The sequence below is a fragment of the Bacillus sp. RHFS10 genome (assembly GCF_016757475.1).
In the GTDB taxonomy this organism is placed as follows: Bacteria; Bacillota; Bacilli; order Bacillales; family Bacillaceae; genus Bacillus; species Bacillus subtilis_G.
Genome location: NZ_JAESPO010000007.1, coordinates 57,672 through 114,102, shown reverse-complemented (window position 1 = coordinate 114,102; position 56,431 = coordinate 57,672). Strand labels below are relative to the sequence as shown.

The 56,431-nt window shown below is 42.2% G+C and carries 64 protein-coding genes, 7 tRNA genes, 5 pseudogenes and 1 riboswitch (2 of these 77 only partly in view); of the genes and pseudogenes, 16 read left to right on the top strand and 60 right to left on the bottom strand.

The features are described from left to right. Positions 1–23 carry the beginning of a cold shock protein CspC gene (gene cspC / locus JMN17_RS19130; RefSeq protein WP_087993913.1) on the bottom strand. Its footprint begins 178 nt before the window's first position, so only the first 23 of its 201 coding nucleotides appear in the window; it begins with the start codon at positions 21–23; the stop codon falls past the left edge of the window. Positions 24–817: 794 nt separating this feature from the next. Between cspC and JMN17_RS19125 the strand changes: the two genes are divergently transcribed. Beyond that, positions 818–1,846 (top strand): fatty acid desaturase, encoded by a 1,029-nt coding sequence (locus JMN17_RS19125; RefSeq protein ID WP_087993912.1) that lies wholly within the window; start codon positions 818–820, stop codon positions 1,844–1,846. Between the two features lie 496 nt (positions 1,847–2,342). On the opposite strand, the gene JMN17_RS19120 is transcribed toward JMN17_RS19125, so the two are convergent. Genes JMN17_RS19120 through JMN17_RS19110 form a run of 3 tightly spaced genes read right to left on the bottom strand, consistent with a single transcriptional unit; the run spans position 2,343 to position 3,977 of the window. Further along, complete coding sequence (locus JMN17_RS19120; protein ID WP_087993911.1) at positions 2,343–2,960, bottom strand: FMN-binding negative transcriptional regulator; 618 nt, start codon at positions 2,958–2,960, stop codon at positions 2,343–2,345. Between the two features lie 20 nt (positions 2,961–2,980). Continuing rightward, positions 2,981–3,499, bottom strand: coding sequence for a GNAT family N-acetyltransferase (locus JMN17_RS19115; protein ID WP_087993910.1), 519 nt, complete (start codon positions 3,497–3,499; stop codon positions 2,981–2,983). 25 nt (positions 3,500–3,524) lie between these two features. Beyond that, positions 3,525–3,977 carry a MarR family winged helix-turn-helix transcriptional regulator gene (locus JMN17_RS19110; RefSeq protein WP_087993909.1) on the bottom strand — a complete coding sequence of 151 codons (453 nt, stop codon included), beginning with the start codon at positions 3,975–3,977 and terminating at the stop codon, positions 3,525–3,527. A gap of 118 nt (positions 3,978–4,095) precedes the next feature. Here JMN17_RS19110 and JMN17_RS19105 point away from each other — a divergent pair, with 118 nt between their 5' ends. Both JMN17_RS19105 and JMN17_RS19100 read left to right on the top strand, forming a co-directional pair. Further along, entirely contained in the window at positions 4,096–4,740 is a 645-nt protein-coding gene (locus tag JMN17_RS19105; protein ID WP_202328990.1) for a YczE/YyaS/YitT family protein, read from the top strand. 745 nt (positions 4,741–5,485) lie between these two features. Further along, complete coding sequence (locus JMN17_RS19100) at positions 5,486–5,935, top strand: hypothetical protein (RefSeq protein WP_087993907.1); 450 nt, start codon at positions 5,486–5,488, stop codon at positions 5,933–5,935. A 665-nt stretch (positions 5,936–6,600) separates the two neighbouring features. Here the strand turns inward: JMN17_RS19100 and JMN17_RS19095 are convergent. The 6 genes from JMN17_RS19095 to JMN17_RS19075 all read right to left on the bottom strand — a co-directional run bounded on the left by JMN17_RS19095 (position 6,601) and on the right by JMN17_RS19075 (position 11,426). Next, positions 6,601–7,281: an ABC transporter ATP-binding protein gene (locus JMN17_RS19095; RefSeq protein ID WP_087992943.1), complete on the bottom strand. Its 681-nt coding sequence runs from the start codon at positions 7,279–7,281 to the stop codon at positions 6,601–6,603. Then, on the bottom strand, positions 7,278–8,381 hold the full coding sequence (locus JMN17_RS19090; protein WP_087992944.1) for an ABC transporter permease: 1,104 nt from the start codon (positions 8,379–8,381) through the stop codon (positions 7,278–7,280). The genes JMN17_RS19095 and JMN17_RS19090 overlap by 4 nt, the downstream gene beginning before the upstream one ends. A 100-nt stretch (positions 8,382–8,481) precedes the next feature. Then, positions 8,482–9,861 (bottom strand): HAMP domain-containing sensor histidine kinase, encoded by a 1,380-nt coding sequence (locus JMN17_RS19085; protein WP_202328988.1) that lies wholly within the window; start codon positions 9,859–9,861, stop codon positions 8,482–8,484. Next, positions 9,858–10,532, bottom strand: coding sequence for a response regulator transcription factor (locus tag JMN17_RS19080; RefSeq protein WP_087992946.1), 675 nt, complete (start codon positions 10,530–10,532; stop codon positions 9,858–9,860). Before JMN17_RS19080 ends, JMN17_RS19085 begins: the two co-directional genes overlap by 4 nt. 305 nt (positions 10,533–10,837) lie before the next feature. Further along, positions 10,838–10,966, bottom strand: coding sequence for a hypothetical protein (locus JMN17_RS21965; RefSeq protein WP_277986995.1), 129 nt, complete (start codon positions 10,964–10,966; stop codon positions 10,838–10,840). Positions 10,967–11,144: 178 nt separating this feature from the next. After that, the gene (locus JMN17_RS19075; RefSeq protein ID WP_087992947.1) at positions 11,145–11,426 is read right to left on the bottom strand and encodes a hypothetical protein; all 282 of its coding nucleotides are present in this window, start codon (positions 11,424–11,426) and stop codon (positions 11,145–11,147) included. Between the two features lie 126 nt (positions 11,427–11,552). Between JMN17_RS19075 and JMN17_RS19070 the strand changes: the two genes are divergently transcribed. Then, complete coding sequence (locus tag JMN17_RS19070; protein WP_087992948.1) at positions 11,553–11,789, top strand: hypothetical protein; 237 nt, start codon at positions 11,553–11,555, stop codon at positions 11,787–11,789. A 100-nt stretch (positions 11,790–11,889) separates the two neighbouring features. Here JMN17_RS19070 and JMN17_RS19065 read toward each other — a convergent pair. After that, positions 11,890–12,154, bottom strand: a pseudogene (locus JMN17_RS19065) (hypothetical protein). 265 nt (positions 12,155–12,419) lie between these two features. Continuing rightward, positions 12,420–12,509, bottom strand: a pseudogene (locus JMN17_RS19060) (Replication initiation factor); the annotation flags it as partial. Between JMN17_RS19060 and JMN17_RS22190 the strand changes: the two are divergent. Next, a pseudogene (locus JMN17_RS22190) lies at positions 12,510–12,587 on the top strand (hypothetical protein); the annotation flags it as partial. 252 nt (positions 12,588–12,839) lie between these two features. On the opposite strand, the pseudogene JMN17_RS19055 reads toward JMN17_RS22190, so the two are convergent. The 11 genes and pseudogenes from JMN17_RS19055 to JMN17_RS19005 form a co-directional block, all read right to left on the bottom strand. Next, positions 12,840–13,247: pseudogene (locus JMN17_RS19055) on the bottom strand (response regulator aspartate phosphatase); the annotation flags it as partial. 232 nt (positions 13,248–13,479) lie between these two features. Continuing rightward, positions 13,480–14,517 (bottom strand): flavin-containing monooxygenase, encoded by a 1,038-nt coding sequence (locus tag JMN17_RS19050; protein WP_087992949.1) that lies wholly within the window; start codon positions 14,515–14,517, stop codon positions 13,480–13,482. Positions 14,518–14,647: 130 nt separating this feature from the next. Next, a complete protein-coding gene (gene czcD, locus JMN17_RS19045; protein WP_087992950.1) occupies positions 14,648–15,595 on the bottom strand; it encodes a CDF family zinc transporter CzcD in 948 nt (315 codons plus the stop codon). Positions 15,596–16,069: 474 nt separating this feature from the next. Then, positions 16,070–16,153: transfer RNA gene (locus JMN17_RS19040), tRNA-Leu, on the bottom strand. 80 nt (positions 16,154–16,233) lie between these two features. After that, positions 16,234–16,315, bottom strand: a tRNA-Leu gene (locus JMN17_RS19035). An 11-nt stretch (positions 16,316–16,326) separates the two neighbouring features. After that, positions 16,327–16,402, bottom strand: a tRNA-Lys gene (locus JMN17_RS19030). A 27-nt stretch (positions 16,403–16,429) separates the two neighbouring features. Then, a tRNA-Gln gene (locus JMN17_RS19025) sits at positions 16,430–16,504 on the bottom strand. 12 nt (positions 16,505–16,516) lie between these two features. After that, a tRNA-Glu gene (locus tag JMN17_RS19020) sits at positions 16,517–16,588 on the bottom strand. A 29-nt stretch (positions 16,589–16,617) separates the two neighbouring features. Then, positions 16,618–16,708, bottom strand: a tRNA-Ser gene (locus tag JMN17_RS19015). A 4-nt stretch (positions 16,709–16,712) separates the two neighbouring features. Beyond that, a tRNA-Asn gene (locus JMN17_RS19010) sits at positions 16,713–16,787 on the bottom strand. A gap of 123 nt (positions 16,788–16,910) precedes the next feature. Beyond that, entirely contained in the window at positions 16,911–17,363 is a 453-nt protein-coding gene (locus JMN17_RS19005; protein WP_087992951.1) for a SprT family protein, read from the bottom strand. A gap of 103 nt (positions 17,364–17,466) precedes the next feature. On the opposite strand from JMN17_RS19005, the gene cmpA reads away from it, so the two are divergent. Continuing rightward, complete coding sequence (cmpA, locus tag JMN17_RS19000) at positions 17,467–17,580, top strand: cortex morphogenetic protein CmpA (RefSeq protein ID WP_003225207.1); 114 nt, start codon at positions 17,467–17,469, stop codon at positions 17,578–17,580. A gap of 9 nt (positions 17,581–17,589) precedes the next feature. Here the strand turns inward: cmpA and JMN17_RS18995 are convergent, their stop codons facing one another. From JMN17_RS18995 to acpS, 17 genes and pseudogenes are all read right to left on the bottom strand, one after another. Then, positions 17,590–19,749: a Tex family protein gene (locus JMN17_RS18995; RefSeq protein WP_202328986.1), complete on the bottom strand. Its 2,160-nt coding sequence runs from the start codon at positions 19,747–19,749 to the stop codon at positions 17,590–17,592. Positions 19,750–19,842: 93 nt separating this feature from the next. Next, positions 19,843–20,286, bottom strand: a complete 444-nt coding sequence (locus JMN17_RS18990; protein ID WP_202328984.1) for a MarR family winged helix-turn-helix transcriptional regulator — start codon at positions 20,284–20,286, stop codon at positions 19,843–19,845. Further along, positions 20,270–20,709 (bottom strand): annotated as a pseudogene (locus tag JMN17_RS18985) (EVE domain-containing protein). Before JMN17_RS18985 ends, JMN17_RS18990 begins: the two are co-directional and overlap by 17 nt. Continuing rightward, positions 20,706–21,131, bottom strand: a complete 426-nt coding sequence (locus JMN17_RS18980) for a hypothetical protein (protein WP_038954149.1) — start codon at positions 21,129–21,131, stop codon at positions 20,706–20,708. Before JMN17_RS18980 ends, JMN17_RS18985 begins: the two are co-directional and overlap by 4 nt. A gap of 111 nt (positions 21,132–21,242) precedes the next feature. Next, entirely contained in the window at positions 21,243–21,842 is a 600-nt protein-coding gene (rsbX, locus tag JMN17_RS18975) for a phosphoserine phosphatase RsbX (RefSeq protein WP_202328982.1), read from the bottom strand. Then, on the bottom strand, positions 21,842–22,630 hold the full coding sequence (sigB, locus tag JMN17_RS18970; protein ID WP_202328973.1) for an RNA polymerase sigma factor SigB: 789 nt from the start codon (positions 22,628–22,630) through the stop codon (positions 21,842–21,844). The genes rsbX and sigB overlap by 1 nt, the downstream gene beginning before the upstream one ends. Then, a complete protein-coding gene (gene rsbW / locus JMN17_RS18965; protein ID WP_148963062.1) occupies positions 22,596–23,078 on the bottom strand; it encodes an anti-sigma B factor RsbW in 483 nt (160 codons plus the stop codon). The genes sigB and rsbW overlap by 35 nt, the downstream gene beginning before the upstream one ends. Next, positions 23,075–23,404 (bottom strand): anti-sigma factor antagonist RsbV, encoded by a 330-nt coding sequence (gene rsbV / locus JMN17_RS18960; protein ID WP_148963061.1) that lies wholly within the window; start codon positions 23,402–23,404, stop codon positions 23,075–23,077. Before rsbV ends, rsbW begins: the two co-directional genes overlap by 4 nt. 61 nt (positions 23,405–23,465) lie before the next feature. Beyond that, positions 23,466–24,473: a phosphoserine phosphatase RsbU gene (gene rsbU, locus JMN17_RS18955; protein WP_202328969.1), complete on the bottom strand. Its 1,008-nt coding sequence runs from the start codon at positions 24,471–24,473 to the stop codon at positions 23,466–23,468. Between the two features lie 11 nt (positions 24,474–24,484). After that, positions 24,485–24,886 carry a serine/threonine-protein kinase RsbT gene (rsbT, locus tag JMN17_RS18950; protein ID WP_003240352.1) on the bottom strand — a complete coding sequence of 134 codons (402 nt, stop codon included), beginning with the start codon at positions 24,884–24,886 and terminating at the stop codon, positions 24,485–24,487. 3 nt (positions 24,887–24,889) lie between these two features. Next, entirely contained in the window at positions 24,890–25,255 is a 366-nt protein-coding gene (gene rsbS, locus JMN17_RS18945) for an RsbT antagonist protein RsbS (protein WP_003225190.1), read from the bottom strand. 3 nt (positions 25,256–25,258) lie between these two features. Continuing rightward, positions 25,259–26,083: an RsbT co-antagonist protein RsbRA gene (gene rsbRA, locus JMN17_RS18940; RefSeq protein WP_202328962.1), complete on the bottom strand. Its 825-nt coding sequence runs from the start codon at positions 26,081–26,083 to the stop codon at positions 25,259–25,261. 113 nt (positions 26,084–26,196) lie between these two features. After that, positions 26,197–26,547 carry a type II toxin-antitoxin system endoribonuclease NdoA gene (ndoA, locus tag JMN17_RS18935; protein ID WP_003156187.1) on the bottom strand — a complete coding sequence of 117 codons (351 nt, stop codon included), beginning with the start codon at positions 26,545–26,547 and terminating at the stop codon, positions 26,197–26,199. Between the two features lie 4 nt (positions 26,548–26,551). Next, positions 26,552–26,833, bottom strand: a complete 282-nt coding sequence (gene endB / locus JMN17_RS18930) for a type II toxin-antitoxin system antitoxin EndoAI (RefSeq protein ID WP_003225183.1) — start codon at positions 26,831–26,833, stop codon at positions 26,552–26,554. Between the two features lie 117 nt (positions 26,834–26,950). Next, entirely contained in the window at positions 26,951–28,120 is a 1,170-nt protein-coding gene (gene alr, locus JMN17_RS18925) for an alanine racemase (RefSeq protein WP_202328954.1), read from the bottom strand. Between the two features lie 114 nt (positions 28,121–28,234). Continuing rightward, positions 28,235–29,251, bottom strand: a complete 1,017-nt coding sequence (locus JMN17_RS18920) for a LolA family protein (RefSeq protein WP_202328952.1) — start codon at positions 29,249–29,251, stop codon at positions 28,235–28,237. A gap of 164 nt (positions 29,252–29,415) precedes the next feature. Next, a complete protein-coding gene (gene acpS, locus JMN17_RS18915; protein WP_087992961.1) occupies positions 29,416–29,781 on the bottom strand; it encodes a holo-ACP synthase in 366 nt (121 codons plus the stop codon). 94 nt (positions 29,782–29,875) lie between these two features. On the opposite strand from acpS, the gene JMN17_RS18910 reads away from it, so the two are divergent. Then, positions 29,876–30,475: a rhomboid family intramembrane serine protease gene (locus JMN17_RS18910; protein WP_087992962.1), complete on the top strand. Its 600-nt coding sequence runs from the start codon at positions 29,876–29,878 to the stop codon at positions 30,473–30,475. Here the strand turns inward: JMN17_RS18910 and JMN17_RS18905 are convergent. From JMN17_RS18905 to JMN17_RS18885, 5 genes are all read right to left on the bottom strand, one after another. Further along, a complete protein-coding gene (locus tag JMN17_RS18905) occupies positions 30,472–31,953 on the bottom strand; it encodes a PH domain-containing protein (protein ID WP_087992963.1) in 1,482 nt (493 codons plus the stop codon). The two genes, JMN17_RS18910 and JMN17_RS18905, sit on opposite strands and share 4 nt — an antisense overlap. After that, positions 31,943–32,422, bottom strand: coding sequence for a PH domain-containing protein (locus JMN17_RS18900; RefSeq protein ID WP_087992964.1), 480 nt, complete (start codon positions 32,420–32,422; stop codon positions 31,943–31,945). The genes JMN17_RS18905 and JMN17_RS18900 overlap by 11 nt, the downstream gene beginning before the upstream one ends. A gap of 171 nt (positions 32,423–32,593) precedes the next feature. Next, positions 32,594–34,078 carry a degradosome RNA helicase CshA gene (gene cshA / locus JMN17_RS18895; protein ID WP_141113424.1) on the bottom strand — a complete coding sequence of 495 codons (1,485 nt, stop codon included), beginning with the start codon at positions 34,076–34,078 and terminating at the stop codon, positions 32,594–32,596. A gap of 399 nt (positions 34,079–34,477) precedes the next feature. Further along, entirely contained in the window at positions 34,478–35,851 is a 1,374-nt protein-coding gene (locus JMN17_RS18890) for a UDP-N-acetylmuramoyl-tripeptide--D-alanyl-D-alanine ligase (protein ID WP_087992965.1), read from the bottom strand. Positions 35,852–35,921: 70 nt separating this feature from the next. Further along, the gene (locus tag JMN17_RS18885) at positions 35,922–37,007 is read right to left on the bottom strand and encodes a D-alanine--D-alanine ligase (protein ID WP_087992966.1); all 1,086 of its coding nucleotides are present in this window, start codon (positions 37,005–37,007) and stop codon (positions 35,922–35,924) included. A 153-nt stretch (positions 37,008–37,160) separates the two neighbouring features. On the opposite strand from JMN17_RS18885, the gene JMN17_RS18880 reads away from it, so the two are divergent. Continuing rightward, on the top strand, positions 37,161–37,481 hold the full coding sequence (locus JMN17_RS18880) for a thioredoxin family protein (protein ID WP_087992967.1): 321 nt from the start codon (positions 37,161–37,163) through the stop codon (positions 37,479–37,481). Between the two features lie 14 nt (positions 37,482–37,495). Here JMN17_RS18880 and JMN17_RS18875 read toward each other — a convergent pair whose 3' ends face one another. Then, positions 37,496–38,368 carry a cation diffusion facilitator family transporter gene (locus JMN17_RS18875; RefSeq protein ID WP_087992968.1) on the bottom strand — a complete coding sequence of 291 codons (873 nt, stop codon included), beginning with the start codon at positions 38,366–38,368 and terminating at the stop codon, positions 37,496–37,498. Positions 38,369–38,613: 245 nt separating this feature from the next. Here JMN17_RS18875 and JMN17_RS18870 point away from each other — a divergent pair, with 245 nt between their 5' ends. Both JMN17_RS18870 and fbpB read left to right on the top strand, forming a co-directional pair. After that, the gene (locus tag JMN17_RS18870) at positions 38,614–38,778 is read left to right on the top strand and encodes a Fur-regulated basic protein FbpA (RefSeq protein WP_087992969.1); all 165 of its coding nucleotides are present in this window, start codon (positions 38,614–38,616) and stop codon (positions 38,776–38,778) included. Continuing rightward, the gene (gene fbpB / locus JMN17_RS18865; RefSeq protein ID WP_087992970.1) at positions 38,732–38,911 is read left to right on the top strand and encodes a Fur-regulated basic protein FbpB; all 180 of its coding nucleotides are present in this window, start codon (positions 38,732–38,734) and stop codon (positions 38,909–38,911) included. Before JMN17_RS18870 ends, fbpB begins: the two co-directional genes overlap by 47 nt. Positions 38,912–38,939: 28 nt before the next feature. Here fbpB and JMN17_RS18860 read toward each other — a convergent pair whose 3' ends face one another. The 9 genes from JMN17_RS18860 to dctS all read right to left on the bottom strand — a co-directional run bounded on the left by JMN17_RS18860 (position 38,940) and on the right by dctS (position 48,776). Continuing rightward, on the bottom strand, positions 38,940–40,082 hold the full coding sequence (locus tag JMN17_RS18860) for an acyl-CoA dehydrogenase family protein (protein ID WP_087992971.1): 1,143 nt from the start codon (positions 40,080–40,082) through the stop codon (positions 38,940–38,942). A 131-nt stretch (positions 40,083–40,213) separates the two neighbouring features. Next, on the bottom strand, positions 40,214–40,549 hold the full coding sequence (locus JMN17_RS18855) for a hypothetical protein (RefSeq protein ID WP_019257527.1): 336 nt from the start codon (positions 40,547–40,549) through the stop codon (positions 40,214–40,216). Positions 40,550–40,643: 94 nt separating this feature from the next. Next, positions 40,644–41,411 (bottom strand): ABC transporter permease, encoded by a 768-nt coding sequence (locus JMN17_RS18850; RefSeq protein WP_087992972.1) that lies wholly within the window; start codon positions 41,409–41,411, stop codon positions 40,644–40,646. Next, positions 41,404–42,330 carry an ABC transporter ATP-binding protein gene (locus JMN17_RS18845; protein WP_087992973.1) on the bottom strand — a complete coding sequence of 309 codons (927 nt, stop codon included), beginning with the start codon at positions 42,328–42,330 and terminating at the stop codon, positions 41,404–41,406. The genes JMN17_RS18850 and JMN17_RS18845 overlap by 8 nt, the downstream gene beginning before the upstream one ends. A gap of 91 nt (positions 42,331–42,421) precedes the next feature. Then, positions 42,422–43,660, bottom strand: coding sequence for a dicarboxylate/amino acid:cation symporter (locus JMN17_RS18840; RefSeq protein WP_087992974.1), 1,239 nt, complete (start codon positions 43,658–43,660; stop codon positions 42,422–42,424). 73 nt (positions 43,661–43,733) lie between these two features. Continuing rightward, a riboswitch (cyclic di-AMP (ydaO/yuaA leader) is annotated at positions 43,734–43,866 on the bottom strand. Between the two features lie 46 nt (positions 43,867–43,912). Further along, positions 43,913–44,965 carry an AI-2E family transporter gene (locus JMN17_RS18835; protein WP_087992975.1) on the bottom strand — a complete coding sequence of 351 codons (1,053 nt, stop codon included), beginning with the start codon at positions 44,963–44,965 and terminating at the stop codon, positions 43,913–43,915. 148 nt (positions 44,966–45,113) lie between these two features. Beyond that, a complete protein-coding gene (gene dctP / locus JMN17_RS18830; protein WP_087992976.1) occupies positions 45,114–46,379 on the bottom strand; it encodes a C4-dicarboxylate transporter DctP in 1,266 nt (421 codons plus the stop codon). 119 nt (positions 46,380–46,498) lie between these two features. Further along, a complete protein-coding gene (locus tag JMN17_RS18825; RefSeq protein WP_087992977.1) occupies positions 46,499–47,179 on the bottom strand; it encodes a response regulator in 681 nt (226 codons plus the stop codon). Beyond that, positions 47,169–48,776 carry a two-component system sensor histidine kinase DctS gene (gene dctS / locus JMN17_RS18820; protein WP_202328950.1) on the bottom strand — a complete coding sequence of 536 codons (1,608 nt, stop codon included), beginning with the start codon at positions 48,774–48,776 and terminating at the stop codon, positions 47,169–47,171. Before dctS ends, JMN17_RS18825 begins: the two co-directional genes overlap by 11 nt. Positions 48,777–48,847: 71 nt before the next feature. On the opposite strand from dctS, the gene JMN17_RS18815 reads away from it, so the two are divergent. Together JMN17_RS18815 and JMN17_RS18810 are read left to right on the top strand one after the other, a co-directional pair. Beyond that, positions 48,848–49,900 (top strand): TRAP transporter substrate-binding protein, encoded by a 1,053-nt coding sequence (locus JMN17_RS18815; protein ID WP_087992979.1) that lies wholly within the window; start codon positions 48,848–48,850, stop codon positions 49,898–49,900. Between the two features lie 85 nt (positions 49,901–49,985). Then, positions 49,986–50,807 carry a manganese catalase family protein gene (locus JMN17_RS18810; protein ID WP_087992980.1) on the top strand — a complete coding sequence of 274 codons (822 nt, stop codon included), beginning with the start codon at positions 49,986–49,988 and terminating at the stop codon, positions 50,805–50,807. A gap of 35 nt (positions 50,808–50,842) precedes the next feature. On the opposite strand, the gene JMN17_RS18805 is transcribed toward JMN17_RS18810, so the two are convergent. The 4 genes from JMN17_RS18805 to JMN17_RS18790 form a co-directional block, all read right to left on the bottom strand. After that, positions 50,843–51,202, bottom strand: a complete 360-nt coding sequence (locus tag JMN17_RS18805; protein ID WP_087992981.1) for a YdbC family protein — start codon at positions 51,200–51,202, stop codon at positions 50,843–50,845. Continuing rightward, positions 51,196–51,537: a cupin domain-containing protein gene (locus JMN17_RS18800; RefSeq protein ID WP_087992982.1), complete on the bottom strand. Its 342-nt coding sequence runs from the start codon at positions 51,535–51,537 to the stop codon at positions 51,196–51,198. The genes JMN17_RS18805 and JMN17_RS18800 overlap by 7 nt, the downstream gene beginning before the upstream one ends. 136 nt (positions 51,538–51,673) lie before the next feature. Next, positions 51,674–52,045, bottom strand: coding sequence for a glucose starvation-inducible protein GsiB (gene gsiB, locus JMN17_RS18795; RefSeq protein ID WP_087992983.1), 372 nt, complete (start codon positions 52,043–52,045; stop codon positions 51,674–51,676). A 130-nt stretch (positions 52,046–52,175) separates the two neighbouring features. Further along, a complete protein-coding gene (locus tag JMN17_RS18790; protein ID WP_202328949.1) occupies positions 52,176–52,994 on the bottom strand; it encodes an EcsC family protein in 819 nt (272 codons plus the stop codon). A gap of 116 nt (positions 52,995–53,110) precedes the next feature. On the opposite strand from JMN17_RS18790, the gene JMN17_RS18785 reads away from it, so the two are divergent. From JMN17_RS18785 to JMN17_RS18770, 4 genes are all read left to right on the top strand, one after another. Next, on the top strand, positions 53,111–53,563 hold the full coding sequence (locus JMN17_RS18785) for a DUF2188 domain-containing protein (RefSeq protein WP_202328947.1): 453 nt from the start codon (positions 53,111–53,113) through the stop codon (positions 53,561–53,563). Between the two features lie 77 nt (positions 53,564–53,640). Beyond that, on the top strand, positions 53,641–53,898 hold the full coding sequence (locus tag JMN17_RS18780; protein WP_087993071.1) for a GlsB/YeaQ/YmgE family stress response membrane protein: 258 nt from the start codon (positions 53,641–53,643) through the stop codon (positions 53,896–53,898). A 227-nt stretch (positions 53,899–54,125) separates the two neighbouring features. Further along, positions 54,126–55,403 (top strand): Nramp family divalent metal transporter, encoded by a 1,278-nt coding sequence (locus tag JMN17_RS18775; protein ID WP_087992986.1) that lies wholly within the window; start codon positions 54,126–54,128, stop codon positions 55,401–55,403. Positions 55,404–55,507: 104 nt separating this feature from the next. Further along, entirely contained in the window at positions 55,508–55,774 is a 267-nt protein-coding gene (locus JMN17_RS18770; RefSeq protein WP_087993072.1) for a hypothetical protein, read from the top strand. Between the two features lie 299 nt (positions 55,775–56,073). On the opposite strand, the gene JMN17_RS18765 is transcribed toward JMN17_RS18770, so the two are convergent. Then, a protein-coding gene (locus tag JMN17_RS18765) for a pyruvate oxidase (protein WP_087992988.1) crosses the window boundary here: on the bottom strand, positions 56,074–56,431 show its 3' portion. The gene runs 1,367 nt beyond the window's last position; only the last 358 of its 1,725 coding nucleotides appear in the window; its start codon lies off the right edge, out of view; the stop codon is at positions 56,074–56,076.

Here is a 56,431-nt window from a genome sequence, read left to right as displayed (position 1 = left end):
CATTTTACTGTACCTTGTTCCATTATTGTTGCCTCCTAGTGTGTTACCACACAGTATATACTATCCTTGCCCATAGTATCATCAAGACGAAAAGTTAATATTCATACTATCCTTTACACCGAACAAAAATAATTCTTCTTTATCATAACACGAAACGGAAATCATTCCAAATTAATATTTTCGTTTTATTCATTATTATTTCTTAAATGTATGGAATCCAGTACAGCAGCAGTAAAAAAACAGAAAATGCCAATCATACTGCACCAATTTTTTAATATGTCTAAGAGGTCTATTCCTAACTATGGTTTGAAAACACCGTGAAAATGAATCACGAGTGTCTTCAAGCCTTTTCTTTGCTCTTTAGCACTTCATTATTGATTATTAAAGATTTCTATCAAAAGCTCAGCTGTTTCTTGCCCAAATGGAGCAGGGCTGTTCACTGGTAGAGCTTTGTTCTGCAGATTTCCAAAGCCTTTATCCTTCTGTCTCTCTTTTTGACACTTATCAATCCATCCAAATTTTCTCTACTATTTCCTCAAACACTCCATGTTCACAGGCTCAATAAACCGATCGCCATAGGGAAGCAGGGAAGAGAGTTTGGCCAGATAAATAGCCGGGTATACTCTTCATATCCTTTTGTATCCCGGTTGGCTCTGCTAATAAAGATTTAACTGAACTTGAAACATTTTGATTTCCAATAATTTCACAAATAATTGGGAAAGATACCTTCATATATGGAGTATGACGCTGGGTCTTCAAAGGCAATAAAACATTTTCTATACTCAGAAGATCATCAGGGAAGGGGAACCTTTTAAAAATGAATGAAAAAAACCTCAGGACTTTGAGAAAACTGGTCACACCTTATGAAAAGTCCGATTTACAAAAAAGTATTTGTCAAATCATGAACACATTGGTACCATTTTTCCTGTTATGGTGTTTGGCATATAAGAGCTTGTCGATTTCTTATTTTCTTACATTAGCGATTTCTGTCGTTGCTGCAGGTTTTTTAGTGAGAACATTCATCATCTTTCATGATTGCTGCCACTATTCCTTTTTTAAGAACAGAAAGGCGAATCGAATCCTTGGAACAATCACAGGAATTCTAACTCTGCATCCTTTTGATCATTGGGCACACGACCATTCTGTCCATCATGCGACAAGCAGCAACCTGGACAAACGCGGGACAGGCGATATTTGGGTACTGACCGTTGAGGAATATAAGGAAGCCTCAACTAAGACAAAAATCATGTACCGTTTGTACAGAAATCCGTTTGTTATGTTTGTGATTGGACCGCTTTACGTCTTCGGAATTACCAATCGTTTTAATCGTAAAGGGGCTAAACGTAAAGAACGGCTGAATACATATGTAACGAACCTGGGGATCGTCACGTTGGCAGCACTTTTATGTTGGGCTATTGGCTGGCAAAACTTCCTTCTGGTTCAGGCGCCAATTTTTCTGATATCGGGATCTCTCGGCATTTGGATGTTTTATATTCAGCATACGTTTGAGGACTCTTATTTTGAAGAAGATAAGCATTGGGAATATGTAAAAGCAGCAGTTGAAGGAAGTTCTTATTATAAGCTACCAAAAGTCATGCAATGGCTAACAGGCAATATCGGTTTCCATCATGTTCACCATCTAAGCCCGAGAGTGCCAAACTATAAGCTTGAAAAAGCGCATAACAACGCTGAACCATTGCAAAACGTTCCGACCATTACACTGGCAACAAGTCTTAAGTCGTTAAAGTTCCGCCTATGGGATGAAGAAAGCAAAAAATTTGTCGGTTTTAGCCACTTAAAAAAAGCTTCTAAAAGCCAAGTATCACCGCGGCTTGGAGCGGATTAAATAAATCCCCCTAACCGATGATAAGGGGCAGTGTATCTTGCAGAATAAAAGTGCAGTCTCGCGCAACGGTTTTGTGCAGAGGCCAGCACTTTTTTAGTGCCAAATACACTCACAGACTCCACAATCGTATTCCGCCCAAAAAAATAATACCAAAGGTGGTTAAACCCTTGATATTATTGGGATGAGGACGAGAGGACTTGAACCTCCATGGGTTATTCACCCAATAGGATCTCAATAAAGTGAAAGCTAATTGTCAGTTACAAAAGCCTGTCATTTCAAGCATTTGAATTCATTTATTACATGTATTTTCATCGTTTTATATTCATTTTGGGCATAAAATGGGCACTGTTTTTAGGCTGTAAGCACACTGATTAATTCAAACTTCGTATCCCAATCTAATGAAAGAAAGAGCAATGAATAGAAGCTGCAAACATAACTGCTCCAGTTCCATTCTTTAATTCTCGAATCTAAAGGTTTAATAAAAGTGGGCTTATATTTAGTTTTTTAATCTCTTTTCCATCTGTTCTGCCATTTGTTTTGAATTTGGATTTCCTTCATTTTGCAATTGGTCAATGATATTCATATAATCCATTTCACTTCGATTCTGACTTAATTTATATGCAGCCTGAATGTCATCCACCTTAATCTTAAAACCGACAATCGCTTTCAGTTGTCTTTCTAAGAGTTCAGGAGAAAGTTCATCCCATAAAATTGGATTTTCTCGATGTTTTTCGTATTTCTCCATCATTGTTGTTAATTCTTCTATTAATTCATCTCTCTCTAAAATACTTGCTTGACCGTATATATGGACGGCTTGATAATTCCATGTCGGAACATCTTCATGCCCGTACCAAGAAGAAGAAATGTAAGCGTGTGTTCCCTGAAACATAACAAGCACATCTTCACAGGTTTCAAATGTTCTCCACTGCCGATTTCCATAAGCGATATGCCCAGTGATATAGTAATCATCACCTTTTTTATTTAACCCCAAAGGCAAATGCGTGGCAATTGGTTTCCCTTGTTCTGTCGTGACGATCGTGCCAAAAGAGTTTTTTTGAACGAAATCCCAAATTTCATCAACATTTGAGACCTTAAAATATTTTGGAATATACATAATCATCCTCCTTCCAAAAATTATATAAGTGTTTTAGCCATTATAAAGTCCGTTTGTTTTTCATGCCCCATATAAAAAGAATGGGCTCCAGTTTGAACAAACCCCATTTTCTTATAAAAAGCAATAGCATTTTCGTTTTTTTCCCATACGCCCAGCCAGATTTTCTTTTTATTCAGTTCCTTCGCAATTTCCATAGCTTTATTCAACAGATATTTACCAAGTCCATGTTTTTGAAATTTGTTCTTGATATAAATCCTCTCGATTTCAAGTGATTCATCACCCATTTTTTCAGTCTGGGCATCATTGGTATTGACCTTTAAATATCCAGCGACTTCATTATTAAAATATACAAAAAAGAAGCGCGAAGAAATATTGGATAATTCTTTTTCTAATTGTTTTAAGTTAAAAGCCTTTTCCAGATAGGCATTCATATTTTCGGGCGAATTCTGATCCTTAAATGTCTCATTAAATGTTTCATAACTAATGTCTTGAAGTTTGCCCAAGTCTTCAAGTGTGCACTTTTTTATATTGATAGTCATTTAAATATGTCACTCCTTTATAACATCAATAATTTCTCTTGTTCCCTTTTTTTACAAAATCCCAATCTTTTTCTATATTTTTTCTTACTCTTTGAAGAAAATTGAAAATGGTCTCCGCTTCTCTTTCAGAAAATCCCTCTAAAGCGACACGATTCGAATGATCATTTTCTCTTTTTATAAAAGGAAATACCTCATTCCCTTTTTCCGTCGGAAAGAGTTTTTTTATTTTTTTGTTATGTTCATCATCTTTCTTTTCAATAAAGCCCTTCATTTCAAGTTTTTTTATTGCACGAGCTGCGGTTGTTCGGTCTACTTTAATCATCTCAGCTAACTTTTCTTGAATGATTCCCGGGTTTTCACATATTCGGACAAGGTACAAATACTGCCCTTTTGTCAGGTCATGTTCTTTAAATTCGATATTGCTTATAGAATCCAATGCTCGTGCAATCATTCCAATTTCACGAAGAATATCCTTCATCATTAAACTCCTTACGTATGTGTTTTTGTTGTATTTGCAATAAAAATAGCGTACATTAAATATAACTCATCTTTGTTGTATTTACAACAAAAAAATAAAGATAAAGAGGTCGAGTAAAGTGAAATATGTTTTTTATGTATTAGGAATTTTAATCTTAACCCTTGGTATTTCTTTCACGATTCAATCAGATCTTGGAGCTTCCCCTTTTGACGCACTTTTGGTGGGACTGTCCATAAATGTGGGGCTTACTGTGGGAAGTTGGGAAGTCATCATAGCTCTTATATTAATATGTTGTAATTCATTTTTAAAAAGACAAAAACCTGAAATTTCGGGGTTGTTAACGGCCTTTATAACGGGTATGGGGATTGATATATGGCTTTTTTTATTGCACTTTTCTGTAACACCTGAAACTTTGCACAGCAAAATTGTTTGTTTTGCAATTGGCTTAGTTGTTATAGGATTGGGAACCGCAACATATTTACACACAAAATTCGCCCCGATTCCTGTTGACCTGCTAACATTAATCATAAAAGAATTAACGAAAACCAATATATTTTTTTCGAGAACATTCATTTACCTCGTCTTCTTGATAATGGCGTTTATTTTGAATGGACCAATTGGCGTTGGAACTATACTAACCGTTTGTTTAGGTGGGTTAATTCTTAATTACTTCATGCCCTTTACTGAAAAAGTGTTGGATCGCATACTAACAAACTCCAGTACATCACCAAATGATGGTCAAGATAAAAAGCATTCCATATAGAAGGTAATTTAAGTAAGTGGGCACAAGAGGTAAAAACAGATGAATATGAAAAATACCAAGGTCGTCAAAACCCTTGGTATCATTGATGCGGCCGAGAGGACTCGAACCTCCACGGGGTTTGCCCCCACTAGGTCCTCGACATAGTGAAAACGTATCATGTATTACATAAACCTTATAAATAAAGCATTCTTTATCTTCATTTCCACCTATTTTCTTCTTTTTCATGAATTTTGAGCAAAAATTGGGCACTACTTTTTTTAAAAATCACTAAAATATTAGCTTTAAATAATTCCAGCTAAGACCTAAGAAACCACTAACAAGAGAAGTAATGTGGTCTCGCCCACTGGGTGCGATAGTTTTTTCTTTTGGTAGTATCTTGACTTGTCCGATTTTGTAATTCAGTGTAGATAGACAGAGATAAAAAAGAGTACGTATTAATCTTGAATAGCACAAAAAACACTACCCTTTTCGTTACTTTAGAGAAAGGATAGTGTTTTTTCGTTTTGCGGGTATCGGGAAAATCTCTGCTAATAGCAATACCTCAATAAGAAGATCGCAATTTCCACTTACCAAGCTATATCAAGGCTTACTTGTCTGATTTGGGATGTTTGGGGTACAAAAGTTTGAGTTACAAACATTATTGTCCAAAAAATCATTTACTGTAATTATTTTACATGGTATTATTTGTATTATGCATGCGAAGTATGCATGTATAATAAATTAAATTAAAAAGGAGTGCTTGATCGTGAATCTTAAGTCCATTTTCAAAGGAGTAACATCGACTCTGATAGCTGGTGTAATTGTTGGAACTTGTGCTATACCCGCTTTTGCGGAGTCGACTACAAGTGTATCGTCGAAAAATTATGCAGTTACAAGTGGAGAATTCAAAGCTCTAGACAGGGAGGTTTCAGATGGCTCTGTTGATCAATCAAGCTGGAGTCGGACGTTCGAATTAGATGAGAACGACGGGGCACAAGTAAACTTCTGGGCTTCAAATAACGGGAGTAATGACATAAAAATATCAATTGATGGAATAGTCTCAAGAACTCTCGCACCAGGCGAGCAAGGCAACATTTCTGCTGAGGTTGAAAATGGTTGGTTTGGTTGGACATACAATTACACATTTACAGCTTCACCAACGGCTCAAGGTGGTAGTGTTAAGATGAACTATCGTATTGCTCAAAGAAATAATTAACGAATTACGGAAAGGTAATCACTCATTACCTTTCCGTAATTTCATCATTTTTTAGTTTTTTAAAAGATTCCTTACTTTCTATACTTTGGAGATAAATTCACTCCAGGTTTTTCATCTTCTCTTTTTCTAAAAATAAAAGGTTTTGTATTAAACCCTATATGATGCAAATCAAACCCATTAGTAATTACTTTTCTCTAATTTTCTACTCCTGCTTTTCCTGCTCTTTTCCCCTCAACCTTATGAAATCTTATCATGTCCTATATTTAAGGGTTATACAGCTCTTATTATCATTATTTACACCTTTTTTGATGTTTTTCATATTTTCTGGGCAGTAAAGAAACCTTGACCACTCGCCAAGATAAGTAAAATAAAAAACGAAGGCATCAATAAAGTGGAAGCTTATTATCAGTTATATAAGCCTGTTATTTCAAGCATTTGAAGTCATTCATTACACTCATTTACACCATTTTATATTCATTTTGGGCACAAAATGGGCACTGTTTTTAGTCTGCAAATAAACAACCATTAGATAAAAATTTAGAATCTTGCACATGTCACCAATGTTATATTCACTAGAATAAAAATGTACCAACACCCCTTGTTGATATGGGGATAAACTAAAACCGAATCCCTTATAAAAGAGATTCGGTTATCTTTACAGAGTCTTATGTTAGTTCTGAAAGTTTACCGTCATCGATATACACAACACGGTCGCATAAATCTAACATTCTTTTATCATGAGTAACCATTACAGCAGCTTTTTCTCTAGATTTCACTTCATCTGCTAACATTTTTACAATTGTACGGCCGCGCTCTGAGTCAAGACTCGCTGTCGGCTCATCAGCAAGAATGATCTCCGGGTCATTCATCCAAGCCCGAGCAATGGCAACACGTTGACGTTCTCCCCCGGATAAACTTTGCGGATAACTATTCATACGATGCTTTAATCCAAGTCTTTGAAGAAGATCAATTGCTCTTTGTTCTGCTTTGTTATTAGAACTTCCCGCTAGCTTCGAAATAAGCAATAACTGGTCACGAACCGTTAAATAAGGGATTAAATTAGATGACTGAAATACAAATCCGATTTTTTTTAATCTAATGCGATTCATCTTTTTTTCCGTTACTTGACTGATATCACTTCCATCAATCATAATGCGGCCTCTTGTTGGAGAAAGCAACGCTCCGGCAATTGAGAGAAACGTACTTTTACCAGAACCGGATGGCCCGACAACTGCAACAAATTCTCCGGCTTTCACTTCAAGAGACACTTGATCAAGAACTTTTACAGACGATTCGCCGTCACCGAACACTTTATCAATATGGTCAAGAATCAATTTTTGACTCATTGTGCTGCACTTCCAATCGCTTCAATAGCGTCAATTTTTGTAACTTTATATAGAGATATTAACGATCCAATCACTGAAACAGCCAGAAAAAGACCTGAAGAACCTAAAACTAATTTCGGTGTAAGGTCAAATGGCATGCTGCTTGGTAAAATAGCCGCCACACCATATGTTAGTACTATACTGATTACAAGACTGATAAATGTTAATAATAAAACTTGGAATACAATATTGCGCGCTATATAACCGGTCGTTGCACCAATGGCCTTTAATACCCCGAATTGATTGATTTTCTGTATGGTCATAACATAGAAGAATACGGCTAACACAAAAGCTGCAATAATAAATAGAAAAACAATCATCATGATAAGCGAGCCTTGCTCCTCAGAGTATCCAGGAATACTCTTGAGAGCCTCACTTTTATCAATTAAATCAACCCCTGCTACATTCTTATCAATTTGCTCTGCAGCATCTTGACTTGTCTTTAAAGCGATTGCGTTAAAAAACAATTGTTTATTAGCAGAAAGTTTATGAATTTCTCCCCACTCTTTGAAATTGATGTGGATCACAGGTGTGTGGCTAAATGATTCTCCTTTTGAGAACCCCACAATCTCAAACGTTTTACCGGAGAACTGCTCTTTTATATAGTCCCCCAATCTCAATCCATCTTCTTTTAGCGAACTATCTGCAACGATTTCATTTGTGGTCTTGTTGTTAATCATACGGCCATCGATAACATCAGGAGCCAAAAATCCTTTCATATCTACGGCAAAGAATGTGGCATCAATCTTTTTAGAAGACCCTTTCTGAGTAAATGTGGTCATCTGTATTCCTAAAGGTGCAGCTGATTCATTGTTGGTGTAGTCTTGAATGTCTTTCAGTTTGTCCTCAGACAATATTGAACGGACCAAGCGATGATCTGCTTCTTTTTGAATCACAAGATAGTCTGTATCCATCTTTTGAATTGAAGAAGCATTATCAGAAGCTAGTCCTTTTGCAAGTCCAGAAACAAAAAGAACAAGCCAGGCGATAAGCACCATGATGAACCCAATTAAAAAATAACGCAACTTAGCATATTTAAGTTCTCGTAAAGCAAGAAACACCGTCTTTTCCTCCAATCAATATCATTTATCCTTAACAGCTTTTTTTGCCTGAGATAAATATAGATTGGGAATATGAACAGAACATGAACGGGAAATTACATTACTTTTTAGGCAGGCAAATATGAAAAGCGGTTCCTTTCCCTAGTTGGCTTTCAACATGGATTTGACCATTATGCAGCTCAATAATTTTCTTAGTAATGGCAAGTCCTAAACCGCTGCTGGCTTCTTTACGGTTCCTAGCCTTATCTGCTTTATAAAAGCGGTTGAATATATGAGGTAAGTCATTTTGTGAAATACCAATACCTGTATCCTTGATCTCAATGTAATATTCATTTTCTTTTTTTATCAGTTTTATGGAAATTACCCCGCCTTTTTCAGTGAATTTGATACTATTTACAAGCAAGTTAGTCCAAACTTGATGGAGCAATTGCTCATCCGCATAAATGAGAGCAGAAGGGAGCTCCATTTCCACAGTTAAATCTTTTTCACGCCAGTTCCATTCAATCATAAATAACACTTGTTTCATTTGAGCAGCGACATCAAAGGTATTTTTACTCAATATTTCCTTCTCTTTATCTAAGGATGCTAGTGTTAGTAATTGCTTACTTAACTGTGACATGCGCCGGCTCTCATTTTCGATGATAGACAAGTAATTCTGACGCTGTTCTTTAGATAATTTCTTAGATTGCAATGTCTGTGAAAAGCCTTGTATAGAAGCAAGCGGTGATTGAATTTCATGTGAAACGTTAGAAACAAATTCTTGGCGCATAGCTTCCAGTTGCTCTAAACTTTTTGCCATTTGCGAAAAATGGTCGGCCAATTCACCAATTTCATCACGCAATTTTACGTTTAATTGAATATCATATTTTCCTTTAGCGATTTGTTTTGTAGCTTGAGTTAATGTAATGATTGGCTTAACAATATAACGGGTACTGATCAAAACAAAAAGAATGCTGATTAAAATGGTGAGAAGAAGAATCAATGCAAAAAAGGTTCGTAGTTCCCCAAATTGGAGCTCCGTATTAGGACGGAAAAAAAGGGCATATTGATGTCCTTTGTCCGTGATTGGAACTCCGATCGTATTGAGCAGTGCATTGTCAAAAAAACCTGTAATAAAGCCTTTAGAAGAAAACTGAGAAATACCGTGATATATGTGACCATCTAAAACGGATTGAATCACTTGATCACTTAAATCTTTTTCTCTGAAAGATCCGCCAAAAAAAGAGCTGTGGCCATGTTCATTGACTAAATAAATTTGGTAACCTAAATCACCGATATTCGTTAAATAGTCGTCAAGGTTAACATTAGGGTTGTTTTCATAAAATGTCTTTACATCTTCGGCCATGCGGGTTAATTTTTTGTCATTATAAGGTTTAAGGTTATATTGGTAATATGCATTGGAAATAAAAAAAGCAGCCACACTGCTGAAAATCATCACAACAATAGTGGTAATAACAATTTTTAAATAGAGTGTCCTCACTTTTGTTCCACCACCAATTTATAACCAATACCGCGAATCGTTTTAATATGAAAATCATCAGTAACAGAAAAACGACTGCGCAGCCGTTTAATATGAACATCAACTGTTCGATCATCTCCGTCAAAGTCGGCTCCCCAAATCAAATGGATTAATTCTTCCCGTGTAAAAATTCTGTCTGGGTAGCTTGCAAGCTGTGACAATAGTTCAAACTCTTTCATCGGCAGCATCAGCAATTTATCGTTACAATGCACTTCATAGCTTTTCCGGTCTATGACAGTATGATTAAGGCGGATTTTTTCTGAATTCACCATTTTATAACGACGAAGTAAGGCTTTTATGCGAAACATCAATTCTTTCGGCTCGAAAGGTTTAGTCAGATAGTCATCCGTTCCGGCAGAAAACCCTTTTTCTTTATCCATGAGCTGGTCTTTAGCAGTCAGCATAATAACAGGAAAATCATAATATTTTCTAATTTCTTCACAGAGCTGAAAACCGTCCTTATGAGGCATCATGACGTCGACCACAGCTAAATGAACTTGCTTTGTTGCAAGAATGGAAGAGGCTTCTTCACCATCGAAAGCTTCAAAGACACCAAAGCCCTCGACTTGAAGATAATGTCTAAGTAATTCAAGAATATGTTCATCATCATCCACAATGAGTATATTTATCATTTTAAAGACCCCTATCAAGTACATTTTGTCTCTAGTCCATTTATATAATAAAAAGTATAACTGAATAATCTTCCATGACACTTGTTTTAGATTAACATATCCATCATAACCTTCAACTGACAGTCAGTAAAACAAAGCTTTTAATTAATTGTAAATCAAGGGATCGTTAAAAGTATGAATACCAAGGGTGACAATTATTCACAGAAACAAAAGGCCGTTATTTAAAGTCATCATTTATAGCACAAAATGAGCAAAAGTTCAGTAATCCATCAAATAAAAAAAGGAAGGTCTAATTACCTTCCTCTTTATGCACCAACTCGATCTGCGGCAATGTTGAAACCACCATTTGGAGTACTGTTTTTATCTACAGAATGAATAAATGTTAAGATGCTACTTAACACCATTACTGTCAATAGAATTCGGCTGATCTTCATTTATAATCTCTCCTTTCTTTATTTTTGTCTCGCCCCAATACTAATACTCTGTTGTTCGGTTAATAACTTAATACCAATAACTAAGACTAGCGTTACTATACAAGCTATGTTTATCCATTTCCACCAAGACATTTGTAAAACTCCCTCTAACTTGATTTACATTTCCAACACTCCCTTCTTATATAATTTGCTTTGTTTTTTCTAGGAATAATAAAAAGGATGCTATACGATGTAACACCCTTTTTATGCTTTGATTCTCAATATAAACTTTTAAGCTAGTCATTCGACCGTCCGGCAAATATCTTGTTTTATAGAATGTGTAACGATATTCAGCAAACCCTCTTATTCGTTCGCCTTCGACAACCAACATGCAATCTCTGCTTAAACTTCTCACAAAAACTAAAGAGGGGATACCCACATTAAAACCTAAGCTTTTGAATCGTTTGTCTGCAGCCCACACCGCACATTTTCACTCCACCTTATGTCATCTGTACTTTAACTATTTCTTAAAAATTGTTGAAATAAATAGTATATTTTAACTTTGATGGTATAATTAAAGAAAATTTTATATTACTGGAGTGATAGCTTGAATAAATCAACTTTGAAAGGAATTATAAGCACCGTTATAGGGGCAATGCTAATTAACTTTTTATTTTTTTGGAAACAAACTGACGGCATATTTGATTTTATAATCTGGCTCGGTTCTTCCGCCATTCTAGGCTATATAATTTTTGCTCCTTTTACTATGTCAAAGAAAGAAATGAAAAACTTTGAAGAAAAAGTCGACAAATGGCTTGAAGATGACGATAGCGTTAAAAACTAACAAGTAAATTAAGACCATTTAAGCATTAAGAGTCTCTTTAACTAGGGATTCTTTTTTTTGAACATTAGTACTGGCAACAGACACCGCACATTTTCCCCATTTATCGGTAGTAGCTAATCCCTTCAAACTCCACAGTCCTTTCATCTGTCTCAGCGTTTTCATCCTCCAGAATGTTGAATGTGGCTTGAAGTTAGCATTTACGTTATCTATAACTGCAAAAGTTTGGACTATGACTCTTTGAGCAACATCACTGTAAAAAACATCTTCCATCATTTTTTCAATCAGTTCCTCGGCAATCTCTAAACAGCCAAGAGACTCCAAATTATTTTCCGTCGGGCCTTATTCAACAGATTAATGTTAAACATCTTATCCCTTCGATTTAAGTTCTTGGTTTTCATCCAAACCCACCAACGAAAGCCCGTTGGATTGCTGTTTATCAAGCCCCCTATTCCTCCGAATCATCGGGGGAATCCCTCGCCTGTAGGCAGGAACAAACGGTTGTTTGTTCAATGCCAAGAGGGTTTTGGTGGCGCTGAATATGTCAACTCCTTACCCTCACTTCGTTCTGGTACCGTTGACCCAAACGTTTAATCGCATCACCTGTGTTTATAAAGATTTAACAGATTGTTTTTAAACGACCATGTCAGCAACATCAGCAATAAACACATCTAACATTTTCTTATGTTTGTCCGCCAGTTCAGCTTCTGCAATCATATCTGAACAACAATTGATGTTTATGGACACCTATATCCAAACAAGCAAAAGGAAATGGCTGATAAATTAGATGACTTACTTTAGGTAAGTGGGCAGTAGATCATTTAAAAATAAACACAAAAAAATACCAAGGGCGTCAAAACCCTTGGTATCATTGATGCGGCCGAGAGGACTTGAACCTCCACGGGTTATTCACCCACTAGGCCCTCAACATATTAAATCCTTATCATTGGTTATGAAAGCTTGTTTTCATTACACTCCGTATCTTCTCTGTGTACCATTTCTATATGTTTATACGAATTTTGGTTAAAAAATGGTGAGTCAAAACATAATGATATCAATCTGCCCATTTGGTATTTTCATTCTTTGAGTCCCTATTCGATAGGCACTTATCGCCGTAGTTAATTCTTTACGCCTAAACTCGTACATACCCTTAAAAAAGTAAAAATAATATTCCAACATGCCAGTTAATTGCCCTTGCTTCTCAATTTCTTTTATAGTCTCATAAGCATTATTGAGATCTTCTATTTCCTTAGATTTCATATAACTCAGCATTATCTTGTGCCTAAATTTAATATAACAAGGCATCTTGGTTTTCTTCCATGTTTAGTAATTCTTTCTCTACTTCTATTTTTATAATCTCTATTTACTCAATTTGATCATCTTTTATTGATGTATACCAATCATTTAACTTTGACTATGTCGTACGGAATTTTATACTTTATCTAAGAAAACACCCCGCAAGAAATTCCCTCATCCTTACACAAATTGTTCTAATTTTTACATTAATTGTATTATATCAGAATATCCTTTATTTCACAAAGATGAATTGTATAAAAAGGCTCATTACATCTATTCCTTTGCGGTTTTTTTGCGGTTACAGAGATACTTTTGCGACTTGACACAATAACCTAACCAAACTTATTCACACAAAAAATAGAGCAGTAAACATGTGAGTTACTGCTCTCTACTTAGTTTATTCACCGTTAATTTGTTTTACAATGTATTCAGCATCATTTCCTACGCCTTGAAGCAACGCTGAGCCTCGCCTATGCTGCCAAGGCAAACCTATAAAGTACAATCCCTCTACAGGTGAAACACCTCTATGATGTATGATTCGACCTTCTTTATCCAAAACATCTTTTATTTTTATCCAGCTAAGGGGATTACTAAAACCAGTAGCCCAAATAATATTGTTTACTTCTAATGAAGATGAATCTTTAAAAATGATTTCATTTTGCTTTCCAGCTATGACTCTTGTTTTTAAGATGATCTCCTTCTGTTTTATTGCATGTTTTAATTCATATCCAAATATAGGATCTCCTTTTTTTTGAATGAATTTTGCTAATATCGATGTATTACTTGCACTTAAAATTCCTAATTTATCAAACCACCAAAAGATACTTTTTTTTCTAACCAATAAAGGTAAATAAACCAATTTGTCACTACACGCCAAATATGTAACTCTTTCTTTAGATAATTCAACAGCTATCTGAGCACCACTATTCCCACCACCAACTACTAGTACATTTCCAGGTACCAATTGTTTTGAATTCTTATATTGTGACGAGTGTAATTGATTAATATTATTGGCTAAACCCTTTGATATTGACGGAATATTAGGGGTATGAAAAGGACCGGTAGCAATTATAAGATTCTTTGTTTGATATTCTTCTCCATTTGTTTTTATTAAGAAATGATTCTTTAATTTCAGGACACTTATTACTTCTGTCCGTAATTGGATTGGAATGTCAAATCGTTCAACATATTTCTTTAGATAAGCAACAATTTCATTTTTTGAAGGAAAGCTATGCTTTTCACCTTCAAGGTGCATTCCAGGCAAAGAGCTATACATTCGAGAAGTAAACAAAACCAATGAGTCATACCGATCTTTCCAGCTTTCCCCCACCTCATAACTTTTATCCAAAATGATAAACTTTTGATTGGACTGCTTAAGATAATATCCAATTGAAATTCCTGCTTGACCAGCTCCGATTACTATATTGTCGTACATATTAATCCCCCCACCAATTTTACTTATATGAGTGATAGACTAACGATAGCTAGAATGCCTCTTAAATATTAGTAGAGATAAATCTGACTAATGTTAGTTTATCTCCTCAATGTAAAACAGATGAAAAATTTTAATGTTGATGGTGGTCATGCTGCTTCTCAATTGTGGCCTGACAAAGGATCGCATTGTCGTGATTATGTGCTTCGGTTTCCATTTGAATGGTTACGTGCGTAATGCCTTTATGCTCAAGCTCATGTTCAATTTTGCGTAAAATATTTTCACTTTCTGAAATCGTCAGTTGATCGTCAACAACTGCGTGGCAAGAAAGAGCATTCAATCCACTTGTGATAGACCATATGTGTAAATCATGAATGTTTTGAATTCCCTCTGTCTCTTCAATTGTACGAATGATGTCGGTGACATCGATATTTTCTGGAGTTCCTTCCATTAATATGTGAATGGAATCTTTAGTGACATTGTAACCGCTTCTTAGAACAAGAATAGCCACAATTATACTAGCCAATGGGTCTGCCCAGCCCCATCCAAAGAAGATGATAAGTAGGGCAGCTAAAATGGCACCTACAGAGCCGAGCATATCGCTTATTACATGTAAATAAGCTCCTCTTATGTTCAGATTATTCTCTGTATCTCCACCACTCATCATAATCCAAGCGACCAATATATTCACAACTAACCCGATAATACTAATCGTAAGCATGCCGGTTGTTGCTACTTCTGGTGGATTAGAGAAACGTTCGATTGCTTCATAAATGATATAAAGAGAAATAAGAATTAATGCAACACCGTTTATCACAGCTGCAAGAATCTCAAATCGCTTATAGCCAAATGTCTTATTGTGATTCGCCTTTTTTCCAGCTAATGTAAAAGCAATCAGGGCAACCATTAATGAGATTGAATCACTCAGCATATGGCCTGCATCTGATAAAAGCGCAAGACTATTTGTTAAAAATCCACCTATGGCTTCTATAATCATATAACCTGTAATAATGATAAAAGAGATCAATAAAACCTTTTTATTGGCTCCTGCAGTATGATTGTGGCTATGATTTTGCCCCATATAAATCTCCTCCTTAACGAAAGTTTATTGATACATATGTATGTATTATTTCAAATCTGTTATTGAACAATCTAACGTGATGCAATAAACATTTATATATATGATCATGTGTTCATATATAAATATATATACCCTTTACTGAAATGTCAAATATTTTATAAAAATCCCGATTATGTCTTTTAATCTTACCCATATAGGTTCACAAGAATTCACCTTACGAATACCATCTGAATGAACTTTTTGAGGTTCGATGATCTGATATTACGATTGTTATTGATAATAGGTTGATTCTCTACTTTTGTAAGTTGATGGTTTGAAGGAAACGTGAAGTTTAAAGGAATTAACTACTACTATTAAGGGGTGGTGTCTACTGTAGATGACTAACTCCAAATAAGTGGGCAGTTTGTGGACAGTAACAAATTTGAAAATAAGCACAAAAAAATACCAAAGGTCTACAACCCTTGGTATCATTGATGCGGCCGAGAGGACTTGAACCTCCACGGGTTATTCACCCACTAGGCCCTCAACCTAGCGCGTCTGCCATTCCGCCACGACCGCGTGATCATTAAATTGTTTGTGCTGGTTTATTAGGCTCTTAACCTAGCAAAACCGATTTCGCGTGCACTTTGTAATTAAAGTGCGGGTGAAGGGACTCGAACCCCCACGTCGTAAGACACTAGATCCTAAGTCTAGCGCGTCTGCCAATTCCGCCACACCCGCAAAAAGACAAATGGTGAGCCATGAAGGACTCGAACCTTCGACCCTCTGATTAAAAGTCAGATGCTCTACCAACTGAGCTAATGGCTCTTGCTATTAAATTTAAAAAAATAAAAATGGCTGGGCTAGCTGGATTCGAACCAACGCATGACGGAGTCAAAGTCCGTTGCCTTACCGCTTGGCTATAGCCCAACGAAAATGGAATGACCCGTACGGGATTCGAACCCGTGTTACCGCCGTGAAAGGGCGGTGTCTTAACCGCTTGACCAACGGGCCGATGGTTGAGAACTTATATCGAAATCTGATGGCGGAGAAGGAGGGATTTGAACCCTCGCGCCGCTTACACGACCTACACCCTTAGCAGGGGCGCCTCTTCAGCCACTTGAGTACTTCTCCAATATGGCTCCACAGGCAGGATTCGAACCTGCGACCGATCGGTTAACAGCCGATAGCTCTACCACTGAGCTACTGTGGAATAATAAGACAAGACTTATTGTATCAGCCTTGATTTGCAGTGTCAAGAGGTATATGTTTTTTGTCTATGTCTCGTGACGACTTTTATAATGTACCATAGGCTTGCCATATCCGTCAACCTTTTTCACGAAAAAAATCTTTTTATTTTTCCGTGGCATTTTCCGCACCTGTATCTGTCAGGGTTCATGGCACGCTTCTTTATATACTGTTGGCCGCAGGCCGTACAGATATACCTATAAGTTTTTTTGTTTTCTGTTTTTTTCTTTAAAGGCGTACAGAACCTTGGCGCGTTGACCTGCTGCAGCAGCACTCGAAAATCTCTGTCTCTGTGCTTGTACCCTTTTCCTTCTAGGTGAAGATGGTAATGGCAAAGCTCGTGCTTGATGATGCCGATCAGTTCCTCCCTGCCATGTTCAATCAAATATTTCCTGTTCAATTCAATGTTATGAGAGGTTAACAGGTACCTTCCCCCCGTCGTTTTCAGCCTGTCATTAAAAAGCGCCTGATGGCGGAACGGCTTGTTAAAATACGTTTCAGAAATATCCTCTGTCAGCTTTTGAAGCTCTTTGTTATCCATGGCGCACCTCACTTAAAAAACATTGAACGGGACAATTCACCGTTCGCATACAATATGGTAATCACCGTCCCTCTTATGATAAAAGCTGAGGAGGAATGAGCCTATGCCAAATTGGCTGAAAAAGCAGATGCAAAAAGCGTTCCTTGAAAAAGATAATTACCAAATTAAACTGCTGAATCAATGCTGGTATTTCTATAGGAAAAAACACTGCTCGTAAGCAGTGCTTTTATTTTACCATAGACAGTGACACTCTGCCTTTTTGTACATCGACACCGTCAACCCAAACCGTCACGATGTCACCGACGGATACAACATCAAGCGGATGCTTGACGAATTGATTGCTGAGTTTTGAAATGTGCACAAGCCCGTCCTGTTTGACTCCGATATCAACAAACGCTCCGAAGTCCACTACATTGCGCACGGTGCCCTGCAGCTCCATCCCTTCTTTCAGATCCTCCAGCTGAAGAACGTCTGTTTTCAGCAGAGGCTTAGGCACCTCATCACGCGGATCACGTTCAGGTCTTGTCAGCTGTTCACAAATGTCTTTCAGCGTAATTTCACCGATTCCCAGTTCCTTTGCTGTTTCAGAAAGCTCAAGTTTGTTGATTTTATCCTTCAATTCCGCCGTACCGATCTGCTCTGTTGAAAGACCGAACTTTTTCAAAAGCGTTTTTGTTTCTTTATAGCTTTCCGGGTGGATGCCTGTTCTGTCCAGAGGCTCTGTCCCTTCCTGCACTCTTAAAAAGCCGATACATTGTTCATAGGTTTTTGCGCCGAGCCTTGGAATATCCTTCAGTTCTTTTCGATTCGAAAATTTACCGAGCTCTTCCCGCTTTTTAACGATGTTGCCCGCTACGGATTTCGATAATCCCGCTACATATTGAAGCAGCGCGGCGGAAGCTGTGTTGACATTTACTCCTACCTGGTTTACGACTGTCTCGACAACAAAGCGCAGGGATTCATTTAAGCGTTTTTGGCTGACGTCATGCTGATACTGCCCCACTCCTACAGATTTCGGATCAATTTTGACGAGTTCCGCAAGCGGATCTTGAAGTCTCCGTGCGATGGATACTGCACTGCGTTCCTCGACCTGAAGCTCAGGAAATTCTTCTCTGGCAAGCTCAGATGCCGAGTATACGCTTGCCCCCGCTTCATTGACAATCACATAATAAATATCACGCGGCGTGTCCTTCAGCACATCCACAATGAATTGCTCTGTCTCCCTGGAGGCCGTGCCGTTTCCAATCGCCACCATTTCCACTTGATACTCTTCAAGAATCGCTTTCACTTTCTCATGAGCTTCTTTCGTTTTTTTGACAGGTGCATGCGGGTAAATCACATCAATTTTTAAGACTTTCCCGGTTTCATCTGACACTGCCAGCTTACAGCCTGTTCGGAAAGCCGGATCTACACCGAGAACCGTCTTGCCTTTCATCGGCGGCTGAAGGAGAAGCTTTCTGAGGTTCTCAGAGAAAATATGAATCGCCTGTTCATCCGCTTTTTCCGACAGCTCTTTTCTGATTTCACGTTCAATAGCAGGCTGAATCAGTCTTTTGTAGCTGTCTTCAATCGTTTCCTGCAAGATTTCTTTTACAGACGTTGAACGGTTTTTGATGATTTGCTTTTCTAAGTAAGCCTTAATGTGATCTGCTGGCGGTTCGATAGACACCTTTAAAATGTCTTCTTTTTCGCCGCGGTTCATGGCAAGCACTCTGTGCGGAACGACCTTTGCGATTGGCTCTTCATACTCGTAGTACATTTCGTACACGTTTTTTTCATCTGTGTCTGCTGATTTTCCGGCAGCTGACTTGATCGTTCCTTTTTTAAAGGTTTCCTGGCGAATCCATTTTCTGAAATTCGGTTCGTCTGAGATTTGTTCCGCAATAATGTGCTTGGCGCCTTCAATGGCTTCTTCTCTGGTGAACACTTCTTTTTCTTCGCTGATATATTGGTCTGCTGTTTCTGCAAGGCGGTCATCTTGCGGAAGGGTCATAATATAGTCGGCAAGCGGCTCAAGGCCTTTGCTTTTGGCGACTGTCGCTTTCGTTTTGCGCTTTTGTTTATACGGACGGTAGAGGTCTTCTACTTCCTGAAGTTTTACGGATTGGTCAATTTTACGTTTTAATTCATCTGTTAGTTTATCCTGCTCGGCGATTAGCCTGATCACCTCTTCTTTTCGCTGATTCAGGTTTTGTATGTATTGCCATCGTTCAGAAATGGTCTGAATCTGAACCTCGTCCATTGAACCCGTCTGCTCTTTTCGATATCTGGCGATGAACGGAACTGTGTTGCCGTCCTCAAGCAGGCGGATGACGCTTTCAACATGTTTTTGTGATAAACCTATTTCTTTCGCAATTTGCTGTTTCAAAAGGGCTGACGTTTCCATGTAACCATAGCCTCCAATTTTGTCGTTCTTACTCTAGTGTATCAAAAACAGAAAAAAACACATAAAAAAAGACAGCTGCCGCTGCCCGTATTTTTATTCATTTTTCAAGAGTTCCTGTAAGCCGCTTAGAAAGTTCTCTTTTATCATGGCTGCTTCAAAAAAAGATTGGTCAATCCGCTCGACAATCGGCAGAGCAGAGGTTACTCTTTCCTCTCCTGTTTCTGTTAATGACAGAAGAACTTCCCTTTTATCCTGAGGATTTTTGCTTCTTTGGATAAATCCCTTTTTCTCAAGCGTCCGCACAACCTCTGATACCATCATGATATTGGTCTGGCTGAAGCCTGCGATTTTTTTTTGCGTGACGGTTTCTCCATGAGCAATCATATACTTGCATGAGGTCAGGAGAACAAATTGAACGTGGGTAAGGTCATGCTCAGCCAATGCTTTCCCTATTTTCCGCTGCCAGCTTTGTGTGACCTGCCATAATAAAAAACCTGGACTTGTGTTCGGTCCGCTAAATTCAGAGTGCCATTTCACTTATATTACTCCCATCGCTTGTGATATTGTCAAAAAATCATTTTTACTGATTTCAAAGTGCCCTCTTCGAAATAAAAGCCCGAGATGATTTGTTTCCTGAACAAATTCCAACTGAGATTTAATATCGTAAAAACCTATTTTTTCACACGGAAAGTAATCAATGTCTAACCGGTATGGGATAAAGTCCGGAGCCATTTGATATTGATAGACGTTTCCGCTCTTCACTTTTCCGATAGCGGTAAAACATCGCAGCAGCCTGCCGTCCGGATATGCATCTCGCGGAGAATAATAAATAAGCCAATCATTCTCTTTCATCCTGGCAAGAGGCGCTTTTTTACCGTGGCATACTTGGGCAAATCCGCCGGCGGTCCCTTTTAAAACATGCTGCTCTGACACGACGCCAACCCAATATTTTGTGTTCATTTTAGCATTCCTTTGCAAAGACGGACAAGGCAGTTGACTGACTCTGGGATGTCTTTAGACAGTTCCTGCCCGATTTTTTCTCCCCATTTTTTTGCTTCTGCGCCTTCCAATACAACCCCATGCGTGATGTTTAGACCCTCTTGTCGCTTTTGCAGTACATGATAAAATTCCATTTTTACATTTGTATTCGGAAGGTGGGATATGACAGAAAATGATTGATGCTTCTCCACATGTTCAAGCCAAAATGGAACTGTATTTCCTCGCAAAAGCAATGCTCCTTCCGTTTCATTTTGAAACGGCCCTTTCAGAGAAGCTGATGTGATGCCCGCATCCCACTGTTTCCAGGATTCTGGGTGCTGATAATATTTCCAGATTTCTTCTGGTGCCGCATCTGATATTGCAGTGTATTCATATTTCCACATTTGTAATCCCCCTAAATAATAAGTGCACTTATTAATTATAATAAGTGCACTTACTAATAGTCAATCACAAAAAAAAGAAGCCGGCTTTCCCAGCTTCTTTTTTCTACTCTTCTAGGACAGCTGCCCAAGAATATATGTCAGATCGTCTTTTCTCGATGTTGTGTACATTTTCAGTGAATTCGATATGTCTTCTACCGATTGGCCTTTTTTCAAATGGGAGCGGATATCGGGTACGTTTAGTCCATCGGTATGTATAATGAACTTTGAACCCTTTTCGTAGGTGGCGGTGTGTGTTTTGTATTTTTGCGGCTTTCCTGATAAATAGCCTGAAATCGGCAGAGGATAAAAGCTTTCACCAGAAGGGGAATGCAGAATAAACCGTACGTTTCCGACAGAGCAGTACGTAAACTGCCTTTGCTTAAAATTGATTTTCAGGATAGAAGCTGTAGCGCCTCTTTTGTGTTTCATCGCCTGATTACAGCGTTCAATAATGCTTTGTACGTCTTCATTTGCATAGTTTTCCGCTAAGGCTTTGATTGCTGCGGAAGATTCGTTGGCAAGCGATCCGCTTCCAAGTCCGTCAGCTACCGCGCAAATTAACTCCTTATCATCAGCTTTCATATAAAAGCTGTCGCCGCAAATCGATTTTCCTTCTTTATTCAATTGGTATACAAGAGTTTGAATATGCTCGTTTTCTTCAACCTGGATCATTACATTAACTCCATCGAGGGATCTTCAGTCAAGGCCTCTCTGAGCTTCTTCACAGCTTTGCGCTGCAGACGCGAGACGTGCATTTGAGATATACCGAGAATGTCCCCAGTTTCTTTTTGGCTTTTGTTTTGAACATACGTAAGGTCTATGATTTGTTTTTCACGGTCGGAAAGGACATGAAGCACGCTTTGCAGCATCATTTGCTGATTGACCCGCTCATATCCATCCTCCTGTGAACCGACGATATCAAGAATCGTGACGGTGCTTCCATCCGCATCCGCTTCAATGCTGTGATCAACGGACAAGGCTTGATAGCTTTTGCCCATTTCCATCGTTTCAAGAACTTCTTCTTCTGAAACATCGAGAAATTCGGCAATCTCTTCTACTTTCGGCGACCTTTGTGTTTCAGTCGTCAGCTGATCAACCGCCATTTTGATTCTTGGGCCCAGTTCTTTGATTCGTCTCGGCACGTGAACGCTCCACGTCTTATCTCTGAGGAAACGTTTAATCTCACCGATGATTGTTGGAATCGCAAAAGCTTCAAACGATTTGCCGACCACCGGATCGTATCGCTTAATCGCTCCAAGCAGCCCGATCATGCCGACCTGGCGAAGATCCTCGTGAAAGCTTTTGCCTTTTGAATATTTTTTCGCAAGCATATCAACCAGATTTGTATATACCTGCACAAGCGTTTCTTGCGCCTGTTCATCTTGATTTGTTTGGTATTCGCTTATGAGCCGATCGACTTCATCTTTAGTTAGTTTCGTAGTTTTTGATGGTTGTGTCATGATCAACTCGCTCCCCATTTAAATACTTTGTCATCGCTACGGTGACGCCGGAGTTGTTTTGCACTCTGACTTCATCCATAAGCGTTTCCATTAAATATAGACCGAGCCCTCCTTCTGATAATTGATCAACTGTGTGCGAAGGTGTGTACGGCCCTAGATCCTGTTGCTTTTGATCGAAATCAAAGCTGTCTCCTTCATCCGCCACAATGACCTCTAAACGGTCTTCAAACACACCGAATCGGATTGACACTTCACCATTTTTATCTTCTTTGTAAGCATGCTGAACCGCATTCGTACACGCTTCACTGATTGCGATTTTCAGATCTTCAATTTCATCATACGTATAGCCCATTCTGCTCGCGACGCCTGACAGCGTCAGCCTTATAATCCCTACATATTCAGGCTGGGCCGGCACTTTCATTTCGATGTAATCAGCATTATTCTTCATTGCACTCCACCTTCTGACTTTGCAGAAATATCAATGATGTCCTTCAAACCTGTAATCTCAAACAGACGAATCAGCCGGTCAGAAAGATTTTCAAGTTTCAGCGACCCGCCTTGTTTTTTCACTGTTTTAAAGATGCCTACAAAGACGCCGAGTCCGGTACTGTCCATGTAGCTGACATCTTTCAGGCAAATTTTTAAGTCAGCGCCTTGTTCTGCCAGAGGAACGAGCTTCTCTCTGAGCACCGGAGCTGAGTATACATCTATTTCTCCTGCAATGTTTACTTGTGTATCATTCTCGTTTTGCTTCACATCAACATTTATATTCATTCTTATCACCTCAAATTATCCTTCAAATCATTAATTGTTGTATACCCCCGGCTGGCTGATGCTAAACCTTTCTTCGCAAAACAATTAACGTAAAATCATCGTGAAGCTGAAAGTCCTGCAATTTGAGGAGGCTGTCATAAATGTTTTTGACCATTTCCTGCGCAGAGGAACACATATGTTCCTCAATGAGTTTCTGCAGATCAGGACGCTCCAAGAAACCGTTTTCCGTTCTGCATTCTGTGACGCCGTCAGAAAATAAAACAATCATATCGCCCTTATCGAGATGCTGATCAAATTGTTTGTAGTCATAATCCTGCGAGATGCCGAGAACGAGCCCTTTGGCCTCTAAATCGTAAAACGTGTTGTCTTTTTGAGAATAATAGAATCCCGGTTCATGTCCCGCCGAAGCATATGTAAATTGATGCTTGTCCATATTGTAATTGGCATAAAGCATCGTAATAAACATACTGGCGTCAACGTTTTGTTCGACAACCCTGTTTAAATTTTTCAGCACCTGAGAAGGATGTATGCCCGTTTCCGGCAAAGAGTCCATCGCGTATTTAATCATGGACATACAAAGAGCCGCCGGAATGCCTTTTCCGATCACATCCGCGATTGCGATATTAATGGATTCCTTGTCTTTGACAAAGTGGTAATAATCACCGCTCATCTGTTTAGCGGGCACACTGATGGCACCGATATCCAGCGCTTCTTCCTGCGGAACCTTTGTTCCGAGCAGCGTCTGCTGGACATTTGCCGCGATTTCAATTTCTGATTTAATTTCCTGCTGTATTCCCCTGAGGGTTTGATGCTCCTGATAAGCCATTCCATATCCAATCATGACTTCTATTAAAAAATCCAGCGAATGAAAAACATCTTCCGGGAGACTCGGATACAGCTCCTTCAGCACTTTTCGGTGAATGCTGATGATTTCTTCCGGAGGAATTTGATGCTCGATTGTTTTTCGGCTGAATTTTTGTGCTTGATATAAAGATGTTTCTGTTAATTCAGCTATATATCGACTAAGCAGCTGATGATACCGCTGCTCAATAACCTCCCTAAAATCCACTTTCTTACCTCCTACCGAAGCCATTTAATGGCTTGTATCTCTGTTCCTTCCCCCGATACGGAATTTAAACTGAATTCATCCATCAGCCTTTTGACACCAGGAAGTCCCGCTCCGAGTCCGCCAGACGTTGAAAATCCGTCTTCCATGACTTTACGGATATCAGGAATTCCCGGCCCTTGGTCTTCCGCTATGATTTTCAGGCCCTTTTTTCCTCTGTCAGCGACCTGTTCAATACCAATCTGGCCTTTGCCGGCATACAAATAAATGTTCCTGGCTAATTCTGAAATAGCCGTTGTAATTCTAGCCTGGTCTACCGTGCCGAAACCCAGTTCTTTTGCAACATTTCGCCCCAGTTGTCTGGCCGCCACAATATCCCATTCTGTCATGATTTTTACACAGGATTGGTCGTTCATTCGCTATTCCCCCAATTCCCGCTTCAATGTCTCAAGCCCCTGCTCTAAGTCGAGCGCAGTTTCGATTTCCTCAAGTGCGATTCCAAGTTCAATCAGCGTAACTGCCACAGCGGGCTGAATGCCGGTCAAGACCACTTTCGCCCCCATTAACTTAGACATTGTAATGACGTCGCCCAGCACTTTGGCGATAAATGAATCAATCATATCTACAGATGTCAGGTCAATCACGACTCCGTTGGCACCTGTTTCGTATATTTTATTTAATAAGTCTTCTTGAAAGGTCAATGCTGTTTGGTCATCAAGTTCCCATTGAATGGACACTAATAAGCAATTATACAGTTTCAAGATCGGGATTTTCGGATGTCTCAAATGTTATTCCCCCAATGAAACGATTTTTCGATCCGTCATTTCCAATGCTGTTTGAATTCCTTTTTGCAGGGTATTCTTAGTAATAATCTGGGATAAATCAATGCCCAGGTTGACAATGGTCTGAGCAATTTCCGGACGGATGCCGGCGAGCAGGCATTTCGCGCCGACAAGCCTTACCGCTTCAGACGCCTGAATAATATGATGGGCAACCATCGTGTCAACGACAGGAACACCTGTGATGTCAATCAGCACGACTTGTGACCGGTGTTTGACGACACCGTTAAGAAGATTTTCCATAATTCGTTTTGCACGTTCGGTATCTATTGTTCCGACCAGCGGCATCACGGTGATGTTTTCAAACACCGGGATAAGCGGCGCAGATAACTCCTGCAGCGCGATTTTTTGCAAGGATACGGTTTTTTCCCACGAGATTGAGTATTGGTTGAAGATTTCTATATTAATCGGGCTGAAAAAGCGGTCAAGCTGCCAGATTAATTCCGTACTCTCTTGATCTGGCAATCTCTTATCGTTCATCTTCGTGTAGAGACGCTTCCAGAATTCAGCAAGCGCCGTAGCCAGAAACTTCAAAGAAAGTCCAATTTGGACGGTTCTCAGCGCCAGTTCGCTGATCTGGCTTTCAGCAGCGCTGTCGTCCTTAACAGACTGCAGAAGAATGTCGATATATTCCTTAGATATATTTTCATACACTTGGTCAGTCAGCTGGTATGATTCTTTTTCGCTTAATTCTCTTAGTGTGTCAGTCCACAGTTGGAGCAGTTCATTTTGATTCTCGGCAATGAACTGGTATACAGTCTGATTCGACATCAAATTCGCTTACCTCCCGATAAAAAACAACATATTTTTTGTTATTACACTATTATATCGTTTATGTTTTTTGAAAACAAAAAAAGTTGCTCGATTTGAGCAACCTGCACATATGTCTAAAAATCAATGAGTGCCAAACTGATTTGTAAGGCTTCATCAACCTTATCCATCATTTCATCATCCAGATGAGTAATCTTATCCGTTAACCTTTGCTTGTCAATCGTCCGAATTTGCTCCAGCAAAATAACGGAATCTCTTTCAAAACCGTAGCGTTTTGCATCAATTTCGACGTGGGTTGGTAATTTCGCCTTCTGTATTTGCGCTGTTATGGCTGCAACAATAGCAGTTGGGCTGAAGCGATTTCCGATGTCATTTTGGATCACTAAAACCGGGCGCACCCCGCCTTGTTCTGAGCCAACAACAGGAGATAAATCAGCAAAATAAACATCGCCGCGTTTCACAATCAAATGATTATCCTCCGCTGACTAAGCGCTCAACTGTCGTTTCAGCCTCGCACTCCGCAAAGTGAGCCTCAGAAGAAATATTCAGGTTGATTTTCGCCATTTCCATATAGCCGCGTCTCATCAAATCACGGTTGTGACGAGTTGTTCGTTCGCTGACATACGCTCTCACTGCTTGTGATATCAGTTCGTTTCTGCTTCGTTTCTCCCGCATCGCTACACCATCCAATTCAGCTACTAGGTTTTCGGGCAAGCTGATTTTCATTTCGGTTCTTGCGCTGGATTCAGACAAAAAACATACACCTCCACCAAACTTACGGATACGACTCTTTTATCCATCCAGTGATAATGATACCATTATTCACTCTTCAAGCAAAGCTGTTTTATGAATTCTCCATTATGAGATGAGCTATTTGCTTTTATTTTCCTGCACTAAAGGATTTCTTACTTCCATTATACTCCCATTTTCCAAAAACATACGGGGAACCCGGGAACTTATTGTACAAGACACCTCATAGTTAATGGTTTCGAACCTGCCTGCAATTTCATCCATGGAAATATATTCATCTCCCTGCCGGCCTATTAATGTGGCTTTAGTGCCCGGCGGATATTCCTGATCCAGCTCCACCATAAATTGGTCCATGCAGATCCGGCCGGCGATCTTCAGCCGTTTTCCCTTCACAAGGATTTCGGTTCCTTCCAACTTTCGAAGCCAGCCATCCGCATAGCCGACAGGCACCGTCCCGATCCATGTATCTTTTTCCGCTGTGTATTCCGCTCCGTAGCTGACGCTCTCGCCTTTTCTGATCAGTTTGACATGCGACAGCGTTGAATGCAGAGTGAAAGCGGGGCGCAGCTCAAACGGTATTTCGTCCGTCATGTCGGCTGACGGACGGAGGCCGTACATGCCGATGCCGAATCTGACCGCGTTGAAAAAGCCTTTTTTCAGCCTGAGGCCGGCGGCGCTGTTCGCACAGTGCACCATCAGTTTCTTGAGCGGCAGCGGAGCAATCAGTTCTTTAAAGCGCTCAAACTGCTTTAAAAAATAGCCTCTTTCTTTTTCATCCGCTGTCGCAAAATGGGTAAATACCCCTTTGCATTTTAAACGAGGGTTACGGTCAAGAATCGCCATGACGTGATGAACTTCTTCTTCTGTTTTTACGCCAAGCCTGTTCATCCCCGTATCGACCTTTAAATGAAAATGAAGAGAACCTTTTTTCATATGGCGGGCGGCTTCCTGAAGCCATTCAACAGAATAAGCTGTTATTGTCACGTCATATTCTGCCGCGATTGATACATACTCAGGGGGAACCGCGCCGAGCACCAAAATCGGCGCTTTCAGGCCCTTGTTGCGCAGTGAAATCGCTTCATCGAGAATAGCCACTGCCAAGCATGAAGCACCTGCGTCAAGCGCCGCTTTCGCTGTTTCTGCATCGCCATGCCCGTAGGCGTTTGCTTTCACAACTGCCATTAGGTGGACATGTTCGCCGATATGTTCTTTCATATTGCTGACATTTTCCTTTATCGCGGACAAGTCGATTTCCGCCCACGTATTTCTGTAAAAAGGTTTTGTGGTCATTATGACACTTCCTAGCTTTTATTCAATATCATTTACATATCATACTAAAATTTAAGGCCGAAGGGAAACGATGCAAGACGAAAAAAAGGCCAAATCATGTTTGGCCTTTGGCGGTTATTTAGATGATTGTCCCTGCATGCTTTTCGCGACTGTCACCATTTCCTCTTTCGTAAGATCTTTAGATGAGAGAAGGTAATCTACGCCATCATACGTCCATGATAATGATGCATCCGACAAAGCGCCGATGGTGTAACCGAGATTCACCGGTTCGCCGTTCAGCCTAACTGAGGAGGAAGCCTTGGCAATTTGGGCTTTTTCCTGAATTAAGGTAAATGATTTTTCTCCTCCGTAGGTCATGATGATCCGCTTCCCATCTTCAGTAGAGATATCTTTTTCTTCTAGCAGCTTTACGCCAAGCGGCAGTTCAAGCGGCGTTTTGACCGCGAATGTATCGGATGGCTTCGCGCTTGTGGCAACGTCCATTTGGGAAAGGGTCATATTTTTCTTCTCGTCAAAGGATTCTTTGTCGAAATGTTTATTGAATTCGAAGCTGCTGAATTCTACTTTCACCATGACTTTTCGGTCAGTATCCATGACTTTGACCGATGACGGGCTCATATCTTTTTTGTTAAACGTGATTTCTTGCGTTGGCAGCATTTTGTTATGCTGATAGTTCGTTTTTGTTTCAAATACGTAGTTCTTTTCTTTCGCAGTGAAAACCGCATCTGAATCGTTTTGAACATCCTTTACGAGCGATTCAAACAGATAGACCTGGCTGCTGTTGTTCGGCCAGTCGCTTTGAAATCTGAAGCTCTTATTTAAAGACGGCGTGAGAACAAATACTCCGTTTTCATTTCGTAAAATGACTTGGTTTTGGTCCTTTTTCGGATTTTCTAGATAAACCCTGTACAGAGACGGCTTTTTGTGCCAGATTTCCACATTGTATACTTGAGGCTCACTCCCTGTCTCGATGGTCATTTTCGCTTTTGCTTTGTACGAGGTATATTCTTTCGCCTTTTCATCTAACCCGGTCACAATATCTTGCTGTGTTTTTTGCCCGCAGGCAGAAAGAATAAGGACAGCAAGCAGTCCCGTTAAAAGCAAAACAAAGCTTTTTCTCACCTTTTTCAACCCCTTTTTCTCAATTGATGTAAAAGGAAGAAATCGCTTGTTTGACTTTAACGGTACGCTCGGTACACGTTAGGCAGAACGGATGCGTACCATAAAAGCCTCAAACAACTTGTCTCCCTTAATGCACTATCAAATATATGAGTGGGGCGCCCCTAATATGCAGACTAGCTTGACAACCTTTCAATCACCACCTGCGCGGCCGCGTATTCCTTTGTATGGGTGATTGATACGTGAACGGCGGCTTGGCTTAGTTTTGCGCAAATGATATAAGGCTTGCCATTTTGGTCTTTCTTAATTTCAATATCCTGAAAGCTAAGCTGCTTTCCTATACCGGTGCCAAACGCTTTCGAGAAAGCTTCTTTTGCCGCAAATCTGCCCGCGAGAAACTCGATTTTTCTTTTCTCTGAAAGCTCATCATATTGATCAAGCTCGTTTCGCGTCAAAATCCGCTCAGCAAATCGTTTCTGGCGGCCGGCCATAGAAGCGATCCGTTTAAGTTCGGTGATATCTAGTCCTATGCCGTATATCATGGGTGATAACCTCCTTTGCGTATGTACTATTTGAATGGTTTGTCTCATAAACGTGTTACTATAGAAATACCAAAATGAAGAAAAGGGGCTCGGAATGTTTATACGGACCGAAAATTTTCAAACGTTTATCAGGCTTTATCCCGTTGTCACCTTTATATTGGCTTTGCAAGCTGTTCTCTGGCTATTTTTTTCACTTCCTGTGCATTCAGTCGTGTTATGGAGAGATACCGTCACAGGCTATAATCTAGGCGTTGCAAACGGTGAATGGTGGCGGCTGATCACACCGGTTTTGCTGCACGCCGGTTTTACCCATCTGCTGTTTAATTCCATGTCGATCTTTTTATTTGCCCCGGCTTTGGAGCGTATGCTGGGAAAAGCGCGTTTCCTCCTTGTGTACGCCGGCTCCGGCATCATCGGCAATATCGGAACATATGTGACAGAGCCGCTTGATTACGTGCATGTCGGGGCTTCAGGCGCGATATTCGGGCTGTTCGGCGTGTATCTGTTTATGGTTCTTTTTCACAAAGAACTGATCGGGCAGGAGCACTCCAAAATGATTGTCACACTGCTCGCATTTGCCGTTCTGATGTCGTTTATCAACTCCAATATTAACATGATGGCCCATCTGTTTGGACTTTGCGGCGGGTTTCTTCTCTCCTTTTTATGTGTGCAAAAAAAAGAGCGGCGGTATTAACCGTCCGCTTTTTCATATGAGTACCAGTTCAAAATGAAGTCCGCATCCTTTTCACCTACATCCCTCACTGTTAATTCTTCCATATGGCTTGATGATTTTACCGCGGTAGAAATGGTATACAGGCGGCCTTTCTTTTGAAAATAGGATTGGCTGAATTTGCAAATCTGCATTCGTCTTTTCAGCACAATCGCGGTTGTTCTGCCGATAAATCTTGACGTCAGCTGAAGACGCTCCCCGTTGATCGTCCATGCTGCATCCTTATATGCGAGGTAGCCGAAGAACAATTCAATCGGCAGCAGCATGATCGACAGGTAGCCCCATGGCTGAAAAAAGATACATATTGGGATAATCAAAAAAAGTGAAAAAATGACGGAGCGGAACAAATATCGTTTCAACGCGCGCCGCGGCAGACGTCGGACGTTTTCTTCCAGCGTGTATTCCGGCGTAAATGTCTGAAGCATGTGCGGGAGCTTCTTTTTATGAATCATCGGAAAAAGAATCGTCAAAGCGCCTTCTTCTTTTTCCCGCTCGCCGCCGCCCGCGCTGACAATGGACACCGTCACATAGCCGAATAACTGGCGGATGATATTTTCTTTGATTTTAATGGCTTGTATTTTTCGGAGCGGGATCGTGACTTGATGTTTTTCGATAATCCCTCTTGAAATGACCAATTCCTGCTCTTTTTTTATAACTTGAAAGTTCGCGTATTTAAACATCATACCGGCGATGCTGAATATCCAGACGATAAATAAACCGATAAAAATGAGTACCGCATAAATGCCGATGCTGGCGTGCTGAAGGAAGGAGAATTTATCGAAAAACCAATCCATCGGCAGCACTTCATCAAGCTGAGAAATAAGCGCAAATACAGCGGAGATAATCACTCCGATTCCGCCGGAGGTAGAGGCGGCCATGAGCAACTCTTTCATGTTCATGCGATAGCGCTCTTGCGGCTCAACTTCCGGAGTCTGCTCCTGTTCTGCTTCCAGCAGCTCTTCATCGTGTTCGCTTTCGTGACTTTTTGCTTTTTTCTTAAAGACGGATTCCTTAATGCGTTCGGCTTCTTCAACAGAAATAGCCGACAGAACAGCTTCCGCCTCCTTGCCTCCGCCTGCCGTTTCAATTTGCAGCTTCACAAGCTTAAAGATTTGCTGTATCACGCCCGCGCTCGTATTCATCGTTTGAATCCGATCGATCGATATGTATCGCTTTTTCGTGACAAACAAGCCTTCTTCAATTCTGAATTCGTCATCTTCGATTCGATAGGTAAACCTTCTCCATTTGATGATGCTTGCGGCCACAAGCCAGATAAACAGCACACCAAGCGCAATAGCTCCGTAAAAACGGACCGTATGGTTTGAATTAACGATATACACAAAAAAGAATGGCAGAATGATATTTTTAATCGTTTGAATAATGGTATGGCATAAATTCAAAATGACTGCCGCCGGGTGCAGGCGTTTCGGTTCAGACATCATCTTCAGTCACCCTTGCCAGACGGGAAATAGAGTCTCTCAGTCGATCCGCTTCCTCCATCTCTAAAGCGGGGATCGAATGAACGGTCGCGGCCGTGGAAATTTTCACAGTTGCCAGGTTGTACTTTTTCAATAGCGGCCCTTGAGACGTATCGACGTGCTGAACCCTGACCATCGGGACAATCACACGCGTCACTACAAAAATACCTGACTGAATATCGATTTCATGTTCATGGACTTCATAGCGCCACACTTTATGACGGATCTTTGGAATGATAAAGACCGTCACAATCGAACCCAGCAGCCAAATCCCGCCGAGCACGCCGCTGATCGAGTACGGCCAATGAAAATAATAGCTTAACACTGCAACTGCTATGACGATAAGCAAGCAGACAGCGGATATGATGATCTCTTGAAGTCGCCAAACCTTTAATCCGTCTGGACTGATTTGGTTTTTAGGCTGCTCTCTCAAAATACCTACCTCCCGTTTTTTTATCTTTACTTATACGTCTCTTATACAGAAAGGTTTCATTCTTAAGCATACAGAGAAAAACAGCTTCCGTCAGCTCAAAGTTTGCTGAATACCAAGTCGTAAACATAAAAAAGCCCAAAACGACATGTTTTGGGCTTCTAATCGATAGAATTAGTAAGATTTTTTCTGGCGTCTGTCACCTGAAGAACGGCGATCGTTTGAACGCTTTTTGTCGTAGGAAGAACGGTTGTTGTTTTTCCCTTTTCCGCCGCGATAGCCGCCGCCTTGTCCATCTCTGCGTTTAGAAGAGCGCTGGTTCTTGTGGCGTTTGCCGACCATCGGCGCTTCGTCTGTTAAGCGAATCGGTGTGTTGTCCGGCTCTTTTGTAGACATCTTGATAGCCGCCGCAACCACTGTCACTGCATCATGATCTTCAAGCAGCTCAGCTGCCGCTGTCATGTAGAAGTTCAGGTTGTTTTCACTGATTGCCGTGCGAAGGCGTTCAACCGTAACCTGCTGCTGGCCTTCTAACGCTTCATCAAGTGTAGGCTCCTTCATGCGGTCCATTTTGCGTTTTGTTGTTTGTTCAATTGCGCGAAGCATGCTTTTCTCACGCGGTGTAATGAACGTCATCGCCATACCTGTTTTTCCTGCACGGCCTGTTCTTCCGATACGGTGAACATAGCTTTCAGGATCTTGAGGCACGTCGAAGTTGTACACGTGCGTAACACCAGAGATATCAAGTCCGCGAGCGGCAACATCAGTTGCAACAAGAACTTCGATTGCGCCTTCTTTAAATTTGCGAAGTGCAACCATACGTTTCGCCTGCGTTAAGTCACCGTGAATTCCTTCAGCCGCATATCCGCGAAGGTTCAAAGCTTCAGCCAGCTCATCGACACGGCGTTTTGTACGTCCGAAGACGATCGCAAGCTCAGGAGACTGAATGTCAAGAAGACGAGTCAGTGTATCGAATTTTTTACGCTCCTGCACTTCTAAATAGAACTGCTGAATGTTAGAAACCGTCATTTCTTTTGCTTTTACTTTCACGTGTTCCGGCTCAGTCATGAAGCGCTCCGCAATACGTTTGATCGGCGCTGGCATCGTAGCAGAAAACAGAAGTGTCTGATGCTCGCTCGGCACGTTTGAAAGAATAGATTCAATGTCGTCAATGAATCCCATGTTCAGCATTTCATCCGCTTCATCCATTACAACAGTGTTTACATTGTTTAAACGAATTGTACGGCGGTTAATGTGATCAAGAAGACGTCCAGGTGTTCCCACAATGATATGCGGGTTTTTCTTTAATGCCCGAATTTGTCGTCCAATATCCTGTCCGCCGTAAATAGGAAGAACCTTCGCACGCTTATCTTGTCCGATTTTATATAATTCTTCAGATACTTGAATGGCTAATTCACGGGTTGGCGCGATTACGATTGCTTGAATATTAGGAGACTCGGGGTTAATTTTTTCAACAAGGGGTATACCAAACGCTGCTGTTTTACCTGTACCTGTTTGCGCTTGTCCAATGACGTCTTTATTTGAAAGTCCGAGCGGTATCGTTTGTGCCTGAATCGGCGTTGCTTCTTCAAATCCCATACGGTTAATTGCTTTCATGAGATCAGAACTTAAATTAAAATCTTGAAACGTTATAGTCAAATTATTCAAACTCCTTCTAATTGCTGTGTCAGTAATGTCGTGATTTACCACCAAAAACTGCCCTTTCCACAAAAAGGACAGGTCCATACGTATACAAAGCCCGAATTACTTCTAAGTTTTATCTTACCATTACACTATTTGTTTTTCAATAAAATGAGAAGCAGATTGGCTTCTCGAATATGCCGGCTGCTGTTTCATCCGCTCCCAAATGTCCGGCGGGAGAACTTCGGGCAGGCGAATGAAAGTCCGGACAAATATTTTCGAATCGCAAAATAACCTGTATTTATTGTATCATAGCCGCAGCCAGCCAGACATACATTATTTCAGGCCGGCATACATTAGTGTTTGCACATCATTCTATTTTATGATGCAATATGCGTTTTTTTCGCAGGATTTTTTTTATGAAAGCGGGCTGTCTATTAAATCTTTAACGATTTCTTCAAGCTTCATACCTCTGGACGCTTTGAATAAAATCAAATCCCCTTTTGACGCGCTTTCCTTCACGGCTTGAAAAAGATCTTTTTTCTCGGTGAAGTGGCTGACGCGTTCTTTCTCAAAGTGGTTCAGTGCGCCTTCCGCAATAAAAGCGCCCAGCTTTCCGTACGTAAAGACGCGGTCGATTTTCTCAGGGCTGATGACTGCGCCGCACTCTTTATGGAATGTTTCTTCAAGATCACCGAGTTCAAGCATATCGCCGAGCACAAGCATTTTTTTTCCGTAGCCTTCAAGGCTTTCTGTCAATTGAATGGCAGCCTTCATTGAAGTCGGGCTGGCATTGTAAGCGTCATTGATAATCGAAATGCCGCTGTCTGTTTTGATGAGTTCGAGCCTCATGCCGGTTACCTTTAGTCCGCTCAGTCCTTTTGCCGCGTCATCAGCCGTGATGCCGAAATAAGCCCCCGCGGCGATCGCAGCCATAGCGTTCATGACATTGTGCTTGCCGAGTACCGGAATAAAAAACGATTTTTCCATCCCTTTAATTGTAAAATGGGTTCCCGCTTCACTCTGGCTGACATCCTGAAGCTGATAATCATTTTGCGCTCCCGATCCGTACGTTTTCGTTCGGCAGCTGTATGCTTTTTGAAGAAGCGGTTCATCCCCGATATAAATCAGCACTCCGTCTTCTTTAAGCCCGTTAATGATTTCAAGCTTCGCCTCTGCAATGCCCTCTCTTGAACCAAGATCTTGCATGTGGGATTCGCCGATATTTGTAATCACAGCCGCATCCGGGTTTGCCAGGCGGCTCAGGAGGTCAATTTCTCCTTTAGCGCTCATTCCCATCTCCAATACGGCGATCTCCGTATCTTCAGGCATGGATAAAACCGTCAGCGGCAAGCCGATGTGATTATTAAAGTTCCCTCCTGTTTTGTGAACACGGTACTGGGTTCCCAAGACGGCGTGAATCATATCTTTTGTTGTCGTTTTGCCATTGCTTCCGGTTACCCCGATGACACGCGTGCCAAGCTCCTGTAAATAAGCTTTTGCAAGTTGCTGAAGAGCGGAAAGGGTGTCGTCAACTAAGATGACAGCCTGTTCCTCGGGCGGATTTGGTTCTGACCGATCCCAAAGAACGGCCGCTACACCGGCGTCAAAAGCCTGCTGCACAAATGTGTGTCCGTTAAAATGTTCCCCTTTCAGCGGGATGAAAAGCTGATCTTGTTCCAGTTTCCTTGTATCAGTTGCCACTCCATGAATGACTGTTTGTTCGTATTGCGGATTTGTCAATGTGCCTTTGACCATCTCTGCCATATTTTTTATGGTTCGCTTAATCAAGTGCGGTCCCTCTCTTTCTTTTTGTATACGGGAAAAGACACTGCCCTCTTACCGGCAGTGTCCATCTTCATTAGAATGTATGCTTAATCAATTGTTTCTCAGCGTGGCGTTCTTTTGCAAGCTCCACAAGCTGTTCAATAAGGTCAGCGTATTCCACTCCCGCCTCTTTCCAGAGCAGCGGGAACATGCTGAAAGGAGTAAAGCCAGGCATTGTGTTAACTTCATTGATCAGAACTTCGCCGTCTGCAGTCAAGAAAAAGTCCGCTCTGACAAGTCCTGAACCATCGATCGCTTTAAACGCCTTAATTGCCATATCACTGATTTTTGCGTATTCCTCATCGGTCACGTTTGCCGGAATCACCAGATCAGTATCTCCATCCTCATATTTCGCTTTGTAATCGTAGAAATCTGTCTTCGGTGCGATTTCTCCCACAACAGAGCATTTAGGATCATCATTTCCAAGTACGCCGATTTCGATTTCTCGGCCATTAATTCCTTCTTCAACGACAACTTTTCGGTCATATTGGAATGCAAGCTCGAACGCTTTTTGCAATTCTTCACGGTTTCGGCATTTGCTGATTCCGACACTTGAGCCAAGGTTCGCCGGTTTTACAAAGCAAGGATAGCCTAATTCCTGTTCGACCTGCTCACAGCTTTCTTCCGGAGAACGAGTCCAGTCTTTCTTAAGGAAAGCTGCGTATTTAGCCTGAGCTAGGGCGGCTTGCGCGAATAGATGTTTCATCACGACTTTATCCATGCCTGCTGAGGAAGCAAGCACGCCGTTTCCAACATATGGAATATTCAACAGTTCGAGCATTCCTTGAATCGTACCGTCTTCTCCGTTCGGTCCGTGGAGGAGCGGGAATACGACGTCGATGGCTTCATTTTGCTGTGACGCTTCCTGCGGAAACATCTCCTGATTCAGGGCAGCTGGAGAAAAAGCACTGCCTCCTTGCTCAAATTGAAGCATTTTCACGTTTGAAACAGGCTCAGTTAAACGAGCGCCTCTTACCCATTCGCCTTTTTCAGTTATATAAATCGGATGTATATCAAACTTCTCAGTATTAAGCGCTTTGATTACAGCCAGAGCCGTCTGCAGTGAAACATTATGTTCAGCCGACTTTCCTCCGTACACTAATCCTAGACTTGTTTTCAATGGATACTCCCCCCACTACAATTCATCTTTACTATCTTATCACTTTCACGAGAAAATGATCTAATTATTTTTGGGCATGCTGATGCTGAATGCATTTGTATGTAATTCCTTTTTATTTTATATTAAAATGGCATTGAAAAGGAGATGTGACATATGAAAAAAATCACGACTAACGAACAATTTAATGAACTGATTCAATCTGATAAAGAAATTATTGTGAAGTTTTATGCAGATTGGTGCCCAGACTGCACACGCATGAATATGTTCATCGGCGATATTTTGGAAGAGTACAATCAAAACGATTGGTATGAGCTGAATAAGGACAAGCTTCCTGAGCCGGCTGAAAAATACCAAGTAATGGGCATTCCCAGCTTACTTATCTTCAAAAACGGTGAAAAAACAGCTCACCTTCACAGCGCCAATGCCAAAACGCCTGAAGAAGTGACTGAATTTTTATCTGAACATATAAGCTAATTCGTTAAACAGCCTTATTTTATGTCGTCGGGCTCTACATGAACATGAACATGAGTGACATCGTGTTCATGTTTTATTTTGTCTTCTACTTCATCCGCCACACCATGGCCTTCCTCTACTGTAAGCTTCGGATCAACCGTAATGACCATCTCAATATGAACTGTGCTGCCTAAATACCTCGCTTTCACATCTTTTAAACGATGTACATTCTCAATTCTGCCGACAGTCTGTTTGTAAGGCTCAAGATCTTTTAAGTGAAAGCCGTCTGTTAACGAATGTGAAGCGTCTTTAAAGATATCCCACGCCGTCTTGCAAATCACGATGCCGATGATAAAAGCTGTTACCGGATCGATCCACGGCAGCTGCAGCTGGGCTGACATCACACCTATAAACGCTCCGGCACTTACAAAGGCGTCTGACCTGCTGTCTTTTGCCGCCGCCATCAGAGCAGAGCTTTTAATGGATGCCGCCAGCCTTTTGTTATATAAATAGATGCCATACATAAACACAGCACTTCCTAACGCCGTCCATGCTGCAATAAGACTTGGCGTTTCCGTTGTTCCGTCCGCAATCGCTCTTCCTCCGCCAATTAACACTTCAATGCCGACAACCATCATTATAAAAGACGCAACGAGGGACGAAATCGTTTCAGCCCGATAATGGCCATATGGATGATCGTTGTCAGCCGGCCTTTGAGAAATACGCAATCCAATCAGTACCGCTACTGACGCTACAATATCTGTTCCATTATTTAATCCGTCTGCTCTCAGCGCTTCGGAGTGATAGAGAATCCCAACGACTAGCTTCACAACAGCAAGGATGACATATGCGAAAATATTGAGGAGCGCCCCTTTTTCTCCCTTTTTCAGATTTTTTGTCCGCTCCATTGAATATCAGCCTCCAATCTGTTACATAGTATGGTTCAAAACATAAAAAATAGCAGCAGCATTCAATGCACAGGAACATTTCGACAGCAATTATTGCCCGGGAAACATTTTGTCGATCTGTTGAATATTTGCAAATTGATGAAAGAATAGGACTGTTTTCACCTTTACAGGTTATTGGGGACATTGTATACTGTGGTTAATTGATAATGATTATCAATATCGTTTGATTGGAGGTTGGTGACACAATGACACCTCAGTCTGGAGAAATCAGAAAAAAACAGCTCATTCATCTGTTAATACAGAATGGTATATACAAAAAGTCCACGCGTCATTTATATGAATTGTCGCTGACAGAGTTAGAAAGTGAATACAAACATGTCAGGAGGGAACCAGAGCATGTCGAAGCGTAAAGTAAAAACCTACCAGCAGCTGATCCAGGAAAACAAAGAGGCGATTATGGGCAACCCAAAGCTGATGAATATCATTTATGACAGAATCGACCGCAAGCATCAAAAAAATCTGCAAGAGCAAAACAATACATAAAAAGAGCCGGGAAGGCTCTTTTTTTTCATCACTCAAACGCTTCTGAGGCCAGCTTTTGGATTACCGCATCATCCATCGGCGGGTTATGGAGGCCTGCGCGCGCATCACGATAATAGCGCTGAAGCGGGTTGGTTCGTTCTAGGCTTTTGGCACCGACAATTCTCATCGCTTTATCGACAACAGACAGCGCAGCATTTGTGACGATATGTTTCGCCGCACCGAGCTCGCTTCTCAAGTGAGGGCGGCGCTCCGGATCATCATACAATTGGGCGATATGGAAAAGAAAATGTCTGGCATTAGTCAGATCAAGCTCCATTTCGCCTGTTCTTTGCTGTACGGCCGGGACATTTTTGATCGGTCCCTTCAAACTGTTTGGAGAATACTCAGACGCAAATTGCACCGCATAGTCTCGCGCTGCTTGAGCAATGCCAAGATAAATCGCCGGGATGTGAAGCAGCCAGCCATTTGGCTTTGCTCCCCGAGGCCCTTGAAGCAATTCCACCAGTTTATCCTCATCAAGCGTTACCCCATTCAATACAAGGTCATGGCTTCCAGTAGCCCGCATCGCCATCATATCCCACGTTTCTTCAATCGACAATCCGGGATCATCTTTATGAATGAGAAACACGCCTGTTGATTGTTTTTCTTCAATCCATGCCGTGACTAAAAAATAATCCAGTGCTTGCGACATCGTCGTAAAGGTTTTTCTTCCGTTCACTGCCCATTTGCCATCCTTTTTGACGGCGTTTGTACCGGGGCGCCCTCCTCTTGTCGGGCTTCCGGTGTTCGCTTCTGTCGCCGCCCTGTTGATAACGGCTCCGTTTTGAACTTCCTTTGCAATAAACGCAAACACGTCTTTATCCCAGCTGTTGCCTTCTCCGAGCTCTCCGATTACGCTCATATGCCAGCCGATGCTTAGCGCTGCGGGAGCGTCTCCCCGTGCCAGCCGTTCTTGATACAGGAGCATATCGTAAACAGAAATGCCCCCTCCTCCATGAGATGCCGGCAATGTTAAAGCCGTATACCCAGCATCACGCAGTTTTTGTATTTTTTCTGCAGGAAACCGTCCCTGTTCGTCATCTTCAGCGGCCGTTTGCTGAAATTCATCCGCAATCCGTCCGATTCTCTCCATCCATTGCCGCTGTTGATCGTTTTGTATAAATAATGACATCCGGCAGCCCCCCAAGGTTTTAATTCCGATAAATTTAATATGTATTATAGATTTCCTGCCATTATTCCGCAACTGTTAACCTTTTTGTCGGGGATAAAAAAAATACGCCGTTCCGCAAGGGAACAGCGCGATTAGACAGGATTTGCATCCCGGTCTTGTTTCATGCCGAGATAAATCAGCATATATGTCAGGTACCCCATTGTCATCACCAAGCCGCCAAAGAAAAAGCTCGAGAAAATCGGCTCTTCAAAAGCGGTTACTGCCGCAAGCACAATCCAGCTTGCATACAGATAGATGATAAAATAACGGATGCCCGTCTTCATTTTATATATCATGTACAGCCCCGCGAGAGAAAACAATCCAAGCGCGAGTCTGAAATAAACAAGATGCTCAAACTGAAACATGAATGACACAAATGAGAATCCAAGCAGCAATACGATCGGTAAAGCGGTAATAAAGTTCCTCAATCGAGACACCTCCGTCAGTACCTTTAGTATAAACCAAAATATCAGCTGATATTGATTTACGTGATTTTTTTCACAAAAGTGTCATTCCTTGCCTTTATACCCGGACATCCCGTTTACAGAAGCACCACCAGCCAACCGCAATGAAAAATATGGCATGTATGACGATAATCCCCACTGAAAACAATGGCGTCATGCCTGAAAACAACACGGTCTGGCCGCTGCTGTATTGGGTAAAGTCAGTGTTCGCAAAAAGTAAAAAGCTGCCCCATTTGTTTTCAAACAGCTTCATGAGCTGGACAAGTGTACTCGCTCCATATAAAACGACAAAAGAAACGACGACAGCTACCGCGCTGTTGCGGAACAGCGAAGAACAAAGCAGCCCGAACAATCCCATCATTACGGCTTCAAGCCAGTTTGACCCGATCAGCTCCAAAGTGTTGATCAGCAATGCTTGTGATTCTGAAGTCACGGATGTGCCAAAAAAGATAAGACCGAATAATAATGCCAGAATGTAGTATGCCAAATACAAATAAAAGCTGGCCATCACAATTGTGATTAATTTTGACCAAAAAACCTTTTGACGTTTAACCGGACGAATGAGCAGAAATTTGATCGTCTTTTTATCAAACTCCATCGAAACAATTGTCGCTGCAATCACGATCGTTAACGCCTGCAGCAGGATGTTCAGGCTCGGTGTATACGAAAAATAGCCGATGAAGTTTTCATCTGTCCCGGCACTGATGACAATCCGTTTAATGATCAAAGCCATGAAAAATTGAAAGACCGCCATCAAGATAAGAGATATCAATGTGACCTTCCGATTAAAAAGTTTCATATGTTCATTCCAAACTAATTTAGACAAGCTCTTCTCCCTCCTCTTGATGGACAGTTGTCGCTTTTATGAATTCATCTTCCAGTGATTGCGTGTAAGGCATAACGGAAAATACATCCAGGCCTTGTCCGACAAGTGAGCGGTTCAGCTCCGGAATGTTTTCTTTTGCTACCTCAACAACAATCGCCCCGTCTTGCCGCTCAGCTTGATATTGATTGCTTGTCAGCCAATTGAGTGCTTTTTCTTCCGGCTGCACTTCAATGATTGCTTTTTCTGTTGTTTGATCTGTTCCATATAAGCTGACTTCCGCTTTGATCTCGCCTTTTTGAATAATAATGACACGGTCACACAGATCTTCAACCTCGCGCAATAAATGGGTGGCGAATAGGACTGCTGTCCCTTCCTTTTCCGCGAGCTCTTTAATATGATCGCGAAAATCCTTCATGCCAGCGGGGTCCAGACCGTTTGTCGGCTCATCTAAAATAAGAAGCTTCGGCCCGTGAAGGATCGCCTGCGCAATGCCAAGTCGCTGGCGCATGCCAAGGGAATAGGTTTTGACCTTATCATGAATCGCTGACGTCAGCCCGACACGTTCCACCACTTCATCAAGCCGTTCATCCGCTATTTTTTTGTGCATATTCGCAAAGTGCTTGAGGTTTTCCCAGCCTGTCAGGTACGGATAGAACTCTGGGTTTTCGACGATCGCCCCCACAGCTTCCATCGCTTGTTCAAACTCTGTATCATGCTGGAATCCGCTGATTGTCACACTTCCGCTGTTTTGTTTTAACAGCCCGACGATGATACGGATGAGTGTTGTTTTCCCTGAACCATTCGGGCCGAGCAGGCCGATGATTTCTCCCTCCATGACGTCCATGCTGATCTGTTTTAAAATCTGTTTAGACCCGATCTTTTTATCGAGGCCTTTAATATGTAAAATCGGCTCAGCCATAAAGCCTTCCTCCTTTTTCGGCAAAAAATAAACAGTGCCCAACAATTAGGCACTGTTTGTATTATAGCATTTGTTGCTTCCAAATGTTTGGTTAAACCGATAGAGTCGACGTTTGCTCAGGCTGTTTGTTCTTCTCTGTTTCTGTCACAATGACAGCGCAGGCCGCGTCTCCTGTTGTATTTACAACTGTACGAAGCATATCAAGCAGGCGGTCAATTCCAAGGATCAACCCGATTCCCTCAACAGGCAGACCGACAGATTGAAGCACCATAGCAAGCATAATCAAACCGACTCCCGGAACACCCGCGGTTCCGATACTTGCTAATACAGCCGTCAGTACGACCATCAGCAGCTGCGTGAGTGTCAGATCATGCCCGAATACCTGGGCAATGAAGACGGTGGCTACCCCTTGCATGATGGCTGTTCCGTCCATATTAATTGTAGCGCCCAGCGGCTGGACAAAGCTGCTGATCGGCTCAGGCACCTTTAGTTTTTTCTGTGCCACATCCATGGAAACCGGCAGAGTCGCATTGCTGCTGGAAGTACTGAACGCGACGACCATAACCTCTGAGAAATCTTTAAAGAACGTAATCGGATTTCTTTTGGCGATAAGCGCTACCGTAGATCCGTAGGTTACGACTGCATGTATCAATAATGCAATGGTTACTACAAGCATGTACAAGCCCATCGCTTTCATTGCACTGAACCCTTGGCTTCCCACGGCTGTCGCAATCAAACCGAATGTGCCATACGGAGCAAACTTCATGACCAGATTCACTAGGTACATCATCAATTCATTTCCTTGCTCAACAACTTTGAGAAGCATATCCGCTTTTTTACCGAGCATTGTAATCCCAAGCCCGACAAAAATGGCAAAAGCGATAATCTGCAGCATATTCCCCTCGGTCATCGCTTGAACAGGATTGGTCGGAATAATGTTTAACAGGGTGTCCGCAATACTTGGCGCTTTTTCAGCAGTGAATTCGGCAGACGATGTATCATATGTTCCAAACTCTCCCGGTTTGATGACAAGAGCTAAAATGATGGCAATGGTAATCGCCACTGCAGTTGTGACGAGAAAATAAGAAATCGCCTTTACACCGATTCTGCCAAGCTTCTTAGGATCGCCCAGTCCAGCTACTCCCAGTGTCAGTGAGAAAAAGACAATCGGAACGACAAGCATTTTGATAAGGTTTAAAAAGATCGTACCAAGCGGACCGAATACAAACTTATTCAAATTTTCAAATAATTCAGGTGATGTCAGGTTAAGAATAATTCCCGTCACCGCACCCAGCACCAATGCAATGATTATCTTTGTAGCCAGCTTCATCTGCATTCCTCCCTTTTTTGAAAAAAAGCCCGCGAGAGACTCCCGTGGGCTTTGGCTATAACATCAAACCACTGGATTCTCTCTTCACGCTGATGAGGTTAGCTGACGGGTTCGGACGAAGAGATGTCCGTTTTTCTGACGAAAAATTAACCCCAAAAGATCGGGTCCCCCACTCCTTAGTTAAAAGGATTAAGCGTGTGGCTTACTATTGTATGATAGTTTATTTATACAGAAAAGAACCAATTTTGTAAACTATTTTTTGTTACTTTTTTCTTGGAATCTTTTGGGTCCATCTTCCTTATTGGTCACATCAAGGATATCAAGGAGAAACACAAAGATCGGAATCCCGATAATTAAACCCCAAATGCCTAAAAAGTGCTCAGAGAAAATGAGTACTATGAAAGTGAAAAAGATCGGCAGTTCTGTTTTCGCAGACATCAGCTTCGGATTTAAGAAATAGGTTTCGATCGCATGTATGGCGAATATGACAAGCACAATGTAGAGCACATACATTCCGCCGCCTGTGCTGTATGCGATAATACTGAGCGGAATCAAAGAAATGACAACGCCTGCTACAGGAATTAATCCAAGGAAAAACACCATAATAGAAAGCCCAAACAGCTGCGGGAAATGCATAATCCAAAGCGCGATAAACGTCAGAACACAGTTGACGAGCGCAATGATAAATTGAGCCTCAAGCACTTTTCCGAACGTTCTTGCAAATTTTCTTCCGAAGAAAGCAATTTCCTCATAAAAGACCGCCAGTTTGCTCGTTTTAAATTTCCCCATAAATTCTGAAAGCCGTTTTTTCTCAAATAAGAAAAACATGCTGAGAACGAGCGCCATTACGACCTGCAAGCCAAATGTGCTGATATCGGCCAGATACGTATACACCACATTGAAACCCTCTTTGACATATGAACTGATATTAATATCTCCGAAAACACTGGTGATCTCATCAAAGAAAGGGATGGTGTCCGGGTGATACGCAATATGTTTAATCTGCTTAGCCAGCTGCTGAATCTGCGCCGCGACGATCGGATAAAAAACAAATCCCCCAACTGTAAGCAAAACAGCCAGCAACACGTAAAGAAACGTAATGACAACCCGCTGGCTCACGCGGAAGAATCGACTTGCGAACTGCCGTACGACAAACTCCAAACGATCCATTAGAAAGGTGAAAATGAAAGTAAGCAAGATTAAGTTGATCATGCTCTTAAATAGATATAACACACCAGTTAACACGACAAAGACGGAAAAACGCCTTACTCCCGGGTGCTGAAAAAATTTAACTAAAGCGGCCATTTATACACCCCTGTTAGGACAAACGTCCTTAATTCAATATAGTATCCATCTGTAAATTATATAACAAAAAAATGCTGAGGTCTCTGTCATTACCTTAATAATTCTTAAACAATTAAAAAAACGGCCCCATGGATGAGCCGCTCATTTCTTAAACTGCTGTTTTCATTTTTTTCATGTCTTCAACAGCCTCTATGCTTTTTGCTTCATCGAATTCATTTTCGCTTTTTGCAACAATGATCGTGGCGATTCCGTTTCCGATCAGGTTCACAATCGCTCTTCCTTCACTCATGAAACGGTCAACCCCAAGCAGGAGTGCAAGACCCTCCAGCGGAATGACCTGAAGCGCTGACAGTGTTGAGGCAAGGACGATAAATCCGCTTCCCGTCACACCGGCCGCTCCCTTCGATGTCAGCATCAGAACGAGGATAATTGTAATTTGCTGGCCAATGCTGAGGTCCACTCCAAACACCTGTGCCAGAAAAACCGTCGCCATTGATAAATAAATCGATGTGCCGTCAAGGTTAAATGAATAGCCCGTCGGAATGACAAGCCCGACAACGGATTTTGAACAGCCGTAACGCTCCATTTTATCCATCATACGCGGAAGCACCGATTCTGAAGAGCTTGTGCCAAGCACGATCAGAAGCTCATCTTTAATAAAGCGCAGGTAATTCCACAGACTGAATCCGTAAAGCTTGCAGATGATATTTAAAGCTACAAATACGAACAGGAACATCGTAATATAAACAGACATCATTAAACTTGCCAGCGGCTTGATGGAATCGAGACCGAAGTGCCCGATCGTATACGCCATCGCCCCGAATGCCCCGATTGGCGCCGCGCGCATGATATAGCCGATGATTTTGAAAAAGACGTGAGAAATCTTGTCGAAGAAATCAATGACGCTTTTCCCTTTTTCACCTAATGCCGCAAGACCGACTCCGAAAAGAATCGAAAAGAATAAGACCTGCAAAATGTCCCCTTTTGCGAAGGCATCAACCATGTTGGACGGAACAATGTGTGTGACAAATTCAATCCAGTCGATTCCCTGACCGCCATTTTGCGTGTATTGTGATACATCACCCTTTTCAAGCTTGCTGTAATCAAGCCCCGATCCCGGCTTTATAATATTAACGACGAACAAACCGATAATGAGTGCGAGAGTTGTGACAACCTCGAAATAAATAAACGCTTTTCCCCCTACTTTTCCAACCTTCTTCATATCGCCCATTTTTGCAATCCCGAGAACGATAGTGAAAAAAATGATTGGGGCGATCACCATTTTAACAGCGTTGATAAATGTATCGCCAAGCGGTTTCATTTCTTTTCCGATATCAGGCCAGACCAGCCCGACAATGACCCCGATGATGACCGCAGTTATGACCTGAACTGTTAAATTTTTAAACAGTTTCATATTCTGCATCCCCCTGTCCTATTCGCCTTTGTGTCTTTCTTACTAGAATGATAGCGTTTTCATATAAGGTGGGGAAGTTTATGATCATAACGGACATTTTGGTCTTTTTGGTCTCAGGTTTATCCTTTAAACACGTAGCGGTTGACAGGACGGCCGATTCCGCCGTATTGAACGTCCAGCTTAATGGTTCCGTTTTTTTCTAGATAATCAAGGTATCGCCTCGCTGTCACTCTGGCGATACCGAGCGCCTTGGCGACCTCTTCTGCAGAAAGAGATGCGGTTTGCCGCTTCAAAATAGCAGTGACTTCATTCATCGTAAAATGATTCAATCCTTTTGGCAGATCCTGTACGGCCTGCTGCGGAATATTCAGGATCGCATCGAGCTGTTCCTGGGACAGCGTATCGTTCGCTTCTATTTTTTGTTTATATTGCTTGTACTTTTCAAGTGCCTGTCTCATTCGCTCAAGCTTAAATGGTTTTAAGATATAGTCAGCCGCTCCATTTTGCAGCATAAGGGAGATCGTTTCTTTGTCTTTTGCAGCGGAAACGACAATGATATCCACTTCAAGCTTTTGCTTTCTGATCTCCTGCAACGTTTTGATCCCGTCTTTTTTCGGCATGTACACATCGAGAATGACGAGGTCGGGCTGTTTTTCTTTAATTAGCTTGATGCCTTCTTCTCCGTTTCCCGCTGTTGCACAGACAATAAAGCCGCTGACAGTTGTGATGAAATCCTTGTTTACCTCTTGAACCATCGGATCATCTTCAATGAGCAGAACCTTCCATTCTTTAAGAGCCATGCTGTGCTTCCTCCCCCTTCATTGGAAAAACGATAGAAAAAGCTGATCCTTGCCCTGCGTGTGAATCCACTTCTACCGTGCCCGATCCTTTGTCTGTTATTTGTTTGACTAGATACAGGCCATAGCCTGTGCCGCCTGTTTTATTGACTGTAAATCCTTTGTCGTAAAGGTGCGGCATATGTGCTGATTCAATCCCGCAGCCGTTATCTTCTATTAAAATTGCCAGGATATCATCCGTTTGTTCGATGCTGATGTCAATCCGTTTGTCATTAGATTGAACCGTTTCAAATGAACCGAAGGCATTTTCAATCAGGTTGCCAAGAAGCACAACGATATCATGCTGATCAACATGCTCGGGAAATTGCTGAAGGCTGCTGTTTTCATCAATATGAACAACAATGCCGAGCTCCCTTCCTCTTCTGATTTTACTTAATAGAAGGCCAGCCGCAGCGTCATTTTGAATCAAGCGATGAAGAAATTCAGTCACATTTTCCTGCTCAGTTGACGCCCGGAATGCAAGCTGCAAGGCTTTTTCAGATTTCCCCAGCTGGATGAGGCCGGCGATCGTATGCAGCTTATTCATATGCTCATGGTTTTGGACGCGGAGCGCCTCTACAAAGTTTTTGACGCCGGTCAACTCCTCCGCCATCTTAGCCGCTTCCGTTCTGTCCTGAAAAATCGCGACGGCGCCGATGACTTTTTTCTTCATGACGATCGGAATTCTGCTGCTCATAATCACTTTTCCGCTGACGCGAATTTCTTCATTATAAACCGCTTTGTTCCGCTCCACGATTTCGGGCAGGCGCGAATCCTTAAGAACCTCCCAGATCACCTTTCCGATCAGATTCCCCTGCACCTCAAAGATCTGTTTCGCTTTTTCATTAAAAATCGTAATGTTAAGCCGGTTGTCGATGGCAATCACGCCTTCGTTCATGGAATGAAACGTCGCTGTCCGTTCTTCATACATTCGGACAATCTCATGAGGCTCAAGCTGAAACATTTGTTTTTTGATATGGCGGGCCAGCAGAAAGGAACCTGCAAGGCCGAAGCCGAGTGTCAGTACAACGATGAATGCGATATCGTGTTTTAACTGAAGCAATATGTCCGTGATCCCCGGCAGTGTTTTCCCGACAAGCACCACGCCGATCTGGTTCAGCTCGTGATCCTTCACCGGATAAAAAGCGCGGACCGCCGTGCCGATCTCGCCCTTTGCTTCTGAGAAATAAATATGCTCCGCAAACGCCGCCTCTTCGTCTGCACCCTTGGATTTCTTGCCGATACTTGTACTGACAGGATGCGTGTAGCGGATGTGATTCATATCCATGACGACGATATAGTCTGCTTCATTAATCATCCTGATCTCTTCAACCGCATGGCGAACAGCCTCTGTTTGTTTTTTTCGCGCCAAGGCCTCTTTTACTTCTGTCATCTCCGACACCGTCCGGGCCGTATTCATCAAACGTTTTTTCAGCTCCCGCTCCTCTGTATGCTGGATATTGCCGATGAGCACAATGCCGCCGATCAAAAAGGAGAAAATGACGAGTATATAGGATAAGATCGTGATTTTCCAACGGATTGAGAGCTTCTTTTTGTTCATCATCTTCTCCTTTCAGGTCTTTACGAATGGCATGGGCCCCATTATCCTTAAAACATAGGGGAGGGCTTTTCATGAAGAGTTTGCTTGCATGTCTCGCACTGATGATCGCCGGAATTGCAACCGCTTTATTTATCGGATTCCATGATCGTTCCAGCAGTGAAGAAATCGTTTATGATGACGACCAGGAAGGCTTACAGGATCAAATCGTGTTTACATTCAGCCATGTGGTTGCCGAAAACACACCGAAAGGGCTGGCCGCCAATAAATTCGCCGAGCTGGTAAACGAGAAATCAGGCGGAAAAATAAAAATTGAAGTGTTTCCGAATGGAAGCCTCTATTCGGACATTGAAGAAATTGAAGCATTGCAAAACGGCGATGTTCAGTTTATCGCCCCCTCCACATCGAAGCTCGGCATGCTCTCGCCTGAATGGGGCGTGCTGGATCTGCCGTATGCATTTACAGATTACAATGCCGTCAAAAAAGGGCTGCACGGCAGCATCGGCACACAGCTGTTTGATTCCCTAAAGAAAAACCAATTAAAAGGCCTCGCCTATTGGACAAACGGCTTTAAACAAATCACGACAAATGAAGGGCCGGTCAAAACCCCGGATGATTTAAAAGGTCAAGATCTCCGCATTATGCAAAGCGATGTGATAGAGGATCAGTTCAAGCTGCTTGGTGCAACGCCTCATCAGGAATCCTTCAATTCTACCTTTCAGCTGTTAGAAAACAATACAGTCGATGGCGAAGAAAATACCATCTCAAACATCTATTCTAAAAAATTTTATAATGTTCAGGACCATTTGACAATAAGCAGCCACGGTTATCTCGGCTACGCTGTCATGACGGATGAGCACTTCTGGAACGCGCAAACACCGGAAACACGGCGCGTTTTAACGGAAGCGATGAAGGAAACGACAGAGTGGAATGAAATGCATGCCGAGCAAATGAACAAGGAGCAGCTGGAAGTCATCAAAATGAGTTCTTCTATTCACATCTACGAGCTGTCAGATAAAGAGAAAAAAGAATGGATGAAGCGCCTCGATCCTGTTTACCGGCAGTACGAGCCTATCTTCGGCCGGAAGCTGATTCAGGAGCTTTTGGAGCTGCGAGGTGATTCGTAGTCCCCAACTCGATACGCTGTTTTTCGTTTATCTTTCAATTGATCGGAAATATAAAAAGGGATAAACGAAAAAAGGAGATGGGAACATGTTTAAGCACACGAAAATGCTGCAGCATCCTGCTAAACCAGATCGTCCAGATCCATTATTCGCGAAAAAAATGCAAGAAATTTTAGGCGGGCAATTTGGAGAAATTTCTGTTGCCATGCAGTACTTATTTCAAGGCTGGAATACAAGAGGAAATGAAAAATACAAGGATTTGCTGATGGATACGGCAACTGAGGAACTCGGGCATGTTGAAATGATCGCCACGATGATCGCCAGACTTCTTGAGGATGCCCCGCTCGATCAGCAGGAAAAAGCCGCTGAAGATCCGGTCATCGGCTCCATTCTGGGCGGCATGAACCCTCACCACGCGATTGTATCAGGACTTGGCGCCATGCCGGAAAACAGTACAGGCGTCCCTTGGAGCGGCGGCTATATCGTTGCAAGCGGAAACCTGCTGGCAGACTTCCGCGCCAATCTGAATGCGGAATCACAAGGCCGTCTGCAGGTCGCACGCCTGTTTGAAATGACAGATGACAAAGGCGTTAAAGATATGCTCAGCTTCCTGCTGGCGCGTGACACGATGCACCAAAATCAATGGCTCGCCGCCATTAAAGAATTAGAAGCACAAGAAGGCCCGATTGTGCCGGGAACATTTCCGAAAGCACTCGAAAAGCAAGAGTTCTCGCATCAGCTTATTAATTTCTCTGAAGGCGAAGAAAGCGCCGAGCAAACTTGGCTGAACGAAAAAGCGCCGGATGGAGAAGCCTTTGAATACGTGAAAGAAGCGAAAGCGTTTGGAGAAAAACCAGAGTTAAAACCAGCACCGCCTTTTGTTCATGATACACTTCCGGGACGCGAGTAAGATACAAGCCCAAAACATAATGTTTTGGGCTATGATTATGCCCTCAGAACCCTCCATTCTGGTTCGTACCGAATGGCAGGACTATGTAACAGATCGTGAATGAACGATTCATCCTCTTCGTACAGCGTCACTTCTATCGAATGAATCACAGCCTTCTGTTCGTTTTCTTCGAATATGCTATCGTGTTCGTTCTCCATAAAAGCCTCATAAACTTCTCTGTCCTCCCAAACGCTGATGATCTCTGCGGTAAGCGGCCTGTCTGCTGATGTTCGCCAGCCGCCGGCCTGTTTGACAAAGCCGGCCACATGTGACAATGCCCCCCACTGTGACTGCGCTTTTGAAAATGCTTCGGCGTTTGCAGCATCTACTTCACATACAATCTTTTTGATTAGCATGGCAATTCCTCTATGATGACTGTTTTCGCCTGTGTATGCTCGACACAGAGATTCACCGTTCTGACGTAAGAGCGCGTGCGGTGAACCGTTCCTTTCGTGATGAGCAGGCTGTCATTCGCTTTGAGTACCGCAGTTTCTTTGTCCTTAAAATCAATCAGCAGCTCACCTTCAAGAACAATGAACAATTCATCTGAGTCAGGATGATGATGCCAGTCATATTCTCCTGTAAACACAGCGAGCCGTATACAATGGTCGTTGACCTCTGAAATGGAGAAATTAGCGTGTTTTTCTTTGACTTCATTAGCGATGGCGAGCAGGTTTTGCACCTTGGACATTAGCGAAAACTCCTTTTTCACTTATTGTATCGCAGCACCGGCTTAGATCAAGTTATTTCCAAAATAAAAAAGCGATCCAGCTGTTTCGCTGGATCGCTTTTTATCTTCTACAGGTTGTCTGCCTTCATGCTTTTGATTAGTCGTTGTTGCGGGCGTTTCCGCCTTTTGAACCAATTTCTTGGTAGAATTCTTTATCATGATTTTTGCTTGTTGCCTCTCCGCCTTTACGGCCGATTTCTTGATAGAATTCTTTGTCATGATTTTCACTAGTGGCTTCTCCGCCTTTTTCGCCGATTTCTTGATAGAATTCTTTGTCATGGTTTTCGCTAGTGGCTTCTCCGCCTTTTTCACCGATTTCTTGGTAGAATTCTTTGTCATGGTTTTCGCTAGTGGCTTCTCCGCCTTTTTGACCAATCTCTTGATAGAATTCTTTATCATGGTTTTTGCTTGTTGTTTCTCCGCCTTTTCTACCTGCTTCTTCTCTGCTCATTTTGTTATCGTCTGCCATTTTGAATTCCTCCTTTAATTGGTGTTGGTTGTTGTATTCCCGCTATCCATCCTTTTAAACAAACAAAACACATTGGGTGTGTTTCCACTAAAAAAAGCAGGCGGAGCGCGGTGTCCGTCTGCTTTGTTTGTTATTCCATCTCTCGTTCTGTTTCTTGCAGCCGCTCAAGAATGCGGCGCTTTTTATACAACATCATGCCCGTTTCGGTAATGTCGTTTAATGTCGAGCGATTGGCTGACGCGCCAAAGACCATTCCCGCGACCGGCACCAGTTGAAAAAGCTTTTTCCAGCCAAACGTGTCGCGATAGCCTAAAACAACTTCACGCCAGCCTTGGATTTGAGAAGCGACATTCTTATATGTACGATCTTGATCGTAGTCTTTTAATTCATTCAAAATCGATTTTTTGCCGACAACATCAGCTGAAGTCAGCTGCATACATTTTACGATGAAGACCCGCTCCTTTTTCTCCTTTGGGTCAAAGCCGTAAGCAACCGCGATATCCTGCAACGTTTTTAACGACAGGCCAAGCACGGCCGGAATGTCTGCCGCCAGCGTAAACACGCCGCCCACACCCGTTGTCGCGCCTTGAACAGTTGCGGCGTTAATTCTGTTTTTGCCCATTCCTTCCGCAATTTCATCCATGATAGGAAGAGGGACTTGTTGTACGTCTTCGAGTGATTCGAAGGTCTCCTCCGGCAGTTTCTTTTGAAACATCTTGATAATCTGTTTTTCAGATGTCAGATACTGCCCTCCTGTTTGGACAAAGCTGCCGAGCTCATCCAAGAGCTTGCCGATCTTTTTCTGGATGAATTCCGGTGTCAGCTTGTCCAGCAGCTGAAACGGAAGACGGCTGAGTTTTTCCCAAAACCAGACTTTTTGCTGATCTTTTTCCCATTTCTCTATTTCTTTTAATTGCTGATGCAAGTCTTCTTTTCGTTCTGTTGTCACCCAACCCGCACTTCCCTTCTGTTTTTTCTACTGTATAGTATACCTTCATTTTCCGGAAACGTTTTTATTTTTCACCTGCGGGTACCATTTTTATAAAAGGAAAAGGAGTGATGGACATGCCTTGGTCGATGAAGGATTATCCCGCTTCATTGAAAAATCTTGAGAACCCGGTGAAGAAAAAAGCGATTGACATTGCAAATGCGATGATCGATGAGGGCTACGAGGACAGCCGCGCCATTCCGATTGCGACAAGCAAGGCAAAGGAATGGGCGGAAAACGCCTCGAAAAAAGAAATTGATGATTTCCTCAAGAATGGTGATGAGACAGAACACGATGAAGATCCAAGCAGCGGCACCGGCCCCGAGCTCATGGATAAAGCAGAACATGTCATCAAGCATAAAAACGGCTGGGCGGTCAAAGCCGAGGATGCTAAACGTGTATCTGAGATCAAGGGTACAAAGAAAGAAGCAATTGAACGGGCAAAGGAGATCGCAGCGCATAAAGGCACTGAAGTGATTGTTCATTTAGCTGATGGCAGCGTGCAGAGAAAGATCAAAACAGGATCATAAAGCGATATGCTATTCGGTGTTTCGGGTTTGGCATGAGCGGTTATTGATTGATAAATCATTTATGAGGGGTGAACATGATGCTTAGCTTTTTGGTTTCATTAGTTGTAGCTATCCTAATCGGCTTAATCGGAAGCGCCATTGTGGGGAACCGGATGCCGGGAGGAATTTTCGGCTCTATGATTGCCGGGCTGGCCGGCGCCTGGATCGGACACGGACTCTTTGGCACTTGGGGACCTAGCCTCGGCGGCTTTGCCATTATCCCGGCAATTATCGGGGCTGCCATCCTCGTGTTCTTGCTGAGCCTCGTATTCCGCGGGCTGCGGAAGGAAGCCTAGACTCATTTTGATACAGGAGGCATCGTTTCGAACTGAAACGATGTCTTTTTATGTGGGACCTTATTTGAATCTTTACATATCATGTGACATAACAGGGGAAAATTTGAAAGTGGATGAACATTTTCGGTTGACAAGAAACCGGGATGGTCATATGATGTAGATAAAATAATTTGCGTTAAGGAAACTCTTTGTTGCGTGGCAAAAAACAATCAGAATTCAGGTGAGACATGATGAACAAGGACATCACAGCACAATCTCCCCGTTCCAAAGCAGTCCAAGAGGCGCTTGACGGGAAAATCAAAGGGTTCAGAGGGCTGCTCCCTTTTCTGGGCCCTGCATTTATAGCAGCCATCGCCTATATTGATCCCGGCAACTTCGCCACGAATATATCAGCGGGTTCTAAATACGGATATATGCTGCTATGGGTGATTTTATTTTCTAATATTATGGCGCTTTTAATCCAATCACTCTCGGCTAAACTCGGCATCGCGACAGGCAAAAACCTGCCCGAGATTGCCCGCGAAGAATTCCCTAAGCCTGTTTCCATCGGTTTATGGATTCAAGGCGAGCTGGTCATTATCGCAACTGATCTGGCGGAATTTATCGGAGCGGCACTGGGACTGTATTTGCTGTTCGGCATCCCGATGCTTGAAGCGTCTATTATAGCGGCGATCGGCTCTTTCGCGATATTAGAGCTTCAGCGCCGCGGATATCGCTCACTTGAAGCCGGCATTACCGGCATGCTGTTTGTGGTGGTGATCGCCTTTGCGCTGCAGACCTTTTTCGCCAAGCCTGATGCCGTGTCAGTGATGAAGGGCCTTTTTGTTCCGGCATTTCAAGGCACTGATAGTGTGCTTCTCGCAGCTGGTATTCTCGGCGCAACCGTTATGCCGCACGCCATTTATTTACACTCAGCCCTTACACAACGGCGGGTGGTTGGCAAAACTGATGCTGAGCGAAAAAAAATCTTCAGATTTGAATTTATTGATATTTTAATAGCGATGCTAATCGCAGGTGCGATTAATGCGAGTATGCTCATCGTGGCAGCCGCATTATTCTTTAAAAACGGGCTGTTTGTCGAGGATCTTGATGTCGCCTTTCAGCAATTCGGACATCTTGTCAGCCCAATGTCAGCCGTTTTATTCGGGATCGGACTGCTCGTTGCCGGACTGTCCAGTTCGTCAGTCGGCACGCTTTCAGGCGACGTGATTATGCAGGGATTTATCAACTACCGCATTCCGCTGTATGTGCGGCGTTTTATCACAATCATTCCGCCGATCTTGATTATCGCATCAGGCGTCAACCCGACAACAGCTCTCGTCATGAGCCAGGTCGTGCTGTCCTTCGGGATCGCCTTCGCCTTAATCCCGCTTATTATGTTTACAAGCAATAAACGGATTATGGGAGCCCTGATCAACGCCAAATGGGTCACAGTGGTGTCTTGGCTGATCGCTGTATTGATCGTCGCTTTGAACGTGTTTTTAATTGTTGATACGTTTCGTTAGAAAAAACCGGCTGCTAAGCCGGTTTTTCATATTGCGGAAAAGCTCATTGATACCCTTTTTGCCAGAAATTTGTTATGATAGAAGAAAAAATCGGAGTTTTGATGATGTCATTATTTATTCTGTTTTATTTATGGATTGTTCCTATTGTAATCGGCATTTTATGTTCTGCTGTTGCCTATAAATCCAAGGGGAAAATGAGAGTCGCGCCCGGCATCGCCATGATCGTGCTCAGTATCATTTCCTTGGTCACCGCGTTTACGGCCGGACACACCAATTTCCACGTGTTTATCGGCGGAATGTTTTTATTCGGAACGTTATTGGTTGGTTCTGCTTTTCCTTTCTTTTTTGGGCTTAAGAAGAAAGAGAAATAAATTCATAGAGACATGAACGCTGTAAGATTTGATAAAAATAAACATATGAAACATACAAGGACAAATGCGCTGATCTTTTTGTTTTGAAAGAAGATGCATTTGTCCTTTTGTCCGTTTTGAGCATGGCGAATATCGTGACAGGCTGCATAGATCATTCCTAGAGATCCCAATAAGTACACCGCTAATTTTATGGATTCAAACATGCTTTCCTCCTATCATTCAATATAATGCTATGATAACTTACAATCCATTTGTTTCCAACACCTAAAAAACAGGGGTCTCATGAGGCCCCTGTTTTTTTAGAATAACCGTTTTAAACTTTTCTTCAGTGACGGCATTTCGATTTTTTGGTTTTCGAAGAAATTTTTCAGCATGTATTTGCTGAAGCCTTTTGCCTGCCCATAGGTGATTTTGCCAGGCAGCGGCGGTTCGTTTCCGATCATGACGTCCACTACGACCGGCTGGTCAGCGTGTAACGCTTCATGGAAAGCGGGCGCAAGCTCTTCCGCTTTAGCCACCTTGATGCCCTTTGCTCCGCAGCTTTCTGCAAATGCGGCATAGTCGACATTTTGAAGTTTTGTGACATAGTCGATGTTGCCCTTCACCTGCTGCTCGTACTCGATCATGCCGAGATTTTCGTTGTTTAAAATGACAACG

Bases quoted from the DNA above. Each gene is read 5' to 3' on its own strand.
- JMN17_RS19125 (WP_087993912.1), top strand. From the start codon at position 818: ATGAATGAAAAAAACCTCAGGACTTTGAGAAAACTGGTCACACCTTAT.
- JMN17_RS19120 (WP_087993911.1), bottom strand. From the start codon at position 2,960: ATGTATATTCCAAAATATTTTAAGGTCTCAAATGTTGATGAAATTTGG.
- JMN17_RS19115 (WP_087993910.1), bottom strand. From the start codon at position 3,499: ATGACTATCAATATAAAAAAGTGCACACTTGAAGACTTGGGCAAACTT.
- JMN17_RS19110 (WP_087993909.1), bottom strand. From the start codon at position 3,977: ATGAAGGATATTCTTCGTGAAATTGGAATGATTGCACGAGCATTGGAT.
- JMN17_RS19095 (WP_087992943.1), bottom strand. From the start codon at position 7,281: ATGAGTCAAAAATTGATTCTTGACCATATTGATAAAGTGTTCGGTGAC.
- JMN17_RS19080 (WP_087992946.1), bottom strand. From the start codon at position 10,532: ATGATAAATATACTCATTGTGGATGATGATGAACATATTCTTGAATTA.
- JMN17_RS21965 (WP_277986995.1), bottom strand. From the start codon at position 10,966: ATGAAGATCAGCCGAATTCTATTGACAGTAATGGTGTTAAGTAGCATC.
- JMN17_RS19050 (WP_087992949.1), bottom strand. From the start codon at position 14,517: ATGTACGACAATATAGTAATCGGAGCTGGTCAAGCAGGAATTTCAATT.
- czcD (WP_087992950.1), bottom strand. From the start codon at position 15,595: ATGGGGCAAAATCATAGCCACAATCATACTGCAGGAGCCAATAAAAAG.
- JMN17_RS19005 (WP_087992951.1), bottom strand. From the start codon at position 17,363: ATGGATAACAAAGAGCTTCAAAAGCTGACAGAGGATATTTCTGAAACG.
- cmpA (WP_003225207.1), top strand. From the start codon at position 17,467: ATGCCAAATTGGCTGAAAAAGCAGATGCAAAAAGCGTTCCTTGAAAAA.
- JMN17_RS18995 (WP_202328986.1), bottom strand. From the start codon at position 19,749: ATGGAAACGTCAGCCCTTTTGAAACAGCAAATTGCGAAAGAAATAGGT.
- JMN17_RS18980 (WP_038954149.1), bottom strand. From the start codon at position 21,131: ATGTGGAAATATGAATACACTGCAATATCAGATGCGGCACCAGAAGAA.
- rsbX (WP_202328982.1), bottom strand. From the start codon at position 21,842: ATGATCCAGGTTGAAGAAAACGAGCATATTCAAACTCTTGTATACCAA.
- sigB (WP_202328973.1), bottom strand. From the start codon at position 22,630: ATGACACAACCATCAAAAACTACGAAACTAACTAAAGATGAAGTCGAT.
- rsbW (WP_148963062.1), bottom strand. From the start codon at position 23,078: ATGAAGAATAATGCTGATTACATCGAAATGAAAGTGCCGGCCCAGCCT.
- rsbV (WP_148963061.1), bottom strand. From the start codon at position 23,404: ATGAATATAAATGTTGATGTGAAGCAAAACGAGAATGATACACAAGTA.
- rsbT (WP_003240352.1), bottom strand. From the start codon at position 24,886: ATGAACGACCAATCCTGTGTAAAAATCATGACAGAATGGGATATTGTG.
- alr (WP_202328954.1), bottom strand. From the start codon at position 28,120: ATGACCACAAAACCTTTTTACAGAAATACGTGGGCGGAAATCGACTTG.
- acpS (WP_087992961.1), bottom strand. From the start codon at position 29,781: ATGATATACGGCATAGGACTAGATATCACCGAACTTAAACGGATCGCT.
- JMN17_RS18910 (WP_087992962.1), top strand. From the start codon at position 29,876: ATGTTTATACGGACCGAAAATTTTCAAACGTTTATCAGGCTTTATCCC.
- JMN17_RS18905 (WP_087992963.1), bottom strand. From the start codon at position 31,953: ATGATGTCTGAACCGAAACGCCTGCACCCGGCGGCAGTCATTTTGAAT.
- JMN17_RS18880 (WP_087992967.1), top strand. From the start codon at position 37,161: ATGAAAAAAATCACGACTAACGAACAATTTAATGAACTGATTCAATCT.
- JMN17_RS18875 (WP_087992968.1), bottom strand. From the start codon at position 38,368: ATGGAGCGGACAAAAAATCTGAAAAAGGGAGAAAAAGGGGCGCTCCTC.
- JMN17_RS18870 (WP_087992969.1), top strand. From the start codon at position 38,614: ATGACACCTCAGTCTGGAGAAATCAGAAAAAAACAGCTCATTCATCTG.
- JMN17_RS18860 (WP_087992971.1), bottom strand. From the start codon at position 40,082: ATGTCATTATTTATACAAAACGATCAACAGCGGCAATGGATGGAGAGA.
- JMN17_RS18845 (WP_087992973.1), bottom strand. From the start codon at position 42,330: ATGGCTGAGCCGATTTTACATATTAAAGGCCTCGATAAAAAGATCGGG.
- JMN17_RS18840 (WP_087992974.1), bottom strand. From the start codon at position 43,660: ATGAAGCTGGCTACAAAGATAATCATTGCATTGGTGCTGGGTGCGGTG.
- JMN17_RS18835 (WP_087992975.1), bottom strand. From the start codon at position 44,965: ATGGCCGCTTTAGTTAAATTTTTTCAGCACCCGGGAGTAAGGCGTTTT.
- dctP (WP_087992976.1), bottom strand. From the start codon at position 46,379: ATGAAACTGTTTAAAAATTTAACAGTTCAGGTCATAACTGCGGTCATC.
- JMN17_RS18825 (WP_087992977.1), bottom strand. From the start codon at position 47,179: ATGGCTCTTAAAGAATGGAAGGTTCTGCTCATTGAAGATGATCCGATG.
- dctS (WP_202328950.1), bottom strand. From the start codon at position 48,776: ATGAACAAAAAGAAGCTCTCAATCCGTTGGAAAATCACGATCTTATCC.
- JMN17_RS18815 (WP_087992979.1), top strand. From the start codon at position 48,848: ATGAAGAGTTTGCTTGCATGTCTCGCACTGATGATCGCCGGAATTGCA.
- JMN17_RS18810 (WP_087992980.1), top strand. From the start codon at position 49,986: ATGTTTAAGCACACGAAAATGCTGCAGCATCCTGCTAAACCAGATCGT.
- JMN17_RS18805 (WP_087992981.1), bottom strand. From the start codon at position 51,202: ATGCTAATCAAAAAGATTGTATGTGAAGTAGATGCTGCAAACGCCGAA.
- JMN17_RS18800 (WP_087992982.1), bottom strand. From the start codon at position 51,537: ATGTCCAAGGTGCAAAACCTGCTCGCCATCGCTAATGAAGTCAAAGAA.
- gsiB (WP_087992983.1), bottom strand. From the start codon at position 52,045: ATGGCAGACGATAACAAAATGAGCAGAGAAGAAGCAGGTAGAAAAGGC.
- JMN17_RS18785 (WP_202328947.1), top strand. From the start codon at position 53,111: ATGCCTTGGTCGATGAAGGATTATCCCGCTTCATTGAAAAATCTTGAG.
- JMN17_RS18780 (WP_087993071.1), top strand. From the start codon at position 53,641: ATGCTTAGCTTTTTGGTTTCATTAGTTGTAGCTATCCTAATCGGCTTA.
- JMN17_RS18775 (WP_087992986.1), top strand. From the start codon at position 54,126: ATGATGAACAAGGACATCACAGCACAATCTCCCCGTTCCAAAGCAGTC.
- JMN17_RS18770 (WP_087993072.1), top strand. From the start codon at position 55,508: ATGTCATTATTTATTCTGTTTTATTTATGGATTGTTCCTATTGTAATC.